The organism is Kiloniella laminariae (assembly GCF_027214005.1).
GTDB classification, from domain to species: domain Bacteria; phylum Pseudomonadota; class Alphaproteobacteria; order Kiloniellales; family Kiloniellaceae; genus Kiloniella; species Kiloniella laminariae_A.
Map to the genome: position 1 here is coordinate 1 of NZ_JAPWGY010000014.1, position 41,079 is coordinate 41,079.

The following is a 41,079-nucleotide window of genomic DNA, read 5'->3' on the forward strand; positions in this document are numbered from 1 at the left end:
TTTCCAATTTCATATCTACAATGTCAAACAACCAAATAACTCCCGGCAACCAAAGCCCCCAAGAGCAAGACGATATAGAACCCGGAGGAACCATCCGTCAAGGATTTTCTTAGAACAATCTTCCCGGAAATAGCTGCCTGCATTCAGGCCGCCAGGGTTGACCATTATAAGGTCGGTCATTTCGAAGTGCAAGAACTCTCTTGCTTTCCTTGTGACCCGCCAGTGTTTCGCCGTAGCTCCTCGCTGGTGAAGCCGGGTTATAAGGACCTATCCGGACCTTGTAAACACAAAAAAACAATAAAGTTGATTTTTTTTCCCCAGAGCCCTTAACCAGGCATGAAAATTCGAAGGCCTTCCCCTAGAGAAGTCCCAGTTTCTCTAGCTCCAGCGCCATATCTTCCGGTAAATCATGGTCGAGAGAATCGTTTTCGCCAAGATCAGGCGGCACATCCTCTTCACGGAAGTAACGCCATCCCTGAAAAGCCCTATGACGCCTGTTATGAACCAGGACCAGTTTGGAATCGAGAATAAAGCGGGTCATGGAGCGCCCGTCCTGGTCTTCGACCCGAATAATATCAGTCACCAGCTGACGGGCCCGGATCTGTCCCTTGATGACCCAGTAGATAGATCCCCCAGCGATAATCTCGTCCCGGCGCTTGGGAAACATACGGGTTTGGTGAAAAATCACCCCATGATCCCGCTTTCTCTGTGCCTGGAAGACTTCGAGGGTTTCCGGGGTTTCGGTTCCAACCGAGAGTTTGATCAAATTTAGCGGCATAACTTTTGGATACTCGAAAACTGTAGAAAAGAATCAGAACAGAAAATTAATAACCACTGTCTCAAAAAGAGACAACGAATCCCGTTCGGCAGAAACAACGGTGATTCCATGCATCCCTTCCCCCGCCACAAACGGAGGCCAATCGCTCACCAACAGATTATTTCTGATGATTCCTGCTTCTGGAATAGGACATGATTTCGGAGAAACCAAACAGAAGGAGCATGACACTGACAACAATTTGCAGAGAAACAATGCTCCGTGCCACATCAGAGCGTGGAACGATATCTCCATAACCAACTGTGCTTAGTGTGATAATAGAGAAATACAGGCTTTCCATGAAAGAAATCGCTCTGGCCTCCCCAGAAATTGTAAAATGAATCTCGGATGAATAGTGGTCAAGAATCCGGTAAATAAAACCAAAGACCATGACGTTCATCGAATAAAACGTCAGAAACGCAAATGCTGGCACGATCAGCGGCTCAATGCGTAGAAAAAACGCCTCAAACAAGAGACCACAGTCCAGCAGGAATGTCGCAATCTGCTTGCTGACAAAGAGAACAACAAGCGCAATCCCGCCCATTGCAACAAAAAAGATCACCTCTTCCCAGATCAGAGGAAACAGGTTTCGTGGGAAGAAAAAAGAAACGAGGCCGATTCCTGTTATGGGAAACAACCAGCCAATCGAAGCCCGAAATCCACGCGCAGCTGGGAGTTGATGCGCGAGAACAATCGATTTTATGTTTTTGCGATGTAACCAGGTGCCGCCAAAAAAACCAATCATGGGAAGAATAAAACCGATAGAACTGAATACCGGCTCGATGGTGGAAAAGTTACTCGTCACCAGAAAGTTAAAGATACAGGCATAGAGCGCGATGAAATTGGCCATCGCGATAGTAAAAAACCGACTTCCGGGGAAAACACTCAACAGAAAAGCAATAGAACAGAGAACCAACGACAGAAAAACCGTCAGATGTAACGGGTTGATCGAACCTATTGCCAGAGCCACCAGCAAAAGAAAGAAAGCGGTAAAGCCCATTGCTTTCCAGATCCCCCGTTGCCTCATCGGCATTGATGCAACTCCTTTCCAAAAACCAGAACAGTTACCCCGTCCAGAGCCTCTCGCAAGCTGGCTGGGTGGTTTGCCTCAAGATTGTACAGTTGTCCTCTGCAATACCAGAGCAGACTGGATTCTGGATCTTACCATCCACCGCGGGAGAGCCAGTCATCAAGCATCTGCAAACGGTCATATCCCCAGAAAGCCTCTCCTTCAACCAGGAAAAAGGGACTGCCAAAGACCCCCTGCTCTTCCGCGGCAGTCACTTCCTCACGTAATCTTGTCTTCACTACGGGACTGGTAAGTGCCTCTTCCACCTGATCGCGCGACACGCCCAGAGCAACAGCTATATCACTGATGACCACTGGCGCAGAGATATCCATTCCCATTTGGTAGCCCGCCTTGAAAACATTGCGGGCAAAACTCTGGGCAAGAGCGACGTCCTGTTCTTCCGCAATCCAATAGAACAAGCGGCTTGCGGCAAGAGATACAAAAGGAACTGAGGCAGGCAAACAGAATGGCAGACCTTTCATCCGGGCTGTCCGTTCCAGGTCGTGTTGGGCATAAGCCCCCTTCAGGGGCATCTGAAGCAGAGGTTTGGCCCCGGTGGTCTTGAAAACAGCCCCGAGCAGAATCGGATGCCACCTGACTTCACAGTCATGTTTTTTGCCAAGGACGTTGATTTCCAGTGCCGCGAAATAGGCATAAGGGCTGGAAAAATCAAAATAGAAATCTATCCGCCGAGCCATTTCGTCTATGCCTCGTCTTCCTGAAGAATTTGCCGGCTGATAATCAAACGCTGAATATCCGATGTTCCCTCATAGATCTGGCAAACGCGTACATCACGGTAGATCCGCTCGACCTCGTAATCACGCAGATACCCATACCCTCCGTGAACCTGAATGGCATCCGAGCAAACCTGTTCTGCCATTTCCGAGGCAAAAAGCTTGGCCATGGAGGCTTCTTTCAAACAGGGAAGTCCGGCATCGCGAAGACGGGCAGCTTCCAGAACCATCAATTCAGCAGCCTGAAGACGGGTTGCCATATCTGCCAGTCGGAAGGCAACTGCCTGATGTTCGGCAATCGCTTTGCCAAAAGTCTTACGTTCTTTTGCATAACGCCGGGCAGCCTGATAGGCACTTCGGGCCATGCCAATCGACTGGGAGGCAATCCCCAAACGCCCCCCCTCAAGGTTGGACAGGGCAATTTTATAGCCCTCTCCCTCTTCGCCAAGACGGTTTTCAAGGGGGATACGGCAGTCTTCAAAAACCAGATGGGCTGTATCCGACGCATGTTGACCAAGTTTTTCCTCGATCTTGGCGCAGGTGAACCCTGGTGTATCCGTCGGAACCAGAAAGGCTGTAATCCTCTTTTTACCAGCAGCCGGATCGGTTACGGCAAAGACAACAGCGAGGTCTGCATTGCTCCCGGTCGAGATAAACTGCTTGCTACCGGACAGAACATAATCACTTCCCTCCCGGCGGGCTTTGGTCGTCAGAGCCGCTGCATCAGAGCCGGCACCCGGTTCCGTAAGGCCAAAACAGCCAAGCATCTCACCCCGCGCCAGTGGCCCAAGATAGCGTTTCTTTTGATCTTCGTTACCGTAGTTCTGGATCGGGGAGCAAACCAGCGAGTTCTGGACCGACATCACCGTTGAACAGGATCCGTCCCCTGCTGCAATTTCGATCAGCGCGAGAACATAAGAAACATGATCTGTACCGGCGCCTCCCAGTTCGGGCGGGACCAACATGCCCATAAAGCCAAGCTCACCCATTGCCTTGATTGCATCTTTGGGGAAAAGAGATTTTTTATCCCATTCGGCGGCAAAGGGTGCCAGTTGTTCGCGGGAGAAATCGCGGGCAGTTTCACGAATAAGATTATGCTCTTCACTCAGCAATACAGACATATGACATCCTTTCTACCAGGGGGCTACCAGGGGATAATACTTCCATCATAATTAAAAAATTTGCCTGTATCTGCCTCAGTCACCTTGGTGATAACCTTGCGCAGGCCGGATACAGATTTTGAAATACTTACAGGAGCATCCTCTCCGCCCATATCTGTCTGAACATGCCCGGGATGAACTGCGATAACAGAAATACCTTTTTCCTGAAGATCAATGGCAAGGCTTTTACTCACCATGTTCAATGCAGCCTTGGAAGAGCGATAGACATACCCGCCCCCGCTTTCGTTCGCAGACAGCGAGCCCATCTTGCTTGAGATATTGACAATCAGGCGCCGCTCGCTCCTGGCGACATGCTCGACAAAATGTTCAGCCATGCGCAAGGGTCCCATGGAATTGACAAGAAAGGTATAGGCCCAGTCATCGTAATCCGTTTCGCCAAAAGGCATGCGAGGTCCAAAATAGCCCGCGTTATTGATCAGGATATCAATTGGCTCGTCAATAATCTCGCGCGCAAGGCCGGCCAGACGCAAACCATCCGTCACCTCGAGCTTGTGCAAAGCCACATTGCCTTCGATACTTTTCAGATCAACAGCCTTGTCAGGCTGGCGACAGCAGGCATGAACCTTCCATCCATCAACGGCAAAAGATTTGGCGAAAGCGAGGCCGATGCCCTTGTTGGCACCTGTAATCAAGACGGTTGGCACGCAGCCACTCCTTAGAAGTTTATCTTTCAAGGCCAGAAAGCCCTACAGGCGCACCTTACGCCTTTCACTGAATCAGTCAATAAAGACAGGGTCTTGTTCAGGAAAATGTTATTTTTCGCCCTGTCCATGGGGGGATCCCTTCAAGGACAGGACGAAGAAAAAAACGATTAGCGACTTGTTATCTTACCCATTTTTTCTCTCGTCTTACGGAGCAAACCGTCCCTGTTTCGATAAAAAAGCCAGGCAAGGACTCAGAGAAGAAAAAATGTCGCCAGACCGAGAAAAGCAAAAAATCCGATGATGTCGGTCACCGTGGTCAGAAAAACTGACGATGCAACAGCCGGATCAACTTTAAAATGTTCCAGCCCCAGTGGAATGAGAGCCCCACAGAGTCCGGCAACAACCATATTGATAATCATGGCGGCAGCAATAACCAGCGCCAGATCCGGCTGCCCGAACCAGAGCCAGGCAACAGTTCCCGTCAGGAGCGCAAAAAGCCCTCCATTGATAAAGCCGATAATCAGTTCTTTGCTGATAAAACGGGATGCGTTGATCTCAGACAGGTTTTTCATGGCAAGCGAGCGGACTGCAACTGTCAGGGTTTGCGTTCCTGCATTTCCCCCCATCGAAGCGACAATCGGCATGAGCACAGCCAGAGCGACAACCTTTTCAATTGTAGCATCAAACAGCCCGATCACAGCTGAGGCGAGCACAGCAGTGACAAGATTGACCGCGAGCCAGGTAAAGCGGGATTTTGTGGTATCCGCGACATCATCATAAAAATCAGCCTCGTTCACCCCGCCCATTTTCATAAGGTCATCGCCAGCCTCTTCATCGATCACGTCGACCACGTCATCAATGGTAATCACCCCGACCAGACGGCCACTTTTTTCCACCACCGGAGCAGAGATGAGATCATATTGCCGGAACATGTGCGCCACATCTTCCTGATCCAGATCCAGCGGGATCACCCGCATGTCTTCTTCCATAATCTGGTCAAGGCGCACAGAACGCACAGAACGCATCATCCGGCTGGCAGGAATGAACCCGACGGGATGGTGCCGGGGATCAACAATATAGATATCGTAAAAATCATCAGGCAGGCTGTCTGTTACCCGCATGTAGTCTATGGTTTCCCCAACGGTCCAGACCGAGGGCACCGCGACAATTTCGCGTTGCATCAAACGACCGGCTGAATCCTCGGGGTAACTGAGACTTTCCTCGATTACCCTCCGATAGGCCTGGGGCAGAGCCGCAAGAATGCGGATCCGCATGTCTTCATCGAGCTCCTGGACAAGCTCAACGGCGTCATCACTGTCCAGCGCCTGAACCAGCTTGGCAAAGCCCGCCGGCCCCAGCCATTCGACAATCTCTTCCCGAACGGTCTCATCAAGATAGGGAAGAATTTCCGGATCAAACCCGGCCCCCATGATTTCCATGAGCAGTTGGCGTTCTTCGCGACCAAGACTTTCCAGAAGGTCAGCCGTGTCGGCTTCGTGAAGACCTTCAACCAGATCTTCAACTTCGGCAACACGGCTTTCTTCAAGGGCATCTTCAACAGCGTGAAACAGATCCGCTGAAAAGCCGTAGCCCTCGTCTTCGGGGGGATTCTGGGTCTGATTCTCGTCTTTCAGATCTTCGCTCATCTGCTACCCCCCTTGTATTCCCGTTACTTCATCCACCGCTTGCGCGATGCACAGGCGAAGACTCCAAGGCGTCTATTTGACTTTGCGCCTTTCTCTGTTCTGAGCATCAACTACCGCAATCGCGGTCATGTTCACAACCCCCCTGCCCGTTACCGAGGCTGTAAGAATATGGGCAGGCTGGGCCGTCCCCACAAGGATGGGACCAACGGGCAGGCCGTCTTCAACTGTTTTCAACAGGTTAAAGGCAATGTTTGCCGCATCAAGTGTCGGAAAAATCAAAAGATTGGCAGGCCCGGTCAAGTTGGAATTTGGGAAAACCCTTTGTCTGAGCTCAACATCCAGAGCCGCATCTGCATGCATTTCCCCATCCACCTCAAGACCAGGTGCCCGCTCGGCAATCAGGGAAAGTGCCTTGCGAACCTTACAGGCGGATTCGCTATTGGAACTGCCGAAGTTGGAATGTGACAAAAGCGCAACCCGTGGCTCGATTCCAAAACGGCTGACATGTTTTGCGGCCAAGATCGTCGTTTCGGCGATCTGTTCCGATGTCGGATTTTCGGTAACATAGGTATCGGCCATAAAATAGGTGCCGCGCTGCATCAGCAAAAGGTTCAAGGAAGAAAGATCACTCACGCCTTCCTGCAAACCAATTACACCACGAATATGATTAAGATGACGATGGTAACTGCCGGTTACACCACAGATCATGGCGTCGGCATCCCCCAGATAAACCGCCAGTGCAGCGATAACTGTGTTGCGGGTTCTGACAATCACCTTGGCATTTTCAGGAGAAATTCCCTTGCGTTCCATCCGCTGGTGATAGGTGGTCCAGTAATCATTAAAGCGGGGATCATCGTTGGGATTTATGATCTCAAAATCCTTGCCAACCGTCAGTTTGATCCCGACGCGGTCAAGCCGCATCTGAACCACATCCGGACGGCCAACGACAATAGGAACAGCCAGCTTTTCATCCAGGGCAACCTGGACCGCGCGGAGAACCCTTTCGTCCTCGCCTTCTGCATAGATCACACGTTTGGGATCATTTTTTGCCCGCTCGAAGATCGGCTTCATCACCAGCCCAGAACGATAGACAAATCGGCTCAGTTTTTCGCGGTAAGCGTCAAGATCCTCCAGCGGACGGGTAGCAACACCCGTTTCCATGGCTGCCTTGGCCACAGCAGGTGCAATGATCGAGATCAGGCGCGGATCAAACGGACTTGGGATTATGTATTCCGGGCCAAAGTTTTTGGCTTCGCCCCCCATGGCCTTGATAACAATCTCGTCCTGCTCTTCCATCGCCAGATCGGCGATAGCCTTCACACAGGCAACTTTCATCTCTTCGTTGATTGCGGTTGCCCCAACATCAAGAGCGCCCCTGAAAATATAGGGGAAACAAAGAACATTATTCACCTGGTTCGGATAATCAGACCGCCCCGTCGCCATAATGGCATCATCGCGAATGGCCTTGACCTCTTCCGGCATGATTTCTGGCGTCGGGTTGGCCAGCGCCATGATAATCGGGTTGGCTGCCATGGATCTGACATAGTCGGGTTTAAGAACGCCTGGTGCAGACAAACCAAGGAAAATATCTGCCCCGTCAATCACATCTGCCAGCGTTCGGGCCTCGGTTTCCTGAGCGAACACAGATTTCCAGGGATCCATCAACTTTTCGCGTCCCTTGTAGACGACGCCCTCAATATCCGTAACCCAGATATTTTTGCGATCAAATCCAAGCGAGACGAGAAGATTGAGACACGCCAGCGCAGCAGCCCCAGCTCCGGAGGCAACGACCTTGACCTGTTTCATATCCTTGTTAACCAGACGCAAGGCATTATAGATCGCAGCAGCGACGATAATGGCCGTTCCATGCTGATCATCATGGAAGACCGGTATCTTCATCTTCTTGCGCAAGGCATCCTCGACAATGAAGCATTCCGGGGCCTTGATATCTTCAAGATTGATCCCGCCAAAGGTCGGCTCCAGCGCCGCAATCACAGAAATCAGACGATCTGGATCTTTTTCATCAATTTCAATGTCAAAAACATCAATGCCGGCGAATTTCTTGAAAAGAACCGCCTTTCCTTCCATCACAGGCTTTGCCGCCAGCGGGCCAATCGCGCCGAGCCCCAGTACCGCCGTACCATTCGTGATAACCCCGACAAGATTTCCCCTTGCCGTCACCGTTGAGGCCTCTGCCGGATCTTCGACAATCACTTCACAGGCGGCAGCAACGCCCGGAGAATAGGCCAAAGCCAGATCCCGCTGGTTACCGAGAGGTTTGGTTGCCGAAATTTCCAATTTTCCTGGAGTGGGATAACGGTGATAAAACAGTGCGGCATCGCGCAGGTCTTGCGTCATAAACTTTATTGCTCCTTGGGGCAGGCAGTACCCTGTGTATTTTCGATATTTATTCGTCAGACTGCCGGGGAAGCAGCATGCTTGCCAGTGATGGTCTTGACAGAGTGGCGCCGAAGCGCGACACCCTGTCGTGATTAAAACATAACAACTGCCCCGCTGCCATAGACAGGATGAGCAAAATCTTGAAAAATTCACAGGTGATTACAAAAGGTGATCTGGGAATCGAATGGAGAAATTCGGAAAGTCCTGTCGATTATCCCGAAGCCCTTGATTTCATGGATCAACGCGTTGGGGAAATTTTCACCCGAACAGCGCCCCAGACTGTCTGGCTGCTCGAGCACCCTTCCCTCTACACCGCAGGTACATCTGCCGATTCCAGCGATCTGCTCGAGCCAGACCGCTTCCCTGTTTTTAATGCCGGACGCGGTGGACAATATACCTACCACGGGCCAGGACAGCGCGTCGCCTACGTCATGCTTGATCTTAACCTGTACAACAAGGATGTGAGAAAGTTCGTATTCAACCTGGAAGAATGGGTTATCCGGACACTTGCCAAGTTCAATATTCGCGGAGAGCGCCGCGAAGGGCGCGTTGGAATCTGGATTGACCGTGGTAATGGCCGGGAGGACAAGATTGCAGCCATAGGTGTCCGGGTCCGCAAGTGGGTCTCGTTCCACGGCATTTCTATCAATCTGGACCCCGAGCTATCCCATTTTCAAGGCATTGTCCCCTGTGGCATCAACGAACACGGCGTGACATCTCTGGTTGATCTCGGCCTTTGTGTCTCTATGGAAGATCTCGATGTTGCGCTGAAAGAAGCCTTTTACGAGGTATTTGTTCCGACACTCTCCTCTTCTGTCTGAACAGTCTTCGTAAAGTGGACCTGCTTATCCATCCTCAAGTTTGCTAAAGGTTTTATCAGCACTGAGTTGTGAACTATCAGGCTCTGTTACTATCGCAGTCACATGAGCCAACTCAGGGCCGGTCTGGCAGGCCAGCAACATCTGGTCGACAATATCGTCCTCGCCACAAAAAACAGCTTCTACCTGCCCACTTGCCAGGTTGCGTACCCAGCCCGACAGGCCCAGAGCGCTTGCTGTATTAACTGTCCAGCGCCGATACCAGACCCCTTGGACACGCCCCGAAATCAACACTCTGATCTGTTTAGAAATCGTATTTCTCCTACATGACGGCGATCATCAAAATATTATCTACCGATAAAGCGCCCGAAAGGTTACTTCAACCGATTTTCGGGCATAGGCTTCCCACTCTGGCCGTTTCAGCCACTGGTCCTGGATTGTCAGCCCCGGTTTACGTTTGTCCCCGTGTACCAGGCGATTGCGCAGCTTGTTGATCCAGGAAAGATCATCCGGTTCAATCCAGTCAAGATGACCACCACACTCCTTGATCTGAGCCTGAATAATTGATGAAGCCAGAATAACTGTTGCGGCCCAGGCCCCGGTACAGAAAACCGCCTGAAGATCAATCATCAGGGCACAGGCCTGCTCCCCCGGAGAAGGAGAGCCCGACACACTGTACTTTGCTTCCAACTCTTCGAACCAGAAGCGGCGCTCTGACCAGATAACATCACGGGGCAGTTCCAACTGATCCATTATCAACCCATTTTTTCTCTTGCCTGTCCTTATTTCTTAAGGGTCAAGCCATCAACAATCACACCCTAGACACTATAGGGAACATTATAGAAAAGGGCTGCAAAAAATGCAGCCCCCCAGCGAAACCAAATCGATGATGTAAAAAATCATTCAAATTCGATAATCACTTGATCTACAACAAGACTCTCACCTGCAGAGGCTGATATCTTGGCAACTGTCAGATCTTTTCCTGCACGCAGGATATTTTCCATTTTCATGGCCTCGATCACGGCCAGCTCTTCCCCAGCCTTGACCGTCTGTCCCTCTTCAACAGCAACAGAGACCAACAGACCTGGCATAGGAGAAAGCAAAAATTTCGACAGATCCGGGGGCAGTTTTTCCGGCATCAGCTCATTGTATCTGGCAAGGCGGGTTTCGAGAACCAGCGCCTCTACTGTGACACCAGAAAGGGTCAGGGACAGGCTGGCCTCCTGACGATCCACCTGGACCACCGTTTCCTCGCCATTAACCTCGGCAAAGAAGACCAACTGGTCAGGAGCCCAATCTCCACGGACCAGTGTTTCAAAGTCATCGCCGGAAACCAGATAACCATCATCTTGCAAATCGATAACGACAGAATGGCCTTCCCGATTGATAAAGACAGTCAGTTCGACCGGAATATCAACACCCCGGTAACCATTGATATGAGCTGCCAGAGCGATCTGTTCTGACAAATTAGTTTGCAGGACAGCTGCAACAGACACCAAAAGGTTTAGATTGTCCTTGTCCAGTTCAATGCCCAGGAAACCATCCGGAAACTCTTCGACGATATAATTTGTCGTCAGGCGTCCTTCGACAAAACGCTCCTGGGACATTACCGTGGAAAGAAAGCCCATATTGTGGTTGATGCCTCTGATATAGAAGGAATCAAGAGCCGTTCGCATGGTTTTGATTGCAGAAAGGCGGTCAGGACCATAGGTCACCAGCTTGGCGATCATCGGATCATAGAACATGGAGATCTCAGACCCTTCCTCAACCCCGCTGTCAACTCTGATCAGAGGGCGACCATTTAGATCACCTTCAGCTTCCGGAGCTTGATAGCGCACCAGACGACCAATGGAGGGTAGGAAATTGCGCAAGGGATCTTCGGCATAGACACGGGACTCAACAGCCCAGCCTTCAAGCTTGACCTGCTCCTGGGTCAGGGCCAGTTTCTCGCCAGCCGCAACCCGGATCATCCATTCGACAATATCAATGCCTGTAATCAGTTCTGTAACCGGATGCTCAACCTGAATACGGGTGTTCATTTCCAGGAAGTAAAAATTTTTGTCCTTGTCGACAATAAACTCAACGGTTCCTGCAGAGTAATAGTTCACGGCCCGGGAAAGCGCGACAGCTTCAGAGCCCATCGCAGCCCGGGTTTTCTCGTCGAGGAAAGGGGATGGGGCTTCTTCAATTACCTTCTGATGACGGCGCTGAATGGAACACTCCCGCTCGCCAAGATGAATGATGTTGCCGTGTTTATCCCCGATCACCTGGATTTCGATGTGGCGGGGCTCTTCGATAAACTTTTCGATAAAGATCCGGTCGTCCCCAAAACTGGAACGTGCCTCATTCTGTGCAGAACGATATCCCTCGCGGGCTTCGGCATCATTATAGGCAACACGCATGCCCTTACCACCACCACCGGCAGAGGCCTTGATCATGACGGGATAGCCAATGTCTGAAGAAATCCGGACGGCTTCCTCTGCATCTTTAATCAGATCCATGTGGCCCGGCACCGTGCTGACATTGGACTGTTTGGCCAGATGCTTTGACTCGATCTTGTCACCCATGGCACCAATGGCTTTGGTTGGCGGGCCGATAAAGACCACGCCAGCATCATCAAGTGCCTTCACAAAAGCTGCATTCTCGGACAGAAAGCCAAAGCCGGGATGAACCGCTTGCGCCCCCGTCTCTTTGCAGGCTGCAATGATCTTGTCGATCACCAGATAACTTTCCGCAGATGCGGCTGGCCCAATACGAACAGCTTCATCAGCCATTTTCACATGAAGAGACGAGGCATCTGCGTCAGAATAAACGGCAACCGTCTTAATACCCAGTCGTTGGGCAGTACGGATGACGCGGCAAGCAATTTCGCCACGGTTTGCAATTAGGATCTTTTCAAACAAGGCCACGGTATCAAGCCCCCTGCTGCATTGCGACACTGTGAAAAAACGGATCAGCCGACAACGGCCTTTTCCAATTCATTACAGTGGCATGTTGTTGTGTTTTTTCCACGGATTCTGCTGCTGCTTGTTCTGCAGCATTCGCAAAGCCTTTGCGACGCGACGTCTGGTACCATGCGGCATGATCACATCATCAATAAAGCCCCGGGAAGCGGCGACAAAAGGATTGGCGAACTTGGTCCGGTATTCTTCTGTCCGCGCCTCGATCTTTGCTGCATCTCCGATATCCTGACGGAAAATGATTTCCACTGCTCCTTTGGGGCCCATGACCGCGATTTCAGAAGTCGGCCAGGCATAGTTGACATCCCCACGCAGGTGTTTGGAGGCCATCACATCATAAGCGCCACCGTAAGCTTTGCGGGTAATCACCGTCACCTTGGGAACGGTTGCTTCGGCATAGGCATAAAGCAGTTTGGCACCGTGCTTGATAATCCCATTATATTCCTGGGAGGTACCGGGAAGGAAGCCAGGCACATCAACCAATGTAACAATCGGAATATTGAAACAGTCACAGAAACGAACAAAACGAGCTGCTTTGATCGAGGAAGCAATATCCAGACAACCGGCCAGAACCATCGGCTGGTTAGCAACAATTCCGACACTTTCCCCGTCAATCCGGGCCATTCCAACCAGAATATTTCCGGCGTAATCAGGCTGGATCTCGAAGAAATCACCGTCATCAACCATTTTGATGATCAGTTCCTTCATGTCGTAGGGTTTGTTCGGATTATCCGGAATCAGTGTATCGAGGGAATATTCATCGCGATCCGCTGCATCCGCGGTAGGCCGTGCGGGTGCCTTTTCACGGTTGGACGATGGCAGGAAGTCCATAAAACGACGCAATTCCAGCAGCGCAATGACATCATTTTCGAATGCCAGATCGGCAACACCGGATTTGCTGGTATGGGTAACAGCTCCGCCCAGTTCTTCGGCTGTGACTTCTTCGTGTGTCACAGTCTTGACCACATCCGGGCCGGTCACGAACATGTAGGAGCTGTCCTTGACCATAAAAATAAAATCAGTCAAAGCCGGGGAATAAACCGCACCACCCGCGCAGGGGCCCATGATCATGGAAATCTGGGGCACAACACCAGATGCCATGGCATTGCGTTGAAAGATCTCGGCATACCCGGCAAGGGAGTCGACACCCTCCTGGATACGGGCACCACCAGAATCGTTAAGGCCGATAACCGGTGCGCCCACTTCCATGGCCTTGTCCATGATTTTGGAGATCTTATCCGCATGCGATGCGGAAAGTGACCCGCCAAAAACGGTAAAATCCTGGCTGTAAACAAAGACCAGCCGACCATTGATCGTGCCATGTCCGGTTACAACCCCATCACCGGGAACTTTCTGGCCTTCCATGCCAAAATCGATACAACGGTGTTCGACGAACATATCCCATTCTTCAAAGGATCCTTCGTCGAGTAAGATATCAATGCGCTCACGGGCGGTGAGTTTGCCCTTGCCATGCTGAGCTTCTATCCGACGCTCACCACCGCCAGTTCTGGCAGCCTGTCGCTTTGCTTCCAGCTTTTGAATGATGTCCTGCACGTGTGCCCCCACGTTGTTGTGTTGTTATATTTGAGGCGCAGTATTGCACTGCGACAAAACAGGTTGTCCTTGATAACATGGACCCTATAGCAACACCAGAGCCTCGTAACAATTCAGTCACGTGACAAGGTCAAAAATTTCATTGCAGTGCGAAACTCTGTTAAGATATTAACATGCCGCTGCTCAGCTTCTTCGTCGGCTCCCCAGCGTTCGATCTGGAACATCTCGTGTAAAAGCACCGCCTGCTGGGCCTTTTCAACATTCAGATGACCGTGTAACAAGGCCAACCCAATGACCAGCGACCCCCCTGTTCGAACAATCGCGGACAAAACTGCCAATTCCATATTGGAAAATGTGCACACTGTATTATGCAGGGCACGCAAGGCATCCTCTGGCTGATCGATACTGATAAGACCGCTTGTCGTTACAAGCGGGGCGTCAAAAGTCAGAGCAGTCCAGTCCAGCAGCGGTTGCCAGACTTCTTTTTGCTTTGAGAGAAGCTCAGTATCACTGGCATCCCAATAACACACCAGATCATGAGCAGCATAGGCTGAAATGCTCTCTTCCACGGGGGGGCGCGCTGCCCCTACCCAATCAACTGCCGTACAGGCAAGCGTCATCATCGGCATTTCTGACGGCTTGATTTCCTTACCCTGGGCGTCCCATTCTGCTGCAACGGCCTTCGCCAAACCCATCGTTGGCAGTAACAAAGGTTCCTGTTCCGGTGTTTTAACAACCCTGCCATCCAGCAGAACAACATAGCCATCCCCCTGTTGTTCTGCCGAAGCGGTTTTATAAAAGCGTTTCAAGCCAAGAGAAGAAGACATTGAACAGAAAATCCTTGAAGTGTGACCCAGTGAAAGTTTGTTAAGACTATAGCAGATCTGTAAAGACAGCGGGCAGATCATCACAAGACTGGACAATACAATGCGCCCCGGCCTTCAGAAGTTCATCCTGATGGTGATATCCCCAGGATACCCCTATCGCAGCAGCTCCCGCTGCGCGGGCCATTTCGATATCATAGGTCGTATCCCCGATCATGACTGTATCAGCAGGTTCAACGCCATTCTCTTTCATCGCCTGAATAAGAATTTCCGGGTGAGGTTTGCTCGGCCCGTCATCAGCCGTCTTTAGAGTAACAAAAAAATCAGCAAACTGATGATGGGCAAGACTTTTCTGCAAACCGCGAAGATTTTTCCCAGTTGCAACTGCCATCAAAGTCTCTGACAGGCTCAGGCGTTGCAGCATTTCGCGCACACCGGCAAAAACCGGTTCATGGAAGTCAGGCAGCTCTCGTGCCTTGATAAAGGCCTGTCGATAGGAATCGCTTACCGCACAGGCCAGTTCCCAATCGCCATCCTGCTGCAGGATTTCGGCCACCGCATATTCCAGCTTCAGCCCGACAATCCGCCGTACCTGTTCAATTGTCGGCGCAGGAAGAGCATTGGCGACAAACGCCTGAACCATACAGCTATGGATATTCGCCTGACTGTCGACCAGTGTGCCATCAAAATCAAACACCACCAACTTGAAACGATGACCACTCATCTATCAAAAAACCCTGCTATACAGTTTATTAAAACAACCAATCAATATCCCCTGACAAGGACGTACCGAGGCAAATTAATACCGTTGTTTTTTAGGTTTGAAAAAATCCCCCAGCTCGCGGGGCGGACAGTGGGATAAATCCGCAGCATATCCTTCAAGCATTTCTGTTGCCCCTTCGCCATGTAGCTGATTAAAGCCCAGCGTCTTCCAGGCCTGTACCATATGCGGAGACAGAGCAGCCTGAATACGCAATGTCGTGCCATCATCAGGATGAGGCACCGCGATCTCGCGGGCATGAAGCATCATATCTTTCGGGATATTTTCACCCAGAGGATAGGCCTTCTTGCCACCATATTTCCCGTCGCCGAGGATTGGCGCTTCAAGCGCGCCACAATGGGCTCGTAACTGATGTGTACGTCCAGTCAAAGGCATAAGCGCAACCCAGGCGGCCTTGCGACCAGCCTTGTCAATCATACTGTATAGCGTAAGCGCTTCCTTGCCATTGTCGTAGTCGACAACCATCTTTTCGCCCTGCCCCCCGGCCTGCTTTTCAAGCGGCAGATAGATCCAGCCCTTTTTCTGTGGAGGAACAGCCGAAACCAGTGCCCAGTATACCTTGCGTGCGGATTTCCCCTTGAAGGCTTCTGTCAGTTTTCGGGCAGCCGGAGCATTTCTTGCAAGAAGAAGAACCCCGCTCGTGTCCTTGTCAAGCCGATGAACAAGCCGGGGTTTTTCCTGCTTTTCATAGCGCAGGGCCTCCAGCATCGCATCGAGGTGCGTGCTCAAGCCTGTCCCCCCCTGGACGGCCAACCCGGCAGGTTTATTGATCGCAAGAACGGAATCATCCTTGTAAATCACCAGATCCCGCACGGCCTGCATCTCTTCAGGGCTCATCAACTGCTCACTGGCAGTTTTGGCCGGGCGATCCTCGTTTGATCGCTCAGGCATCGGTGGTACCCGGATCTCCTGCCCGGGTTCCAGTCGGGTGGCTGCTTTGGCGCGTTTGCCATCGATACGGATCTGCCCCTTGCGCAGCATCTTTTCAACCTGGATATAACTGAAAGCCGGATAGTGCTTCTTGAACCACCGGTCGAGCCGAACACCACCATCATCAGGCGCAACCATGACCATTGTTACTGCGCTCATGCCAGAAAAGACCTCATCATAAAAAAACCGCCTGCAAAGGCTGTGATAGACAGAAATACCGATAACAATACATATACCACTGCCAAAACCATGGCCCCACGCTCAATCAGAACAAAGGCATCCATGGCGAAAGTGGAAAAGGTGGTAAAAGCCCCGAGCAACCCCACAGTCAACAACCCTCTGATTTCAGGAGGAACCGAGCCATCGGTTGCAAGCCAGGGAACCAGAAGCCCCATGACAAAGGACCCGACAATGTTTACCGCCAGTGTCCCCGAGGGAATCTGGGACCCCACAAGCGATCCCATCAGGATATAGACCAGATAACGCCCCACAGCACCAATCGCACCGCCGAACGCAACAGCTACCAGCATTTTCATCTTCCACCTGCCATTGTGCTCTCGGCTATAACGATCTCTTCAGGGCGATAACATCAGGGCAAAACCGCTTTTGCCAAATAATGAAATCATTACCTATCAAAGAAACCGACACTTGGCAAAACCACTATCAGCTTCTCTGTTCTTGCACCACTGGGGAAAGCAAAGCTTATGGAGCGAAACCAAGGTGAGAGCATCAAAAGTATGGCGTTATTGGAATCTGGTCGAGCAGATCGTCCCCCCGGATTGCCTCAATACCCTTACCAAGACATGAGGGACAAAAGGCGGAGCTCTGGAAAGCTGGCGTCGATTATTTTATCTGAAAATGAAGAAAAATCTCAAAGTCCGGTAGAACAGAATTTCTAGGCCAGAGACTGTTTGAATTGATGCTGAAGGCCGCCGAAACCATCAGTCCAAAAACAAAAGAAACTAGGCAGCCCTGTCTTCTTTGCCATTCTGCTTTGGTGTACCGAGCCATGAGAGAACCTCGTCGGCCTCCATGAGGTAAACACCCATTCTTCCCAACTCTTCAAGGCCCTGTTCACTGGCATTGCAAAGCGCATCAGGAACAACAACTACTTTAAAATCACGGGCACTGGCTTCATAGATCGTTGCGCGGGTTGCTGTATTAAAAGAAAAACCGCAAAGGATCAGGGAATCAACACCGCGGGAACGCAATTCCTGTTCAAGGGAGGTTCCATGGAAAGCCCCCCAACGCGGGCGATAAAAAATGGATTCATCCGGGCCGATTTCCTGGAACTTTCCATCGAAAAGAATATCGGGATTAATCCGGACTTCCTCGCCTTCGGGCTGAATTTCATCAACCAGCTCTGCCCCCAGACTACCGGGCATAAAAATACGCAAACCTTCTTCTACAGCAGAGCGGCGACAGAGATCCACATTGGAACCATCTGGCTTATAGAGGCGAATAGAGTGATAGAGAGGAACGTCGCGTTCCCGAACCCCTTGGACCAGTCTGGTCATTGTCGGGATTACACGGGAAAGACCAGAAGCACGAATGGGTGACGAAGGAAGAATATAATCCCTCTGGATCGATAGTGTTATTAGTGCTGCGTGATCTTTTTGCGGACGTAAATACTCTGTCATCTGTAACCTTAACCTGCTGGGACGTCGTTTTATTGATAAAAACAAAACGGTCTGTTGTAGGAAGTACTCATACAACAAACACCAAAATGTCACACCTCCGCAATCGCCACTAGTTCATAGCAGCCACGCGTATAATGCATTTCTCATAAAAACGTCAGGTTTTCTGCCGATCTTGGCGTAGCTTATCCCAATAAGCCAGACGTTTTTTTACCTCTCGCTCAAAGCCTCTCTCAACCGGAAGGTAGTATTTCTCCCTTGGCAAGCTATCTGGAAAGTAGTTTTGTCCGGAAAATCCATCCCGGGCGTCGTGATCATAGGCATAGTTCTTGCCGTACCCCAGATCCTTCATCATTTTTGTCGGTGCATTAAGAATATGCATCGGGGGTGATAGCGATCCCGTCTCGGCAGCGGCCCTGACACTGCTTTTATAGGCTTTATATGCCGCATTGGATTTGGGAGCTGTTCCAAGATAGATCACAGCCTGCGCCAATGCCAGCTCACCTTCGGGAGACCCCAGTCTTTCAAACGTCTGCCAGGCATGGAGTGCCTGAGACATCGCATTTGGGTCGGCCAGTCCGATATCCTCTACGGCAAAACGCAATAATCTCCGGGCGATAAAATTGGGATCCTCTCCTCCTGCCAGCATCCGGGCCAGCCAATAAAGCGCTGCATCACAGTCTGAACCCCGCAAAGACTTATGCAAGGCCGATATAAGATTGTAATGCCCTTCCTGCCCCTTGTCATAGATCGGTGCCCGCTTCTGGATGGCCCCGGCAAGATCTCCGCTGTCAAGCTCCTGCCCCGGCGGTAAAGTGAACAGTTCTTCCGCCATATTCAGCAGATAGCGTCCATCCCCGTCCGCCATGGCAATCACAGATTGCCTGGCTTCAGGGCTCAGGGGCAATTCAAACCCCATTTCCTGTTCGGCCCGACGCAACAGATCATCCATGCCATCTTCATCAAGCCTCTTAAGCACCATCACCTGGGATCGGGACAACAGCGCGGCATTCAATTCAAAAGAGGGATTTTCAGTCGTGGCACCAACCAGAACAATGGTCCCATCTTCCATATGTGGCAAAAAACCATCCTGCTGGGCACGGTTGAAGCGATGGATCTCATCGATAAAGAGCAGAGTGCCCTGCCCCATTGCCCGTCGTTCTCTGGCGCGTTCAAAGATTTTACGCAGATCCGCAACACCGGAAAAAATGGCAGAAAGAGGTTCGAAATGAAGATCAGTTACATCGGCCAGTAACCGGGCAATCGTGGTTTTACCACAGCCCGGGGTTCCCCAGAGTATCATCGAGGCCAGTCGTCGGGCACGGACCATCCGGCCAATTGGTCCATTTTCACCAACAAGATGATCCTGTCCAACGACTTCGGACAAGCTGCGCGGACGTAACCGGTCAGCCAGAGGACGCGTCGCCTGATTTTCAAAGAGCCCTGTCAAAACTTCCTCTTGTCATTCCTAAACAGCATAAAAATCAATGACTAATCCATTACTTTTTACGTGAAAACTCAAGCACCCTCTGGCGTCCGTTTCTTCTGATCACCAGTTGCCACTTCTCGGTTTCTTTAGCCAGTGCGGGTTCGACATCTGACACCAGCTTAACAGAACTCCCATTCACCCCCAGCAAAATATCCCCGGGCTGAAGCCCTATCCTGTGAGCCGGGCTGCGGCGGGCGATATTGCTAATGATAACCCCTTCCCAAAGCCCGCTGATATCCAGTTCCTCTGACAGAGCTGGAGAAAGATTGGCAACAGTTGCCCCTGCCAAAGGATTTGAACCAAGAATTTCTCGCATATCCCTTTGCGGAATTTCAGGTGCCTGGGTTGCTACAAATCGTAAGGTCTGAGCTTTCCGACCCCGCCAGATTCCGATCTGGATTTCATCGCCCACTGGGATCGTTGCCACCCGAAAGCGCAGCGAGTCAACATTTGTCACTTCCTGACCAGCAGCAGAGAGAATTACATCACCCGCCTTCAGGCCGGCCTGATCTGCTGGTCCACCCGGGAACACACTGCTGACCACAATCCCGCCGGGGCGAGACAGGCCAAAGCCCTGAGCAAGATCAGAGGTGAGGTTTTGCCCGATCAGACCAGTCCAGGCCCGGACAAGCCCATGACCTTCTTCCGCAGAGCGGATTACAGTGCGCACCATATTGGCGGGGATAGCAAAACCGATACCGATCGACCCGCCGCCTTTCGAAGCAAAAATCGCCGTATTAATTCCAAGAAGCTTGCCATCCATCGTAACAAGAGCGCCACCCGAGTTGCCTGGATTGATAGCTGCATCTGTCTGAATGAAGAACTGGTAATCAGCAATTCCAACACGGGTTCTGGCCAGAGCCGAGACAATGCCGCTTGTGACCGTTTGCCCAACACCAAAAGGATTGCCGATTGCCAGCACAAGATCGCCGACATCAATTCTGTCTGAGTCCATTAATTCCAGAGTTGGAAGCTCTTCGCCCGCGGTATCAATTTTCAACACGGCCAGATCGGTTCCTTCATCACTGAGAACCAGTTCGGCCGAAAACTCCCGCCGATCAGCAAGAACAACCTGGATTTCTGTTGCGCCTTCAATCACGTGGTGATTGGTAATAACCAGCCCATTGCTACGCACGATGACACCCGAGCCCAGGGATTTTCCCTGCCTCTGGCGCTCACGCCCTGGCAGATTATTCCCAAAGAAGCGCTGAAAAAACGGATCGTTAAAAAGGGACGGAACCTGGCGTTCCTTAACCAGGGTTTTTGTAAAAATATTTACGACGGCAGGGGCTGTTTGACGAACCACCGGTGAAAAACTGAGATTAATCTGTTCACGGCTGGAGGGAACCTCTTGAGAGAGCGCAGATCCTATACAGAAAATCCCCCCCAGAACACAGAGAAACAATCTACTCATGCATCGCGTCCCAGTTTTCACCGCAACATCCCTTCTCTAAGCAATAACAAGACGTAATTATACTTGGTTGATATTCATATCCTGATCAAGGCATCAGCCCTATCTCTTTCCAAAGCACAAGGCAATAGCACGGTACGAAACCCGTGATAAATCCGGGGACTTCTGGTCAAGAGAAACAAAAAGACTGTCGAAATTTTTGAATATGAAGTTTTGTTTTAGCAACTGGAATAAAGCAACTTTTCTTACAGTCACCCATGGGTCCCCAACTTCACTCTTCAGTTTTTATAAAGATTTCCCTGCTACAGATTACTATGAACAAAAGCCAATGAAGTTTTTAAGATTTCCCTTAAACCTAAGGACAGCAAAACGGGGGGATCTCTGTAAGTTTCAAAAGCCAACAACTCATGGTTACCCCCCATTCAACCTCCAGAATATTCATAATTCAGGATCGAGAGACAAGGATAGTGGTGGCAATAAAATTCAGGACACGCTCACATGAGTAATGCCCCTCTTAAAAAGACCAAAGCTTTCTGGAATGTTGGCAGAAAGATTTTTGTGGTCTCAGTGTCAATAGTATTGGTGCTGTTCGCGGTGTTTACGTCTGTAAACTGGTACATGGAAAAACAGCGCATCACCAAAATCTGGATAGAGAATGTTACCGTAAAAACAGAGCGGTTGGCCGCGCAGATCAGTGGCGCAGTAAGAAGAGAGCAGCCGAATGCCATATGGCATTCTTTTAATTTCCTTACCCCAAGCGAGCAGGTCACCCCCTTCGATTTACGGGTCTACAATCCTTCGGGAAAAAAGTTACTCGAGCATGTCGGGCTTAACCACAAAGCAGAGGATTTAAGATTTTCAGAGCTTCTGGAAGGGAAAACCCAGAAAACACTTCATCACCTTGATGACAAGGGTATTACTATCGCGGTGCCGATTAAAACCCTGCGCAGCAAAGCTTACGGAACCTTGATCATTACCTGGAGCCTTTCTCCACTCAATACCCACTTGCTCGACTCATTGAAAAGCCAAGGGTTCCTCTCTCTCGGCATTCTCGCTCTCGCAAGTTTGATTATCTTTTTTCTGGTCAGGCTCACGATTGGATCCCACCTGACACAACTCAGTAATGATATGCTCCTGATCGTCAACAACCAACGCCCACAAACCAGTAAACTCTTTAAACGACAAGATGAATTCGGCGTACTCGCGCTTTCTCTTGAAGTTTTCAAACGACGCATGGATGAATTCAGAGAAACCCGGACAAAGCTTGAAGAAAAGACAAATTTACTCGGTATGGCTTTGGAAAAGGAGGTTGTGCAAAACTCCATGCAGCGTGATTTTGTTTCCATGGCCTCACACGAGATAAGAACGCCGCTGACGATCATAGACAGTAGTGTTCAACGTATTCGCCGGAGACTAGACACTCTCGACAAAGATTTCATTGATGGAAAACTCCATAAAATCTCAGGTGCCACCCAGCGTATGCTTGAGCTACTCGACAGCACATTAAGTGCCTCACGTATCGAGGCGGGAGAGGTAGAGATGTCTCTTACCCCTGTCGATCTCGCAGGCCTTCTCGCCCTGACCTGCATAAATCATCAAGACTATTCAGAACACCATCAAATCATTTATGATGTCCAAAAGTTGCCGAGGAGTATCCTTGTCGACAAGCCAAAAATCACTCAGGTATTCTCAAATCTTCTGTCGAACGCAATCAAATACTCTCCAGGAGCTTCCAAAGTCATTGTTGGCGGTTATATAGAGAACGGAAGAGCCTATATAACATTTCAGGATTTCGGGATTGGCATTGCCAGAGAAGATTGGCCTCATATATTTGACCGCTATTTTCGATCCAGTAACACTGCAGGCATTTCTGGCACAGGTATCGGGCTTTGCCTGGTCCAGTGGTTGTTAGAGTTGCATGGAGGAGCAATAACGATTGAAAGCGAACTTGAACAAGGATCTGTCTTCACAGTTATGCTCCCGATAAAAGATTCAGGAGATGATCAGGCAGAGATCATTAATATCCCCTTGACGTCCACTGAATCTGATCTTTCGAAATTATAGACCTCCCCAGGTTTGCAGACAGACAGAATCAGTATGAAGCCAGGGCTTGATTTTTTGGTTCAATCTACAGTTATAATTCTTATTTTTGACGTAAATCTTTCAACAGAAGACTCATTGGAAATGGTTAATTTTTCCTTTATTTAAAGAAACTTAAGCTAACGACTGAAGGTTGTATTTTATCCAATAAAGTTGTAAAGTTACTCATGATAACCAAACTGAAGATGTTTTTGATACAGTCTTGAAATATCGCCTCTGTCAAGACCAGGCGTTGGCCCCAGATTACCCCTTCTGCTGCCAAGGAAGTTATCAACAGGAGATAACGGCTCGGATGAATGAAATCACGTTCAACAAACCAAAAACCTTCTGGAACGTTGGAAGAAAGGTCTGCCTGATTGCGGTAAGCGGCACTTCATTACTCTTCGCTATCTTGACTTATGTAAACTGGTATCTGGAGAAACAACACATCACCGAAATCTGGGTGGAAAACTCCATGGTCAAAACCGAACGCCTAGCCTCGCAAATCAGTGATGTTGTAAGAAGGGAGCAAGCAGACGAAATCTGGACTTCATTCAATTTCCTGACGCCAAGAGAGCAGGTCGTCGCGTTTGATCTAAGAGTTTATAATCCCGAAGGGAAAAAGCTTGTCGAACACCTGGGCCTTGATCGGAAGAATGACGACCAGAGGTTCTCTGAGATCCTGACAGGCAAAACACTTAATACCGATTATTTTATAGACGATGTTGGCATCGCTGTCGCCACCCCGATAAGGACGCGGCACAGTGAATCCTATGGGACCCTGGTTGTTACCTGGAGTTTGTCCTCCAGAAACACCTTCCTTCGCGATACGATAAAAACACAATTATATCTGTTTCTTGGCTTTACAGTGATCAGCTGCTTTTTTCTTTTTACGCTAATCAATAGAACAATCGCCTCTCACCTTACCCAACTCAGCCATGATATGGTCCTCATCGTCAAAAACCAGTGCTCCAAAGGGAGCAAACTGCTTAACAGAAATGATGAGTTCGGCGTTATCGCGCTTTCGCTTGAGGTTTTCAAACGCCATATGGATGAGTTGCAAAACACAAAAACTGCCCTCGAAGACAAAACAAGGTTACTTGAAATCACGTTAGAAAAAGAACAGATGCAAAATTCCATGCAGCGGGATTTTGTCTCTATGGCTTCACACGAGATAAGAACTCCTCTGACGATCATCGACAGCAGTGTTCAGCGTATCCGACGCCGGCTTGATGCTCTTGATAAGGACTTTGTTGATTCCAAGCTCAACAAAATTTCCGGGGCCACCCAGCGTATGCTTGAACTGCTGGACAGCACCTTGAGCACCTCGCGTATCGAAGCAGGGGAAGTCGACATCTCTCTCGCTCCCCTTGATCTGGCTGGGTTGGTGGCCCTGACCTGCATAAACCATCAGGACTATTCAGAACATCACCACATCATCTATGATGTAAGGGCGCTCCCCCGGAACATTGTTGCTGATCGCCGAAAGCTGGTGCAGGTTATTACCAATCTGCTATCTAATGCCATCAAATACTCGCCGGGAGCAGAACAAATAATAATTGGCAGCTATATAGAAAACGGGCGGGCCTATATCTCATTTCAGGATTTTGGTATCGGTATTTCGCAAGAGGACTGGCCAAAAATCTTTGGCCGTTATTTCCGCTCCAGTAACACTTCAGGAATATCCGGAACCGGGATAGGCTTGTGTCTTGTCCAGTGGCTGCTAGAATTACACGGCGGGTCTATATCTGTTGAAAGTGAATTGGAGGTAGGCTCTACTTTTACAATTATGCTGCCGATAAAAGACGCTGGAGAGGAACAGGCTGAAATCATTGATGTCCCTCTAATTTCGTCAGAAGCCGATTTCTCTGGGGCAGATAAAATCGCTGTCGCCAGATCGTAAAAATCAGAGAAAGTAAATATGGCAACAATTTTATGTGTTGAAGATGAAGATGTCCTCAGAGAGGATCTGGTCGAGGAGCTCACTGATTATGGCTATAAAGTTCTTTCTGCCAGAAACGGCGCGGAAGGCTTTAAGATTGTTTCAGAGACCAAAGATCTTGATCTCGTATTAAGCGATATCTCGATGCCTGTAATGGATGGAATGGGTCTTCTGCGAAAAATCAGAGAATCAAACGCACCTTATGCATCAACACCCTTTGTATTCCTTAGTGCCATGTCCGATAACAAGCACATGATCGAAGGGAAGTCACTTGGGGTCGATGATTACATAATCAAACCTGTCAACTTTGACCTTCTCTTGTCAACCATTGCCAAACAACTAACAAAATCAAAATCCAGGTCAGCCGCGCCACCAGGCGCGCCAACGGCTCCCAGTACAGTTTCCTCTCAAGCCAAGCCAAATAAACCAGATGATCGGGTGCCAAACTCGCCAACCGTGCGTGCCCTAAATCAAAATCCACATCCTAAACCATCCACCAAACCGACGTCCGTTACAGGTTCCTCTTCCCCACCTCCCGCTCCAATTGCCCCAACAATGGCAAAAAGCATTCCTCAGCCAGCGAATTCACCTGGTGCTCGTCCCCCTTCATCTACACAGCATCATGTTGAGGGGATGAACACACAACCACCACCTTTTCCGGATGACTCCCGGTTGGTTGCAGGCCGTTTCCAGCTTTTGGGAATCGACAAGCTCAAGGAAAAAGTCGGGGATAAATGGGAGCATCATCAGCGCTTGATCCATAATATTATGGTCTCGGTTGTTTCCAAAAACATTGGCCCCCTGGACTCCTGCCGCATATCCGAGGATGGCGATATGATGGTCTGCTTTTCCCAACTGAATGAAGTGGAAGCCCGCTTTAAGCTTGATGCTATTCGTAAAGAAGTCTGGATCAAGCTTCTCGGTGAAGAAGGCTATAAAGACGATTTAAATATTTCCACCCAAGCTTTTGAAATCAAAGGGCAAGCCTATGAGCTAGAAGTAGAGGAAGAGGAATACAGTAAAGCAAAAGACCCCTGGGATATTATCCAGAAACGCATTGAACAATCCGCCCAATCAACTCAGGAAAAAGTGGATATTTTTCTGCAGGAAATTCTTGAGCGTGCAGAAATACGTTTCACCAGATTACAAAATACAGCAGGGGATAACCTGCCCCTCTCCCTGGCAAGTTTTGATGACTTCGGGCAGGAACGACAACAGAAAATCGAACAGGTGATCGACGAAGCAGATCCCCGCCGATTGATCATCGAGGGCGCCTATATCGGCCAGACAACCGGGTACATGATATCCAACCTGATCGACATGGCTGCTGCGGGTGTGATCATGAGGCTGGATTATCAGCTTTGCACAAATAAAAAGGAATTTGACCGTGTTCTGATGTTGTTGGAAAGCCTGCCGCAAAAATCCAGGGAACGCCTTATCATTGCCCTGACCGGTTTACCCAACAATATCCACCTGACCAAGATCAGCGACCTCATGGCAAGGCTCAGACCTTTTTGCAAAATGGGGGCTACAGAACTTCAACTGCATATGCCTGGGGATCACCATTTTGACATGTTGGGCGTAACAATCCTGATCCTTGATTACCATGAAGCGCTGGCCATGGGACGGCATTCAAAAAGCAAGTACATTCAGGCAATCAAAACCATCAAGCTGAAGAAAAAGCGTGTCATGGTTCTCAACGCCCCTAAAGGGAAAGAAAAAATTCTGAACAGTCTGGGCGGGGATTTTATCCACATAAGGGATATGGAACTGTTCTGACAGAAAACTGAAAACCGAACCCTTAGAAGTTAAATTTATAAAACGACAAAAGGCAGCCCGAAGGCTGCCTTTTGTACAAAACAGGACAAGAACGAAAAGAACTTACTCTTCGCCTTCGCCTGCATCAGACAGGTCAGGACCGGAATCCTGGCCTTTAGCATCAACGTTACGCTCAACCAATTCAATAACAGCCATTGCTGCCATGTCACCATGACGGAAACCGGCTTTAAGAACACGGGTATAACCACCCTGGCGTTCTTTGTAACGTGCAGCCAGTTCATCAAACAGCTTGCCAGTGATTTTGGCATCACGAAGAACAGACATTGCCTGACGACGGGCGTGCAGATCGCCGCGTTTACCAAGGGTGATCAGCTTCTCAACGATGGGACGAAGATCTTTGGCTTTTGGCAGGGTTGTCTTGATCTGCTCGTGCTTGATCAGGGCGTGTGCCATGTTGGCAAACATAGCCTTACGGTGGCTAGAGGTACGATTAAGTTTACGACCACTCATTCCGTGACGCATTTCTGTTCTCCTATATCTGTTGTCTCGCGCACGAGACGGATTGTATTATCCTGTCGCCGCCTGATCCTGTATTCCCTCCCCTTCGCAGGATTGGGATACTCATCCGATGTACGACAGGTGGGGAGAAATCTCCCCACTTGCTTTAACCAAACCTTTGATTAGAAAGGTTCGTCGAGACGCTTGGCCAGCTCTTCGATATTCTCAGGTGGCCACTCGGCAATTTCCATACCGAGGTGCAGACCCATACCGGAAAGAACCTCTTTGATTTCATTGAGGGACTTACGACCGAAGTTGGGCGTGCGCAGCATTTCTGCTTCGGTTTTCTGAACCAGATCACCGATGTAGACAATGTTGTCGTTCTTGAGGCAGTTCGCGGAACGAACAGACAGCTCAAGTTCATCAACCTTGCGAAGCAGGTTCCGGTTGAACGGAGGTTCGCTTGGACGATCGTCGATCTCTTCAACTTTTGGTTCGTCAAAGTTCACGAAGAGTGACAGCTGGTCCTGCAGAATACGGGATGCAACCGCAATCGAATCTTCTGGAGTAATCGAACCATCAGTTTCAATTTCCAGTGTCAGGCGATCATAGTCGGTAACCTGACCAACGCGGGTGTTATCAACCTTGTAGGAAACCTTGCGGACCGGAGAGAAGATCGAATCAACCGGGATCAGACCGATTGGCGCATCTTCGATGCGGTTCTGCGAGGCAGCAACATAACCCTTGCCGGTATTCACGGTAAGTTCCATATCCAGATGAGCACCGTCATCCAGAGTGCAGAGAACCAGATCAGGGTTCATCACTTCGATGTCACCTGTGGTTTCAATCTGGCCAGCAGTTACAGAACCAGGACCTTCAGCGCGCAGACGCATCCGTTTTGGCCCTTCACCTTCCATCCGCAAAGCAATCGCTTTGATATTCAGAATAACATCTGTCACATCTTCACGAACACCGGGGATCGAAGAGAACTCGTGCAAAACGCCATCGATATGAATGGACGTTACCGCTGCGCCCTGCAAGGAAGACAGGAGAACACGGCGAAGAGCGTTACCAAGTGTAAGACCGAAACCACGCTCAAGCGGCTCCGCAACAATCTTGGCAACACGGCTGCTGTCATTGCCAGTCTCGACAACGAGACTCTCAGGCTTGATCAACACATTCCAGTTAGTCTGAATCACAGTAAAACCTCGTGACTTGCATGCTATCGATTGCCAACGGGCGACAACAATGGTTCATGCTCTGTCATAGATAAGCCAAAAAGCCGGAGAACCTCCGGCTTCTGACCTGTTTGGAAAAGGCGACTCTCCCGTTAGCGAGCCGCCCCTGTTCCCTTAAACGCGACGGCGTTTAGGAGGACGACATCCGTTGTGCGGGATTGGTGTCACATCACGGATACCAGTGATGGTGAAACCAACAGCCTGCAAGGCACGCAGTGCGGACTCACGTCCTGAACCAGGGCCTTTAACATTTACGTCGAGAGTCTTCATCCCGTGTTCCTGAGCTTTTTTACCTGCATCTTCTGCAGCAAGCTGAGCAGCATAGGGAGTAGACTTACGAGAGCCTTTAAAACCAAGACCACCAGCAGAAGCCCAGGAAATAGCATTTCCCTGAACGTCAGTAATTGTGATGATGGTGTTGTTGAACGTGGCGTTCACGTGCGCAATACCGGAAGAAATATTCTTCCTCTCGCGGCGCCGAACTTTCGTCTGAGGTTTAGCCATTGTCTAAAAGCCCCTTATTTCTTCTTACCAGCGATCGCAACAGCAGGACCTTTACGCGTACGTGCGTTGGTCCGGGTACGCTGTCCACGAACTGGCAGACGTTTACGATGACGCAGGCCGCGCAGGCAACCCAGATCCATCAAACGTTTGATGTTCATTGAAACTTCACGGCGAAGGTCACCTTCAACAGTAAAGCCACGGTCAATTGTTTCACGAATGCGAAGTACTTCATCTTCTGTGAGTTCGTTAACACGGCGTTCTGCCGGAATGCCAACTTCTTCACAGATTTTCTTTGAATTCGCAGGACCAATACCATGGATATAGGTCAATGCGATGAGTACCCGCTTTTGCGTCGGGATGTTGACGCCAGCAATACGAGCCACTACGCTCTCCTCACAAACACAGATCGGGTGCCAAGTATTTGACAACCCTGGGTTAATTCAATCCGCGACTATCTCTAGAGGTGAAATGAGAGACGTCGTACGACTATTTCCCCCGGCCAGGCCGGGAATACGAAAGGCGCCTAGATTCAGCGCCATATTCTTATCCCGCGTGAAAACCAAGATAAATCAAGGCTTCTCTTGGGAAAATGTCCATTCGGCGGCGGATTATATGCCAATCCGCCGACCTGTCAATGGTCAAGAATCATTTAAGATAATCAGCGATCTGATTCGCGACGTCATCTATGCTTTTCATGCCGTCAACCTTGTTCAGAACTCCCTTGGCTGCGTAGTAAGGCAACACAGGAGCTGTCTGCGCATGATAGACGGACAAACGTTTTTTCAGGGTTTCGGCATTGTCATCCGCGCGGCGTTGAGCTTCCGGCGTGGCCTGGGCCCGGGTTTCGATGCGATCGAAAAGAATTTTCTCGTCGACAACGATTTCAATAATCTTGTCCAGCTTAAGACCTTTTTCGACAAGCATCTTGTCGAGACCTTCCGCCTGGGCGACCGTACGAGGGAAGCCATCGAGGATGAATCCGTTTTTGCAATCAGCTTCATCAATCCGGTCAGAAATGATACCGATGATCAGATCATCGTCTACCAGTTGTCCCGCATCCATAACGGATTTGGCTTTCTGTCCCAGTTCTGTACCCGCAGCCACAGCAGCCCGAAGCATGTCCCCTGTTGAAAGCTGGGCGATGCCATGCTTTTCAACGAGGATCTCGGCCTGAGTTCCCTTCCCGGCCCCAGGAGGGCCAAACAATATTATGTTCATCCACGCCTACCCTTTAATTTTGATTTTTTGATTAGACCTTCATATTGATGGGCTACCAGATGAGAATGTATCTGGCCGACCGTATCCATTGTAACAGAGACGACAATCAGAAGACTCGTTCCGCCAAAATAGAAAGGGACAGCATATTGAGAGATCAGAATCTCTGGTAGCAGACAGACAGCAACCAGATACGCAGCACCTGCTACAGTCAACCGGTTAATGATAAAGTCCAGATGATTAGCGGTATTCTTGCCCGGGCGAATCCCAGGAACAAAGCCGCCATTCTTTTTCAGATTTTCAGCTGTATCTTCTGTATTGAAAACGATGCTTTTGTAGAAGAAAGCAAAGAAAGCAATCAGAGAACTGTACAGCAGGATATATCCCAGTGATCCACGACCAAGATTTGCCGTTACCCAGGTCAGCCACTCGGGACCGCTTCCTGCCGAAAACTGCGCCGCAGAAATTGGCATCAGCAACAGAGAAGAGGCAAAAATCGGAGGAATAACCCCGGAAACGTTCAGCTTGATTGGCAGGTGAGAAGATTCGCCGCCAAACATCTTGTTGCCAACCTGGCGTTTTGGGTACTGAACAATGATCCGGCGATGCGCACGTTCAACACAAACGATCCCTGCAATTACCAGTGGAACCAGCAGAATAATCAGGGCAACAACGCCATTGTTCAGGCTCAATTCAAATGTCTGGGCCAGAGCAGCCGGAAGGCCAGCAACAATACCTGAGAAAATAATCAGTGAAATACCGTTCCCAATACCACGTTGGGTAATCTGTTCCCCCAGCCATAGCAGGAATACAGTACCGCCGGTCAGGGTAATGACAGTTGTCAGTTCGAAAAACAGCCCCGGATTAATAACCGAAGCCCCGAACCCGGACGAGGCCTCAAGCCCCCTGGCAATACCATAAGCCTGAATGGCGGCAAGGATAACCGCCCCATAACGGGTATACTGGTTAATTTTCTTGCGACCGGACTCACCTTCTTTTTTCAAGGCTTCGATCTGCGGAGAAATCGCCGACATCAGCTGCATGATAATAGATGCAGAAATGTAGGGCATAATGTTCAAGGCAAAAATGGTCATGCGCTCAAGCGCACCACCAGAAAAGAGATTAAACATCCCAAGCATGCCACCAGCCTGGTTGTTAAAGGCTTGCTTGAAGATAGAGGGATCAATGCCGGGTAAAGGAATATAGGTACCCAGACGATAAACAATCAGCGCACCCAGGGTGAACCAGATACGCTTCTTCAAATCTGTGGCTTTTGAAAACGAACTAAAATTAATGTTCGAGGCTAATTGCTCGGCAGCGGATGCCATGTGCCTGTTCCCGGTACTAGAAATGACTTAAAAAGAGCAAAGGCAGGGATCTCCCCAAGTTTGAGGAGATCCCTGCCTTTACAAATTATTCGCTTGCAGGAACGGTGACAGAGCCACCGGCCTTTTCGACGGCTGCAATTGCCGCAGCAGAAGCGCCAGCTACAGTGATAGACACTTTAGCAGACAGTTCGCCGTTCGCCAGAAGGCGAATACCGTCACGAGCGTCGGTAATGATACCGGAAGTAACCAGAACGTCCTGATCAATCGGTTTCTTGGCGTCGATCTTCTTAGCGTCGATCGCAGCCTGCAGACGGCCGATGTTCAGAGGAACGAAGTTCTTCCGGAAAATGTTGTTAAATCCACGTTTCGGCAGACGGCGATGCAATGGCATCTGGCCGCCTTCGAAGCCTTTAACGGCAACACCGGAACGGGACTTCTGACCCTTGTGACCGGTTCCGGCGGTTTTACCCGTTCCGGATCCGGTTCCGCGACCAACACGTTTACGGTTTTTGGTCGCGCCGAGGTTATCGGAAAGCTGATTGAGCTTCATGGTAATGGTCCCAGTTTCCCCTACTTGCGAGAGAGATGGGGAGGCCCTTAGGCCTCCTCAACCTTCACAAGATGGCTAACCTTGTTGATCATGCCACGCACAGCTGGAGTATCTTCCAGTGTACAACGACGGTTCATTTTATTGAGGCCCAGACCAACCAAAGTAGCGCGCTGATCTTTCGTCCGTCCGATTGGACTTCCTACCTGAACCACAGTAACGGTTTGTTTCTTGGCTGCCATGGTATCTTACCCCTGCGCTTCTGTGCCAGTAGCACGGGAACCAAGGATGTCAGAAACCTTCTTGCCGCGACGCTGAGCAACCATACGAGGACTGCGCGAACGCACCAGTCCATCAAAGGATGCTTTAATCAGGTTATGCGGGTTCGAAGTGCCTGTGGACTTAGCGACCACATCCTGAACACCAAGAGCTTCGAAAACAGCACGGAGTGGACCACCGGCAATAATACCGGTACCCGCTGGTGCGCTGCGCATGACAACGTGGCCTGCACCGTAGTGACCTTTAATGTCGTGGTGCAGAGTACGGCCCTCACGAAGAGGAACGCGAACCATGTTGCGCTTTGCAGCTTCCGTGGCTTTACGAATTGCTTCAGGAACTTCACGGGCTTTACCAGTGCCATGACCAACGCGGCCACGACCATCACCAACGACGACAATAGCGGCAAAGCCGAAACGACGGCCACCCTTGACGACTTTAGCAACACGGTTAATACCAACCAGTTTTTCGATCAGTTCCGGTTCATCGCGATTGCGATCATCTCTACGATCGCGATTATTTTCTTTCTGAGAACGTGCCATTCTGTCCTCCTAGAACTTTAAGCCAGCTTCACGGGCAGCATCGGCAAGAGCCTTGATACGACCGTGATAGATGTTACCACCGCGGTCGAAGACGACCTCGGTGATACCGGCAGCGACAGCACGCTCTGCAACGAGTTTTCCGACTTCGGTAGCTGCTGTTTTATCAGCACCGGTCTTCAACGCGCTCTTCAGAGAGCCATCCAGAGTTGACGCAGCGGCAACAGTGACACCCTGCTTGTCGTCGATCACCTGAGCATAGATATGTTTGCTCGAGCGAAAAACTGACAGGCGAGGACGACCATTACCCGTGCGCCGGAGCTGTGTACGAACGCGACTTTTGCGGCGATCGTGCAATGATGTAAGCTTACGCATGGGTTACTTCTTCTTGCCTTCTTTACGCAGAACGACTTCGTCAGCGTATTTGACACCTTTGCCTTTGTAAGGCTCTGGCGGACGATACGCGCGAATCTCGGCAGCCACCTGGCCAACCTTCTGCTTGTCAATCCCCGAGACGGCCACTGCTGTCGGCTTTTCACAAACGATGGAGATACCTTCAGGAATCGGGTAGTTCACATCGTGTGAGAAACCAAGCTGCAGATTGAGAGCATTGCCCTGAACCGCCGCACGATAACCAACACCGTTGATTTCCAAGCTCTTGGTATAGCCCTGGGACACACCAATAACAAGGTTTTCAACACGACTGCGAGCAGTACCCCACATGGAGCGTGCGCGCTTGCTATCATTAGCTGGTTTGACGACCACTTTTCCCTCTTCGAGAGAAATGCTTACATCATCCGTAGCTGCGAAGCTGAGTTGACCCAGCTTCCCTTTTGCAGTGACGACATTGCCGTCTACTTTAACTTCGACCCCGCCTGGGACTTCCACGGGGTTTTTGCCTACACGAGACATATCATAACCCCCTTAGAATACCTGGCAAAGGACTTCACCACCAACATTGGCGGCGCGGGCCTCTTGGTCTGACATCACGCCGCTAGGCGTGGAGAGGATGGTAACCCCAAGTCCGTTATAGAAGCGCGGAAGCTCTTTAATCTTAGAGTATACACGACGACCAGGACGGGAAACACGGCTGATCTCAGAGATCGCCGGATCACCATCTGCATATTTGAGCTCGATTGAGAGCTCGGAAATGCCAGCACGAATTTCTGTTGTGCTGTAATCGCGGATGTAACCTTCACGCTTCAGGACATCAAGAACGTTAGCACGCAGCTTTGAAGCTGGCGCACTAACGACGGATTTACCAACCCGCTGTCCATTGCGGATGCGGGTCAGCATATCCCCTAAAGGATCGCTCATCGCCATCTCGCTGTTCCTTTCTTACCAGCTCGACTTTACCACACCGGGAACCTGACCAACGGAGGCCAGATCGCGCAGTGCGATACGTGAGAGCTTGAACTTACGATAAAAACCACGTGGGCGTCCGGAAACGCCACAACGATTCCGTACACGGATCTTTGCTCCGTCACGAGGCAACTGAGCCAATTTCAGACTTGCATGGAAGATTTCTTCCGGAGAAGCCGAACGATCAGTAGCAATCGCTTTTAGAACAGCACGCTTTTCAGCCTGCTTAACGACCAGACGGCGGCGTTTTTCGTTCTTAGCAATGGCACTTTTCTTAGCCATAGTACTATTCCTTTCTGCCCGTTCTACTTAGAGAACGGCATGTCGAACCTTGCAAGGAGAGCTTTTGCTTCCTTATCGGTTTTCGCCGTGGTGCAGATGGTGATATCCATACCGCGGATTTCGTCTACGCGATCGTATTCGATTTCCGGGAAAATAATCTGCTCCTTGATGCCCATGTTGTAGTTACCACGACCATCAAAACTATTGCCTTTCACGCCGCGGAAATCGCGAACACGTGGAAGAGCAATCGTCACGAGACGATCGAGGAACTCATACATGCGGTCACCGCGCAGTGTCACCTTGCAGCCTAGTGGCATTTCTTCACGCACCTTGAAACCCGCGATGGATTTCTTGGCTTTGGTGATAACAGGCTTCTGAGCAGCGATAAGCTCGAGCTCTTCAGCAGCGTTTTTCACCTTCTTGGTGTCCTGAACGGCTTTACCAACACCGATATTCAGCACGATTTTCTCGAGCTTAGGGATCTGCATTGGGTTCGTGTAGTCAAATTCAGCCTTGAGAGCGTCTTTGACGGCACTGTTGTAGTGTGCTTTCAAGCGAGGCTGTGTCATTTTATCAACCCGCCTTATACATCTACTACTTCGCCAGATTTCTTGGCGAAGCGCACTTTACGATCACCATCCTGACGGTACCCAACACGGGTAGCATCACCGGATTTCGGATCGACGAGTGCAATATTAGAAATATGAATGGAAGCTTCGTTCTCGACGATTCCACCCGCTGATGTCTGGGTCGCACGCTGATGCTTCTTCGCAACGTTGATGCCCTGTACTACAGCGCGATCTTCGTCACGAAGTACACGAAGCACTTCGCCTTTTTTACCCTTGTCACGACCGGTTGTAACTACGACCTGGTCGCCTTTTTTAATCTTGAACTTCTTGCTCATTACAGCACCTCGGGCGCCAATGACACGATTTTCATGAAGCTGCGCGCACGCAGCTCACGAGTAACCGGTCCGAAAATACGGGTACCAATTGGCTCATTTGACTTGTTGATCAAAACAGCGGCATTGGTATCAAAGCGGATCGAAGTACCGTCTTCACGACGAATTTCTTTAGCCGTACGTACAATAACGGCACGATGAACATCACCTTTTTTTACCTTGCCACGTGGAATTGCTTCCTTGACAGATACGCGGATGATGTCACCGATACTGGCGGTTTTTCTTTTGGAACCGCCAAGTACCTTGATGCACTGCACTCTACGAGCGCCTGAGTTATCAGCTACTTCCAGCTGAGATTGCATCTGGATCATGGCTTTATCCTAAATACTATGCTTCAGAAGAAGCGTCGCTGAACACTTCCCAAGACTTGGTCTTGGAAACTGGACGACACTCACGAATCTTGACGACATCTCCCGCTTTAACCGCGTTGGTCTCGTCATGAGCGTGATACTTCTTCGAGCGCTTAATGAACTTCTTGTAGATAGGGTGCATAACTCGACGCTCAACAAGAACGGTAATTGTCTTATCCGTCTTGTCGCTTACGACGACACCCTGCAACACACGCCGTGGCATTGTGCAAACTCCTTAAGAAGCTGCCTGCAGAGACTGCAGTACAGTTTTGACTCGGGCGATGTCGCGGCGAACCTGACGGCACCGAGCAGTGTTTTCAAGCTGACCGCTGGCTTTCTGGAAACGAAGGTTAAACTGCTCCTTGCGCAGATTAACCATCTCAACCTTCAGCTCATCAGCCGTTTTAGTACGGAGATCACTCGATTTCATTAGTTCCCTCCTTCACCGGGACGAACAACAAACTTCGTCTGGATTGGCAGCTTTGCAGCAGCAAGTGAGAAAGCCTCACGTGCCAGCTCCAGGGGCACACCGTCCAGTTCGAACATTACACGACCTGGCTTGACTCTGGCAGCCCACCATTCTGGGTTACCTTTACCTTTACCCTGACGAACTTCAGCAGGTTTCGTTGAAACCGGCACGTCCGGGAAAATGCGGATCCACAACTTACCGACACGTTTCATATGACGCGTGACGGCGCGGCGGGCCGCTTCGATTTGACGGGCAGAAACACGACCAGGGGTCAGGGCTTTGAGACCGAAAGCACCGAAGTTCAACTCGGTACCACCCTTGGCATTGCCGTGTATCCGGCCTTTATGTGCTTTGCGGAATTTAGTCCGCTTTGGCTGCAGCATTGTTTTACTTCCTCAAGCTATGCCCGTTATGAACGAGCTGCCTGTGAATCCTGAGCTCGTTTGTCCATGGCCATTGGATCATGTTCCATGATCTCGCCTTTGAATACCCAAACCTTTACACCACAAATACCGTATGTGGTGGAAGCACGGGATTCAGCGTAATCAACTTCAGCACGAAGTGTGTGAAGCGGAACACGGCCCTCACGATACCATTCTGTACGAGCGATTTCAGCGCCACCCAGGCGGCCTGCGCAGTTAATACGCACACCCTGAGCACCGAGACGCATCGCTGACTGAACAGCACGTTTCATGGCACGGCGGAAAGCCACACGACGTTCTAACTGACTACAGATGTTGTCTGCAACCAATTTCGCATCAATTTCTGGTTTCCGGATCTCTACGATGTTCAGATGGACTTCGCTAGAAGTCAGTTTCTGAAGCTCACGACGCAGTTTTTCGATATCCGTTCCCTTTTTACCAATCACAACACCTGGACGGGCAGAATAAAGGGTAACACGGGCTTTCTTGGCTGGACGCTCGATGATGATGCGTGAAAGACCAGCTTGTTTCAGACGCTCGCGCAGAAACTCACGGATTTTCAGATCTTCATGAAGCATGTCAGCATAGTTCGCATCTGCAAACCAACGAGAATCCCAGGTCCGGATGATACCGACACGAAGGCCGATAGGATTAATCTTTTGACCCATTATGCGGCCTCCTCGCGTTCGCGGACAACAACTGTCAGCTGGCTCCAGGGTTTCAGCAGACGGCCGGTACGACCGCGAGCACGAGCCCGGAAGCGTTTCATGACAAAGCTCTTGCCGACGAAAGCCTCTGCAACAAAGAGACGATCAACGTCAAGCTGATGGTTGTTTTCAGCATTTGCAATAGCGGACTGAAGAGCTTTTTTCACTTCAATCGCGATACGGCGCTTGGAAAACGTCAGTTCTGCCAAAGCAGATTCTGCTGATTTCCCACGAATGCTGGCCGCAACCAGGTTCAATTTACGCGGGGAAGTGCGAAGATTGACAGCAACTGCACGAGCTTCAGTGTCAGCTAACGCACGATCACGTTTTGACTTACTCATTTTTTGCCTTTCTTCGCCTTCTTATCTACAGCGTGACCCCAATAGGTACGTGTAGGCGCGAATTCACCAAATTTATGGCCAACCATATTCTCGGTTACGAGAACAGGGATGTGCTTCTGGCCGTTGTACACACCAAACGTCAAGCCAACAAACTGTGGCATGATGGTCGAACGACGTGACCAGGTTTTAATAATCTCATTGCGACCCGCATTTCGCACGGTTTCTGCCTTCTGTAGAAGATAGGCATCAACGAACGGGCCCTTCCAAACGGAACGTGCCATATGGCCATCCCCTCACTAGCGTTTCTGATGACGACGACGGATAATAAGTCCATCAGTCTTCTTGTTAGAACGAGTGCGTGCACCCTTGGTGGGTTTACCCCAAGGAGTGACCGGATGACGACCTCCGGAAGTACGACCTTCACCACCACCGTGCGGGTGGTCCACCGGGTTCATAGCAACACCACGGACTGCCGGACGCTTGCCAAGCCAACGATTACGGCCAGCCTTACCAAGCTTCTGGTTAGAGTTATCCGGGTTGGACACGGCGCCAACCGTTGCCATGCATTCGGCGCGTACCATACGCAACTCGCCTGAGTTCAAGCGAATTTGGGCGTAACCTGAATCGCGACCGACCAGCTGCACATAAGTACCGGCTGAACGAGCGATCTGCCCACCTTTACCAGCCTTCAGCTCGACGTTGTGGACAATAGTACCCACAGGGATCGCGCTAAGAGGCATAGCATTACCAGGTTTAACATCGGTTTTAGCGCCAGAGATGACACTATCACCAACCTGCAGGCGCTGAGGAGCCAGGATATAGGCCTGCTCACCATCTGCATATTCGATCAGCGCGATAAACGCTGTACGGTTCGGATCGTACTCAATACGCTGAACAGTAGCGGCAACATCAAACTTTGTCCGTTTGAAGTCGACGATACGGTAAGAACGTTTGTGACCACCACCACGACGACGCATGGTGATCCGACCGTTATTGTTACGTCCGCCTGATTTGCTGAGACCCTCAGTCAACTTCTTGACTGGTTTCCCTTTGTACAGCTCAGAACGGTCGATCAGGACCAAGTTTCTTTGACTTGGAGTGACCGGATTGAAATTTCTCAACGCCATCGGATTAAATTCCCGTCGTCACGTCGATGCTATCCCCGTCAGCGAGGGATATGATAGCCTTTTTGACGTCGGAACGACGACCAGGGCGACCTTTGAAGCGTTTTGTCTTGCCTTTAACGCGAAGCGTGTTAACCGCCTCAACCTTAACGCCGAACAAACCTTCTACAGCCAAACCAATTTCAGGCTTCGTAGCATCAAGCGGAACTTGGAAGGTTACCTGGTTGTTCTCGGAACCCAGGGTTGCCTTCTCGGTGATGACCGGACGACGGATGATTTCATACATCCGCTCTTTGGAAACGGTCACCGGCTTGGTATTTCTTGCGCGTGCTCTGCTCATTTTAGACGTGCCTCCAACGCTACAAGGGCGTCCTTGGTCAGAACCAATGTGTCACGACGCAGAATGTCATACACGTTTGCGCCCTGCTCAGGCAGCACGTCAACGCATGGAATATTCCGGGCAGCGAGAGCAAAACTTTCGTTTACCGTAGCACCGTCGATAACCAGGACTGAAGACCAGCCCAGAGCAGTCAACTGCTTGGCAAGCGCAGAAGTTTTTGGTCCTTTGACTTCGGTATTTTCCAGAACCATCAGCTTGCCTTCTGCAACTTTGGCAGAAAGAGCTGTCTTAAGCGCAAGAAGACGTACTTTCTTCGTCAGATCGTGAGCGTGATCACGAACGCGAGGTCCATGAACAATACCACCACCACGGAAGATGTTTGCACGAATAGAACCGTGACGAGCGCCGCCACCTTTCTGCTTCTTGATCTTGCGAGTAGAACCGGAAACTTCGCCGCGTTCTTTCACCTTGTGGGTGCCAGCACGACGTTTTGCAAGCTGATAGTTGACCATGCGAGCGAGTAGATCAGCGCGCACTGGAAGACCGAACACTGATGCGTTCAGCTCAACTTCGCCAGCTTTTTTATTGTCGAGGGATGTAACCGCGATTTTCATGGTTATTGATCCTTCTCTTCAGCAACAGGCGCTTCAGAGCCAGAAGATTTCAGGCCAGCAGGAAAAGGCACACCCTCAGGAAGGGCACGCTTTACAGCGTCGCGAACATAAACCCAGCCACCCTTTGAACCAGGGATAGCGCCCTTCACCAGGATAAGACCGTTCTCACCATCGGTGGCAACGATTTCCAGGTTCTGGGTGGTCACGCGACGGTCACCCATGTGACCAGCCATTTTCTTGCCCTTGAACACCTTGCCAGGATCCTGACTGTTACCAGTCGAACCGTGGCTACGGTGAGAGACAGAAACACCGTGTGATGCACGAAGACCGCCAAAGTTATGACGCTTCATCGCACCCGCGAAACCTTTACCGATTGAAGTACCGGTAACGTCCACATACTGACCAGCCAAGAAATGACCAGCTTCCAGTTCAACACCAACGTCCAGAAGGGCATCAGCGGAAACACGGAATTCAGCAACGTGTTTTTTAGGAGTAACCTTAGCTTTGCCATAATGGCCACGCTCAGCTTTACTCACGTTTTTCACCTTGGCATCACCTGAGCCAAGCTGAATCGCATTATAACCGTCCGCATCTTGCGTGCGAACAGCAACAACCTGACAGTTGTCCAGCTTCAGAACAGTAACCGGCACATGCTCGCCAGTTTCTGTGAAGATACGAGACATGCCAAGTTTCTGCGCAATAAGACCCGTACGCATAGCTTAGCCTTTCAGTTTGATCTCGACATCCACGCCAGCCGCCAGATCGAGCTTCATAAGCGCGTCGACGGTTTGCGGAGTCGGCTCAACGATATCAAGAAGACGCTTGTGAGTCCGGATTTCGAACTGCTCACGGCTTTTCTTATCAATGTGAGGCCCACGCAGAACTGTAAACTTTTCAATGCGGGTAGGAAGAGGAATTGGGCCACGTACCTGCGCACCAGTGCGCTTGGCAGTACCAACGATCTCGGACGTCGACTGATCGAGCACCCTGTGATCGTACGCCTTAAGGCGAATTCGAATATTCTGGCTGTCCATGTTCAGCCACCTTTGATTAACCCGTTCGTACCAGCATCGGCAGAGGAACGCAGTTAACCCCTTTCAGAGTTAATTTAGGTATTCGTCACAATAAAAAATAGCGACGGGGGGTTCTTTAGCAGAACCCCCCGTCGCTATCAACGATTATTTTAATTTATTTTATTTCGAGATACCGGAAACGACACCCGCACCAACGGTACGGCCACCTTCACGGATCGCGAAACGAAGACCATCGG

General features: G+C 50.3%; 50 protein-coding genes. 4 read left to right on the forward strand and 46 right to left on the reverse strand.

Annotated features, from left to right (window positions below; all coding sequences use genetic code 11):
• Positions 1 to 358: 358 nt before the first annotated feature.
• From O4H49_RS19440 to O4H49_RS19470, 7 genes are all read right to left on the reverse strand, one after another.
• Positions 359 to 778, reverse strand: coding sequence for a DUF1489 family protein (locus O4H49_RS19440; protein WP_269425112.1), 420 nt, complete (start codon positions 776 to 778; stop codon positions 359 to 361).
• A gap of 157 nt (positions 779 to 935) precedes the next feature.
• A complete protein-coding gene (locus tag O4H49_RS19445; RefSeq protein WP_269425113.1) occupies positions 936 to 1,847 on the reverse strand; it encodes a potassium channel family protein in 912 nt (303 codons plus the stop codon).
• Between the two features lie 128 nt (positions 1,848 to 1,975).
• Complete coding sequence (locus O4H49_RS19450) at positions 1,976 to 2,581, reverse strand: 2-hydroxychromene-2-carboxylate isomerase (RefSeq protein WP_269425114.1); 606 nt, start codon at positions 2,579 to 2,581, stop codon at positions 1,976 to 1,978.
• A gap of 5 nt (positions 2,582 to 2,586) precedes the next feature.
• Positions 2,587 to 3,738: an acyl-CoA dehydrogenase gene (locus O4H49_RS19455; RefSeq protein ID WP_269425115.1), complete on the reverse strand. Its 1,152-nt coding sequence runs from the start codon at positions 3,736 to 3,738 to the stop codon at positions 2,587 to 2,589.
• Between the two features lie 23 nt (positions 3,739 to 3,761).
• The gene (locus tag O4H49_RS19460; RefSeq protein WP_269425116.1) at positions 3,762 to 4,442 is read right to left on the reverse strand and encodes an SDR family oxidoreductase; all 681 of its coding nucleotides are present in this window, start codon (positions 4,440 to 4,442) and stop codon (positions 3,762 to 3,764) included.
• 251 nt (positions 4,443 to 4,693) lie between these two features.
• Positions 4,694 to 6,088, reverse strand: coding sequence for a magnesium transporter (gene mgtE / locus O4H49_RS19465; RefSeq protein WP_269425117.1), 1,395 nt, complete (start codon positions 6,086 to 6,088; stop codon positions 4,694 to 4,696).
• A gap of 72 nt (positions 6,089 to 6,160) precedes the next feature.
• Entirely contained in the window at positions 6,161 to 8,446 is a 2,286-nt protein-coding gene (locus O4H49_RS19470) for an NADP-dependent malic enzyme (protein ID WP_269425118.1), read from the reverse strand.
• A 182-nt stretch (positions 8,447 to 8,628) separates the two neighbouring features.
• Between O4H49_RS19470 and lipB the strand changes: the two genes are divergently transcribed.
• Positions 8,629 to 9,309 carry a lipoyl(octanoyl) transferase LipB gene (gene lipB, locus O4H49_RS19475; RefSeq protein ID WP_269425119.1) on the forward strand — a complete coding sequence of 227 codons (681 nt, stop codon included), beginning with the start codon at positions 8,629 to 8,631 and terminating at the stop codon, positions 9,307 to 9,309.
• A gap of 24 nt (positions 9,310 to 9,333) precedes the next feature.
• On the opposite strand, the gene O4H49_RS19480 is transcribed toward lipB, so the two are convergent.
• The 11 genes from O4H49_RS19480 to O4H49_RS19530 form a co-directional block, all read right to left on the reverse strand.
• Positions 9,334 to 9,618: an acylphosphatase gene (locus O4H49_RS19480; RefSeq protein WP_269425137.1), complete on the reverse strand. Its 285-nt coding sequence runs from the start codon at positions 9,616 to 9,618 to the stop codon at positions 9,334 to 9,336.
• 39 nt (positions 9,619 to 9,657) lie between these two features.
• The gene (locus tag O4H49_RS19485; protein ID WP_269425120.1) at positions 9,658 to 10,059 is read right to left on the reverse strand and encodes a hypothetical protein; all 402 of its coding nucleotides are present in this window, start codon (positions 10,057 to 10,059) and stop codon (positions 9,658 to 9,660) included.
• A 146-nt stretch (positions 10,060 to 10,205) separates the two neighbouring features.
• Positions 10,206 to 12,209, reverse strand: a complete 2,004-nt coding sequence (locus tag O4H49_RS19490; protein ID WP_269425138.1) for an acetyl-CoA carboxylase biotin carboxylase subunit — start codon at positions 12,207 to 12,209, stop codon at positions 10,206 to 10,208.
• 78 nt (positions 12,210 to 12,287) lie between these two features.
• A complete protein-coding gene (locus O4H49_RS19495; RefSeq protein WP_020592309.1) occupies positions 12,288 to 13,820 on the reverse strand; it encodes an acyl-CoA carboxylase subunit beta in 1,533 nt (510 codons plus the stop codon).
• Between the two features lie 113 nt (positions 13,821 to 13,933).
• The gene (locus tag O4H49_RS19500; RefSeq protein ID WP_269425121.1) at positions 13,934 to 14,647 is read right to left on the reverse strand and encodes an ATP12 family chaperone protein; all 714 of its coding nucleotides are present in this window, start codon (positions 14,645 to 14,647) and stop codon (positions 13,934 to 13,936) included.
• 46 nt (positions 14,648 to 14,693) lie between these two features.
• Complete coding sequence (locus tag O4H49_RS19505; protein ID WP_269425122.1) at positions 14,694 to 15,368, reverse strand: HAD-IA family hydrolase; 675 nt, start codon at positions 15,366 to 15,368, stop codon at positions 14,694 to 14,696.
• 75 nt (positions 15,369 to 15,443) lie between these two features.
• On the reverse strand, positions 15,444 to 16,514 hold the full coding sequence (locus O4H49_RS19510) for an RluA family pseudouridine synthase (RefSeq protein WP_269425123.1): 1,071 nt from the start codon (positions 16,512 to 16,514) through the stop codon (positions 15,444 to 15,446).
• Positions 16,511 to 16,891 carry a fluoride efflux transporter CrcB gene (crcB, locus tag O4H49_RS19515; RefSeq protein ID WP_269425124.1) on the reverse strand — a complete coding sequence of 127 codons (381 nt, stop codon included), beginning with the start codon at positions 16,889 to 16,891 and terminating at the stop codon, positions 16,511 to 16,513. Before crcB ends, O4H49_RS19510 begins: the two co-directional genes overlap by 4 nt.
• 426 nt (positions 16,892 to 17,317) lie before the next feature.
• Complete coding sequence (locus O4H49_RS19520) at positions 17,318 to 17,995, reverse strand: cysteine hydrolase family protein (RefSeq protein ID WP_269425125.1); 678 nt, start codon at positions 17,993 to 17,995, stop codon at positions 17,318 to 17,320.
• A 154-nt stretch (positions 17,996 to 18,149) separates the two neighbouring features.
• Positions 18,150 to 19,442, reverse strand: coding sequence for a replication-associated recombination protein A (locus tag O4H49_RS19525; protein ID WP_269425126.1), 1,293 nt, complete (start codon positions 19,440 to 19,442; stop codon positions 18,150 to 18,152).
• A gap of 49 nt (positions 19,443 to 19,491) precedes the next feature.
• On the reverse strand, positions 19,492 to 20,895 hold the full coding sequence (locus tag O4H49_RS19530) for a Do family serine endopeptidase (protein WP_269425127.1): 1,404 nt from the start codon (positions 20,893 to 20,895) through the stop codon (positions 19,492 to 19,494).
• A gap of 495 nt (positions 20,896 to 21,390) precedes the next feature.
• On the opposite strand from O4H49_RS19530, the gene O4H49_RS19535 reads away from it, so the two are divergent.
• From O4H49_RS19535 to O4H49_RS19545, 3 genes are all read left to right on the forward strand, one after another.
• Complete coding sequence (locus tag O4H49_RS19535) at positions 21,391 to 22,956, forward strand: sensor histidine kinase (protein WP_269425128.1); 1,566 nt, start codon at positions 21,391 to 21,393, stop codon at positions 22,954 to 22,956.
• Between the two features lie 328 nt (positions 22,957 to 23,284).
• A complete protein-coding gene (locus O4H49_RS19540; protein ID WP_269425129.1) occupies positions 23,285 to 24,874 on the forward strand; it encodes a sensor histidine kinase in 1,590 nt (529 codons plus the stop codon).
• A gap of 18 nt (positions 24,875 to 24,892) precedes the next feature.
• Positions 24,893 to 26,692, forward strand: a complete 1,800-nt coding sequence (locus O4H49_RS19545; RefSeq protein WP_269425130.1) for a response regulator — start codon at positions 24,893 to 24,895, stop codon at positions 26,690 to 26,692.
• 102 nt (positions 26,693 to 26,794) lie between these two features.
• Here the strand turns inward: O4H49_RS19545 and rplQ are convergent, their stop codons facing one another.
• The 28 genes from rplQ to O4H49_RS20655 form a co-directional block, all read right to left on the reverse strand.
• Positions 26,795 to 27,214: a 50S ribosomal protein L17 gene (rplQ, locus tag O4H49_RS19550; protein ID WP_269425131.1), complete on the reverse strand. Its 420-nt coding sequence runs from the start codon at positions 27,212 to 27,214 to the stop codon at positions 26,795 to 26,797.
• Between the two features lie 158 nt (positions 27,215 to 27,372).
• Positions 27,373 to 28,389 (reverse strand): DNA-directed RNA polymerase subunit alpha, encoded by a 1,017-nt coding sequence (locus tag O4H49_RS19555; RefSeq protein WP_026261452.1) that lies wholly within the window; start codon positions 28,387 to 28,389, stop codon positions 27,373 to 27,375.
• A gap of 153 nt (positions 28,390 to 28,542) precedes the next feature.
• Positions 28,543 to 28,932, reverse strand: a complete 390-nt coding sequence (gene rpsK / locus O4H49_RS19560) for a 30S ribosomal protein S11 (protein ID WP_020592323.1) — start codon at positions 28,930 to 28,932, stop codon at positions 28,543 to 28,545.
• 14 nt (positions 28,933 to 28,946) lie between these two features.
• Complete coding sequence (gene rpsM, locus O4H49_RS19565) at positions 28,947 to 29,315, reverse strand: 30S ribosomal protein S13 (protein ID WP_020592324.1); 369 nt, start codon at positions 29,313 to 29,315, stop codon at positions 28,947 to 28,949.
• Positions 29,316 to 29,577: 262 nt separating this feature from the next.
• Complete coding sequence (locus tag O4H49_RS19570; protein ID WP_269425132.1) at positions 29,578 to 30,150, reverse strand: adenylate kinase; 573 nt, start codon at positions 30,148 to 30,150, stop codon at positions 29,578 to 29,580.
• Positions 30,147 to 31,475, reverse strand: coding sequence for a preprotein translocase subunit SecY (gene secY / locus O4H49_RS19575; protein WP_269425133.1), 1,329 nt, complete (start codon positions 31,473 to 31,475; stop codon positions 30,147 to 30,149). The genes O4H49_RS19570 and secY overlap by 4 nt, the downstream gene beginning before the upstream one ends.
• Before the next feature lie 85 nt (positions 31,476 to 31,560).
• A complete protein-coding gene (rplO, locus tag O4H49_RS19580; protein ID WP_020592327.1) occupies positions 31,561 to 32,025 on the reverse strand; it encodes a 50S ribosomal protein L15 in 465 nt (154 codons plus the stop codon).
• Positions 32,026 to 32,072: 47 nt separating this feature from the next.
• Positions 32,073 to 32,264 (reverse strand): 50S ribosomal protein L30, encoded by a 192-nt coding sequence (gene rpmD, locus O4H49_RS19585; protein WP_020592328.1) that lies wholly within the window; start codon positions 32,262 to 32,264, stop codon positions 32,073 to 32,075.
• A 6-nt stretch (positions 32,265 to 32,270) separates the two neighbouring features.
• Positions 32,271 to 32,840 carry a 30S ribosomal protein S5 gene (gene rpsE, locus O4H49_RS19590; protein WP_020592329.1) on the reverse strand — a complete coding sequence of 190 codons (570 nt, stop codon included), beginning with the start codon at positions 32,838 to 32,840 and terminating at the stop codon, positions 32,271 to 32,273.
• Between the two features lie 9 nt (positions 32,841 to 32,849).
• Positions 32,850 to 33,212 carry a 50S ribosomal protein L18 gene (gene rplR, locus O4H49_RS19595; protein WP_020592330.1) on the reverse strand — a complete coding sequence of 121 codons (363 nt, stop codon included), beginning with the start codon at positions 33,210 to 33,212 and terminating at the stop codon, positions 32,850 to 32,852.
• Between the two features lie 3 nt (positions 33,213 to 33,215).
• On the reverse strand, positions 33,216 to 33,749 hold the full coding sequence (gene rplF / locus O4H49_RS19600; RefSeq protein WP_020592331.1) for a 50S ribosomal protein L6: 534 nt from the start codon (positions 33,747 to 33,749) through the stop codon (positions 33,216 to 33,218).
• Between the two features lie 12 nt (positions 33,750 to 33,761).
• Entirely contained in the window at positions 33,762 to 34,160 is a 399-nt protein-coding gene (gene rpsH, locus O4H49_RS19605) for a 30S ribosomal protein S8 (protein WP_020592332.1), read from the reverse strand.
• A gap of 15 nt (positions 34,161 to 34,175) precedes the next feature.
• Positions 34,176 to 34,481, reverse strand: a complete 306-nt coding sequence (rpsN, locus tag O4H49_RS19610) for a 30S ribosomal protein S14 (protein WP_020592333.1) — start codon at positions 34,479 to 34,481, stop codon at positions 34,176 to 34,178.
• Between the two features lie 23 nt (positions 34,482 to 34,504).
• Positions 34,505 to 35,050, reverse strand: a complete 546-nt coding sequence (gene rplE / locus O4H49_RS19615; protein ID WP_269425134.1) for a 50S ribosomal protein L5 — start codon at positions 35,048 to 35,050, stop codon at positions 34,505 to 34,507.
• A gap of 14 nt (positions 35,051 to 35,064) precedes the next feature.
• The gene (rplX, locus tag O4H49_RS19620; RefSeq protein WP_020592335.1) at positions 35,065 to 35,385 is read right to left on the reverse strand and encodes a 50S ribosomal protein L24; all 321 of its coding nucleotides are present in this window, start codon (positions 35,383 to 35,385) and stop codon (positions 35,065 to 35,067) included.
• Positions 35,385 to 35,753 carry a 50S ribosomal protein L14 gene (gene rplN / locus O4H49_RS19625; RefSeq protein WP_020592336.1) on the reverse strand — a complete coding sequence of 123 codons (369 nt, stop codon included), beginning with the start codon at positions 35,751 to 35,753 and terminating at the stop codon, positions 35,385 to 35,387. Before rplN ends, rplX begins: the two co-directional genes overlap by 1 nt.
• A gap of 16 nt (positions 35,754 to 35,769) precedes the next feature.
• Positions 35,770 to 36,015, reverse strand: coding sequence for a 30S ribosomal protein S17 (rpsQ, locus tag O4H49_RS19630; protein ID WP_020592337.1), 246 nt, complete (start codon positions 36,013 to 36,015; stop codon positions 35,770 to 35,772).
• Positions 36,016 to 36,027: 12 nt separating this feature from the next.
• Positions 36,028 to 36,222 (reverse strand): 50S ribosomal protein L29, encoded by a 195-nt coding sequence (gene rpmC, locus O4H49_RS19635; protein WP_020592338.1) that lies wholly within the window; start codon positions 36,220 to 36,222, stop codon positions 36,028 to 36,030.
• Positions 36,222 to 36,644: a 50S ribosomal protein L16 gene (gene rplP / locus O4H49_RS19640; protein WP_269425135.1), complete on the reverse strand. Its 423-nt coding sequence runs from the start codon at positions 36,642 to 36,644 to the stop codon at positions 36,222 to 36,224. The genes rpmC and rplP overlap by 1 nt, the downstream gene beginning before the upstream one ends.
• 26 nt (positions 36,645 to 36,670) lie before the next feature.
• A complete protein-coding gene (gene rpsC, locus O4H49_RS19645; RefSeq protein WP_020592340.1) occupies positions 36,671 to 37,351 on the reverse strand; it encodes a 30S ribosomal protein S3 in 681 nt (226 codons plus the stop codon).
• Positions 37,351 to 37,731 (reverse strand): 50S ribosomal protein L22, encoded by a 381-nt coding sequence (gene rplV, locus O4H49_RS19650; RefSeq protein ID WP_020592341.1) that lies wholly within the window; start codon positions 37,729 to 37,731, stop codon positions 37,351 to 37,353. Before rplV ends, rpsC begins: the two co-directional genes overlap by 1 nt.
• Positions 37,728 to 38,012, reverse strand: coding sequence for a 30S ribosomal protein S19 (rpsS, locus tag O4H49_RS19655; RefSeq protein ID WP_020592342.1), 285 nt, complete (start codon positions 38,010 to 38,012; stop codon positions 37,728 to 37,730). Before rpsS ends, rplV begins: the two co-directional genes overlap by 4 nt.
• Before the next feature lie 15 nt (positions 38,013 to 38,027).
• On the reverse strand, positions 38,028 to 38,858 hold the full coding sequence (rplB, locus tag O4H49_RS19660; protein ID WP_269425136.1) for a 50S ribosomal protein L2: 831 nt from the start codon (positions 38,856 to 38,858) through the stop codon (positions 38,028 to 38,030).
• 4 nt (positions 38,859 to 38,862) lie between these two features.
• Entirely contained in the window at positions 38,863 to 39,195 is a 333-nt protein-coding gene (locus O4H49_RS19665) for a 50S ribosomal protein L23 (RefSeq protein WP_020592344.1), read from the reverse strand.
• Complete coding sequence (rplD, locus tag O4H49_RS19670; RefSeq protein WP_020592345.1) at positions 39,192 to 39,809, reverse strand: 50S ribosomal protein L4; 618 nt, start codon at positions 39,807 to 39,809, stop codon at positions 39,192 to 39,194. Before rplD ends, O4H49_RS19665 begins: the two co-directional genes overlap by 4 nt.
• 2 nt (positions 39,810 to 39,811) lie before the next feature.
• Positions 39,812 to 40,525 carry a 50S ribosomal protein L3 gene (gene rplC / locus O4H49_RS19675; RefSeq protein ID WP_020592346.1) on the reverse strand — a complete coding sequence of 238 codons (714 nt, stop codon included), beginning with the start codon at positions 40,523 to 40,525 and terminating at the stop codon, positions 39,812 to 39,814.
• 3 nt (positions 40,526 to 40,528) lie between these two features.
• On the reverse strand, positions 40,529 to 40,843 hold the full coding sequence (gene rpsJ / locus O4H49_RS19680; protein ID WP_020592347.1) for a 30S ribosomal protein S10: 315 nt from the start codon (positions 40,841 to 40,843) through the stop codon (positions 40,529 to 40,531).
• A gap of 159 nt (positions 40,844 to 41,002) precedes the next feature.
• A partial coding sequence (locus tag O4H49_RS20655; protein ID WP_269425248.1) for a hypothetical protein occupies positions 41,003 to 41,079 on the reverse strand: 77 nt, incomplete at its 5' end.

What these genes read in the sequence shown, in the direction of transcription:
- rplB (WP_269425136.1), bottom strand. Translation starts at nt 38,858, where the DNA reads ATGGCGTTGAGAAATTTCAATCCGGTCACTCCAAGTCAAAGAAACTTG.
- rpsQ (WP_020592337.1), bottom strand. Translation starts at nt 36,015, where the DNA reads ATGCCACGGCGTGTGTTGCAGGGTGTCGTCGTAAGCGACAAGACGGAT.
- rpmC (WP_020592338.1), bottom strand. Translation starts at nt 36,222, where the DNA reads ATGAAATCGAGTGATCTCCGTACTAAAACGGCTGATGAGCTGAAGGTT.
- O4H49_RS19505 (WP_269425122.1), bottom strand. Translation starts at nt 15,368, where the DNA reads ATGAGTGGTCATCGTTTCAAGTTGGTGGTGTTTGATTTTGATGGCACA.
- O4H49_RS19470 (WP_269425118.1), bottom strand. Translation starts at nt 8,446, where the DNA reads ATGACGCAAGACCTGCGCGATGCCGCACTGTTTTATCACCGTTATCCC.
- rplX (WP_020592335.1), bottom strand. Translation starts at nt 35,385, where the DNA reads ATGAGCAAGAAGTTCAAGATTAAAAAAGGCGACCAGGTCGTAGTTACA.
- rplC (WP_020592346.1), bottom strand. Translation starts at nt 40,525, where the DNA reads ATGCGTACGGGTCTTATTGCGCAGAAACTTGGCATGTCTCGTATCTTC.
- O4H49_RS19455 (WP_269425115.1), bottom strand. Translation starts at nt 3,738, where the DNA reads ATGTCTGTATTGCTGAGTGAAGAGCATAATCTTATTCGTGAAACTGCC.
- O4H49_RS19450 (WP_269425114.1), bottom strand. Translation starts at nt 2,581, where the DNA reads ATGGCTCGGCGGATAGATTTCTATTTTGATTTTTCCAGCCCTTATGCC.
- O4H49_RS19510 (WP_269425123.1), bottom strand. Translation starts at nt 16,514, where the DNA reads ATGAGCGCAGTAACAATGGTCATGGTTGCGCCTGATGATGGTGGTGTT.
- rplR (WP_020592330.1), bottom strand. Translation starts at nt 33,212, where the DNA reads ATGCGTAAGCTTACATCATTGCACGATCGCCGCAAAAGTCGCGTTCGT.
- secY (WP_269425133.1), bottom strand. Translation starts at nt 31,475, where the DNA reads ATGGCATCCGCTGCCGAGCAATTAGCCTCGAACATTAATTTTAGTTCG.
- rplN (WP_020592336.1), bottom strand. Translation starts at nt 35,753, where the DNA reads ATGATCCAGATGCAATCTCAGCTGGAAGTAGCTGATAACTCAGGCGCT.
- rpsE (WP_020592329.1), bottom strand. Translation starts at nt 32,840, where the DNA reads ATGGCACGTTCTCAGAAAGAAAATAATCGCGATCGTAGAGATGATCGC.
- rplV (WP_020592341.1), bottom strand. Translation starts at nt 37,731, where the DNA reads ATGAGTAAGTCAAAACGTGATCGTGCGTTAGCTGACACTGAAGCTCGT.
- crcB (WP_269425124.1), bottom strand. Translation starts at nt 16,891, where the DNA reads ATGAAAATGCTGGTAGCTGTTGCGTTCGGCGGTGCGATTGGTGCTGTG.
- O4H49_RS19545 (WP_269425130.1), top strand. Translation starts at nt 24,893, where the DNA reads ATGGCAACAATTTTATGTGTTGAAGATGAAGATGTCCTCAGAGAGGAT.
- rpmD (WP_020592328.1), bottom strand. Translation starts at nt 32,264, where the DNA reads ATGGCAGCCAAGAAACAAACCGTTACTGTGGTTCAGGTAGGAAGTCCA.
- O4H49_RS19500 (WP_269425121.1), bottom strand. Translation starts at nt 14,647, where the DNA reads ATGTCTTCTTCTCTTGGCTTGAAACGCTTTTATAAAACCGCTTCGGCA.
- O4H49_RS19570 (WP_269425132.1), bottom strand. Translation starts at nt 30,150, where the DNA reads ATGAACATAATATTGTTTGGCCCTCCTGGGGCCGGGAAGGGAACTCAG.
- rplE (WP_269425134.1), bottom strand. Translation starts at nt 35,050, where the DNA reads ATGACACAGCCTCGCTTGAAAGCACACTACAACAGTGCCGTCAAAGAC.
- rplD (WP_020592345.1), bottom strand. Translation starts at nt 39,809, where the DNA reads ATGAAAATCGCGGTTACATCCCTCGACAATAAAAAAGCTGGCGAAGTT.
- O4H49_RS19535 (WP_269425128.1), top strand. Translation starts at nt 21,391, where the DNA reads ATGAGTAATGCCCCTCTTAAAAAGACCAAAGCTTTCTGGAATGTTGGC.
- mgtE (WP_269425117.1), bottom strand. Translation starts at nt 6,088, where the DNA reads ATGAGCGAAGATCTGAAAGACGAGAATCAGACCCAGAATCCCCCCGAA.
- O4H49_RS19440 (WP_269425112.1), bottom strand. Translation starts at nt 778, where the DNA reads ATGCCGCTAAATTTGATCAAACTCTCGGTTGGAACCGAAACCCCGGAA.
- rpsN (WP_020592333.1), bottom strand. Translation starts at nt 34,481, where the DNA reads ATGGCTAAGAAAAGTGCCATTGCTAAGAACGAAAAACGCCGCCGTCTG.
- O4H49_RS19445 (WP_269425113.1), bottom strand. Translation starts at nt 1,847, where the DNA reads ATGCCGATGAGGCAACGGGGGATCTGGAAAGCAATGGGCTTTACCGCT.
- rplO (WP_020592327.1), bottom strand. Translation starts at nt 32,025, where the DNA reads ATGAAGCTCAATCAGCTTTCCGATAACCTCGGCGCGACCAAAAACCGT.
- rplQ (WP_269425131.1), bottom strand. Translation starts at nt 27,214, where the DNA reads ATGCGTCACGGAATGAGTGGTCGTAAACTTAATCGTACCTCTAGCCAC.
- rplF (WP_020592331.1), bottom strand. Translation starts at nt 33,749, where the DNA reads ATGTCTCGTGTAGGCAAAAACCCCGTGGAAGTCCCAGGCGGGGTCGAA.
- O4H49_RS19540 (WP_269425129.1), top strand. Translation starts at nt 23,285, where the DNA reads ATGAATGAAATCACGTTCAACAAACCAAAAACCTTCTGGAACGTTGGA.
- rpsS (WP_020592342.1), bottom strand. Translation starts at nt 38,012, where the DNA reads ATGGCACGTTCCGTTTGGAAGGGCCCGTTCGTTGATGCCTATCTTCTA.
- O4H49_RS19530 (WP_269425127.1), bottom strand. Translation starts at nt 20,895, where the DNA reads ATGAGTAGATTGTTTCTCTGTGTTCTGGGGGGGATTTTCTGTATAGGA.
- rplP (WP_269425135.1), bottom strand. Translation starts at nt 36,644, where the DNA reads ATGCTGCAGCCAAAGCGGACTAAATTCCGCAAAGCACATAAAGGCCGG.
- rpsK (WP_020592323.1), bottom strand. Translation starts at nt 28,932, where the DNA reads ATGGCTAAACCTCAGACGAAAGTTCGGCGCCGCGAGAGGAAGAATATT.
- O4H49_RS19485 (WP_269425120.1), bottom strand. Translation starts at nt 10,059, where the DNA reads ATGGATCAGTTGGAACTGCCCCGTGATGTTATCTGGTCAGAGCGCCGC.
- rpsJ (WP_020592347.1), bottom strand. Translation starts at nt 40,843, where the DNA reads ATGGACAGCCAGAATATTCGAATTCGCCTTAAGGCGTACGATCACAGG.
- O4H49_RS19665 (WP_020592344.1), bottom strand. Translation starts at nt 39,195, where the DNA reads ATGAGCAGAGCACGCGCAAGAAATACCAAGCCGGTGACCGTTTCCAAA.
- O4H49_RS19520 (WP_269425125.1), bottom strand. Translation starts at nt 17,995, where the DNA reads ATGACAGAGTATTTACGTCCGCAAAAAGATCACGCAGCACTAATAACA.
- rpsC (WP_020592340.1), bottom strand. Translation starts at nt 37,351, where the DNA reads ATGGGTCAAAAGATTAATCCTATCGGCCTTCGTGTCGGTATCATCCGG.
- rpsH (WP_020592332.1), bottom strand. Translation starts at nt 34,160, where the DNA reads ATGGCGATGAGCGATCCTTTAGGGGATATGCTGACCCGCATCCGCAAT.